This window comes from Oryzihumus sp. (assembly GCF_054325275.1).
This window is the reverse complement of sequence record NZ_JBTCWL010000029.1, coordinates 1-43,811: the sequence shown is the minus strand read 5'-3', so window position 1 is coordinate 43,811 and position 43,811 is coordinate 1. Positions and strand designations below refer to the sequence as shown.

Genomic DNA, 43,811 nt, shown 5'->3' with positions numbered 1-43,811 from the left:
CCCCCCCCCCCCCCCCCCCCCCCGCCGATCAGTGACCGTGACGGTCGGGCTGACGAGTCACGGCCTGGACAATCACTTGACCGCGATGTCAGCCAGCTCGGCGTAGCCGCCGAGGATCTGGTTGTCGCTGTAGTTCTTCACACCAGAGCCATGGGGGAACATGAACTTCTGGTTGTCAAGACCGATGAAGCCGACCTTCTTGGCGATCATCTCGTCAATGTCACCCCAGGCCTTTTCCCGTGCGGTGGCGTCGGTGATGGTGAAGGCCTGGTCGATCTTGGCGTTCACCTCGCTGTCCGCGAAGTACCCGTAGTCCTGACCGGGGCCGCCGGCGCTGATGTTGACGCGGCTGTCGAACAACGCGGGGATGACAGTGGAACCGGAGGGCCAGTCCGCACCCCAGCTGCCCCACAGAACATCCGTCTTCGCGCCGTAGGACGGGTTCTGGATGGTGGAGTAGTACTTGTCGGAGATGCCGTCGAGGGTGACCTTGAAGCCCGCCTGCTCCCAGGTCTGGGCGAGGGCCGCGAGGGCCTTGTCCGAGGTGGGGCGCTTGCGGTAGGTCACCGTGATCGGCACCGGCAGGGTCAGGCCCGAGCTCTGCAGCACGGCCTTGGCCTTGGCCGGGTCACCCGCGGTGGGGACACCGAAGGGGTTGAAGTCCTTGTAGCCCTTCAGCGCCTTGTTGATGACGGCGAAGCTCGGGGTCGCCGCGGTCGGGCCGCCGTAGGCGGTGACGTAGGCGTCGCGGTTCGTCGACATCGCGAGCGCCTCACGGGCCTTCTCGTTCTTCATGACCTTGCTCTTGAAATTCGGGAGCAGGTAGTCGACGTAGGGCGCGGCCGGGTTGGTCGAACGGTCCTTGACGGCCGGGTTAGACATGATCTGGGCCTGCAGGGCCGGCGGGGCCTGACTTTCGGTCACGGCGAACTTGTCGTTGCCGGAGTCGGCCATGATGCGCTGGTTAACCGTCTCCGACTCGATGCCCTCCTGGTAGACGATCGAGTCCGGGTACGCCTTGCGGAACGGGTCAGACGAGGCGGACCAGTTGGGGTTGCGCACGAAGGTGCCACCCTTGTTGGTCTCCCAGTTGCCCTGCAGCATGTACGGACCATTGGAGAAGACCTGGTAGTCCGACTTCGCGCCCTGGTCCTTGTCCTGGCGGAAGGGACCGAAGGCAGGGAACGTGACGGTCTGGTTGAAGTCCGTGACCGGCTGGCCCATGTGGAAGGTGATGGTCTGGCCATCACAGGTCACAGCCTTGTCGTAGAGCTCCTGGCCGGTCTTCTTGTAGGGGCCGGCGTACTTGCTCGAGCCATCGGCGTTCTTCGGGATGTCGAAGTAGGCGATCGCGTAGTTCGGGCCACCGGTGATCTGGTCAGCAGCGAACGTGCGCGAGATGCCGTACTTGAGGTCCTCGCAGGTCACGGGCTTGCCGTCCTGCCACTTGGCGTCGCCCCGGAGGGTGAACTTCCAGGTCTTGCCACCGTCGGACATCGTGCCCGTGTCGGTGGCCAGGTCACCGATGAGCTTGCTCTGGTCCTGCAACGTCTTGCCCGGGGGGAAAGTGGTCAGGGTTCGCTCGAACACCCGGCTCGCGAACTGGACGTCCGCACCGACGTAGATCCGCTGCGGGTCCCAGTGGTCGACCGGTCCAAGGTTGAGCATGTACAGCGTGCCGCCCTTGGCTGCGGGTCCGCTACTGCTGGCGTCGCCTGCTCCTCCGGCGCTGCCACAAGCCGCCGCGGCGAGGGCAACGGCCACGCCCAGGGCCACGCCCAGCGCGCCCTTCTTTGTGCGCATCATGCGCTCTTCTCCTTGTGCATTCCCCGCCGCTATGTCAGCGGCGGCGGCCTTTCCTGCAGCGGCTGCTGCAGGAACGTTCGAGCGCCGGGCAGAACCACGCCCTGGCGCAGATGGAGGGGTCAGGCGGGCGTCATGACCGTCCCGACTTGGGGTCCAGCGCATCGCGCAAACCGTCACCGAGCAGGTTGAACGCGAGCACGAGGACGCTCAGCATCAGGCCCGGGAAGATGAAGTACGCCGGGTCCGGGTTGGCGTAGACGACGGAGTCGTTGAGGATCGAGCCGAGCGAGGGGGTCGGCGCCTGGATGCCGACGCCCAGGAAGCCCAGCGAGGCCTCGGCCGCGATGTTCTGGGGCAGGATCAGCGTGGTGTAGACCAGGATCGGCGCCCACAGGTGCGGCAGCAGCTCCTTGAAGTAGAGGCGGCCGCGCTTGGCGCCCAGGGACCGGGCCGCCTCCACGAACTCACGCTCGCGCAGCGACAGCACTTGGCCGCGGATGATGCGGGCGAAGAACGGCCAGCCGAAGAAGCCCAGGACCAGCACCTCGTAGGCGATGATTGAGGGCGTTCCCACTCCGAACCCCAGCACATCGTGCATCGCCCCGACGACGACCGCGGACAGCGACAGCAACATCAGGGTCTGCGGGAAGCTCAGCACCAGGTCCATGAAACGGCTGACAAGCCAGTCCGCCCACCCGCCGGCGAAGCCAGAGACCAAACCCAGGAGGCTGCCCACCACGATGCTGACCAACGTCGCCGATACTGCGACGAGCAGCGAGGTGGTCACACCGGCGAGAAGGCGGGACAGCAGGTCTCGACCAGTGCCTGGCTCGACACCGAGCCAATGACCGAAAGCTATGCCGCCCATCGTGCCGTCTGGCAGCGAGCCGATCCCCTGAACAAGGTTGTGGTGATAGCTGTAGGGGTCGATCCACCCGAGGCCGGTCAGGACGGGTGAGAGCACGCCAACGGTCGCGAAGGTCCCGCAGACGAACAGGGCGATCATGCTGACCTTGTCACGACGCAGTCGCGCGCGCGCAATCTGCCACGTCGTCCGTCCTGCGATCTTCGGCTTGGCCAAGCCTGCTGGTTCGACTACCTCAGGCGAGGACCTCTCATCGGATCGTGAAAGTGACACCGTCATCCGCGGACTCCCCTGAAGCCCTGCCCCAACCGCAACTGCCAGAGCTGGGCCGAGCGCCAGCGGGCGTTTCCCGAAGCGAATCCCCAGACCTTGCAGCTCGTGTGCAGTTCCCGTGCCCAGGGCGCAGCAGCAGGCTGCGTCGACGGCAGCGAGCAACTTGGCTTGCGCCGATCGGAGCGCGCAGATCTCTCACAAACTGCGGGGGCGGTCATGGAAGTCTCCTGATGCGGCCGGACTCTCATCAACAGTGAAGCGCTCACTTCACTGTTATGAAGTTAGCGTTTCATAAATTCGCCGTCAAGGGGCCACGCAACCGATGCCGGCATGTGCGGGAGCGGTGCTCTGGGCCAGCTCTCAGTAGGGCCGCATCGAACCGACGGCCCGGGCCCGCTGCGCCACTGGCCCTCAGGCCCCTGGCGGGGCGTGGGTGGGCGTCCGTAGGCGTTCCTGAGCTGGCGGATCGCCCAGGCCTGTAGGTCCACCTCGTAGGCCGACCCGCTGACGGTGGTGAAGCCCTCCACGGCCTCGCTGCTCATTCCGTCGCCTTCGTCTATGTCCCGGCGTCAGGGCGTCACATGCGTTCCCCCGGGCGACAAGGTCACGGCCTGCACCCTCGTTGCACGCGGAGAGCGGCCGGCGGTTGCCGAGGCGGCCGGAGCAACCGTGAACGCCACTTCGACCCGTCGCACCCAGGAGACCCCCCGACAATGAGGATTGCAGTCCCTTCTTCCACACCAGTAGCGGGCCGACGACCTCAGACCAGACTCTGTGTGCCCGCCGGCACCGTCTGGCTCGTCACGCCCCACCGAGCCAGCGCTTCGCCGCCACACTCGCCATGGCGCTGGCTTCTCGCCCCGGCCTCACGGGCGTGCCGGCCGTCACGGCGTGACGTCGGCGCTCGGCTCGGCTGAGGACGGCGAGGCGGAAGGGGTCGTCGGCGCTGACGTCGGGGACGTCGTTGTAGGTTGCGCCGACGCGGGGGCGGTCGTGGACGGCACCGGCCCGCCCACGCCGGCAGTGGGGGTCGGGTCGTCGCTACCCGTCTGCGACGGAGGGACCTGCCCGGGGCCGGCGCCGACGGTTGGCGTCGACGTCGCCGTTCCCCCGCCGGCGGGCTCGGTGCCCGTGGCGCCGGGGGTCGTCGCGCTGGGGGGTGCGGTGCCCGGGTTCGTGCCCGGTGAGGCCTCGTCCACGACCAGGGTCCGGATCTGGTCCTCGAAGGCAAGGAGCCGGTCCCGGAGCTGGTCGAGGGGCACACCCTGGATGCCGGACGAGAAGGTCTCGATCTGTTGCCAGAGAGACTCCAGGCGTTGACGCGCCGCGGGACTGAGGTCACCAGGCACGGTCAGGACGAGCTGCTGCGCCAACGCGTAGGTGACGCAACGGGCACAGGAGTAGTTGACCGCTCCGGAGAGGTTCTGCGGGATCGCCACGTTGGCGTCACCCACGACAAGGACGACCTGGAAGGCGACGGCGACCGTGCGGCAGCCGGAACAGCTCGCGAAGGCGTAGGCCTCGTTGCGGTTGGTCACGCTGTCGCCGTCGGCCCAGACGAGCGCGAAGGCCACGTCGTAGACGGTCGACCCGTCTGTCGTGTTCACGGCGAGCGCCTGGTTGTCGCCCTGCCCCGGGGCTCCCGGGCGGTTGAACGGAAAGACCCAGGTGGGGCTGGCCCCGGCCGTGGAGCCCGCAGCAGCGGGGTGTGCACCGTTCGTCGCGCCTGGCGCGCCGGGCTTGGGGACGAGCACGAGCGCCAGCTGCGGGTGAGCTCTCGTCGGGAGTGCGGCCGTCGAGGCCCACACCGTGTGGGGAGCGTTCGCGATCTGGCCGTCGCGAAGCCCGGGGCCGCCGAAGCTGGAGGCCGGGAAGACGTCCAGGATCGTGCCGTGCTCGAACCGCTCGACCGGGCGGTAGCGGTTGGCATCCGGCCACCACGCCCACGCCAGACCGGCGACCATGGCGACGGCGAGCATCGCGGCGACAGCCCGCCGGCCAGGGTACCCCCGCGTGGTCCGCCACACGGACGTCGTGGTCCGTCGGACGAGCCGGCCGAGGATGTAGAGGGACCCGAACACCGGGAGCGCGACCGCGAGGAGCGCGAGCATCCGGACGGCCACGCCCGCGACGTCGCCGCCGGCCCAGTCGATGGTGAGGGCATGCGACTGCGTGCCCAGGCTGGCCCACGCCGTGCCGAGCACGCGCGGCAGGGCGAGCACCATGAGCAGGAGCGTGACCAGCAGGAGGGGGACGATGACCAGCACCCACGCGGTGACCACCGCGCGCGCCCACGGCCTGAGCTCCCGGGCCCGGGGGTCGTCCCAGCGGCCGGGGAGCAGGCTGCGCAGGGTCGGGCCGATCCGTGAGTAGAGGTCGGGCACACCGGTGAGGTCGGCCAGGATGTGGTAGCCGTCGAAGCGCACCATTGGCGCGAGCTGACGCACCATCTGCAGCAGCTGCGCGGCGATGATCAGCAGGAGCGCGTCCCACCGGGTGCAGGCCCACACTCCGAACATCGCCAGGACCACGATGGCGTTGAAGTAGAGCCCGCCGAGGTCGACCCGGAGCCGCCCGGCACGACCGAGGCGGTAGCTGTCGCTGACGTCGGTGTAGAAGGCGGGCCACACGAGGTAGAGGCCCATGCCCATCGCGCCGGGCGTCACGCCGCCGTACCGGCAGGCGGAGGCGTGGCCGAACTCGTGGAAACCGGCGGAGAAGATGGTGATGGCGAACACGACGAGCAGCAGCAGCGGCTGGTCGAAGGCCTGATGCGTGGCCGAGGCCAGCCCCTTGGTGAGGAGCACCCAGCCCGAGATGATCGTGAACGCCACGAGGACGGCCGCGACGACGAGCGGGGTGAACAGCGCGGCGAACGGCGCCGTGAGCCGCCGGGTGACAGCCGGGTCGGACACGACCCACCGAAAGCGCAGCGCCAGCAGCGGGTTCGGCTTCGTGACCTCGGGATCTGAACCGTCGATGGCCCGGATCAACCCCAGCGGCCGCAGCTTGGTCTCGATGAGGACGCGGACGTCGTCCGCGGCCACCCTTCGCCCGTATGCCGTGCTGACCATCTCGGCGACCTCGGCCGGACCGCGCGTGTCGTCCACGGCCTCGAGCACCAGATAGAGCAACCTGGTCAGCTGGACCGTCTGGCCGTCAGCGCGCCTGACCAGCGAGGGTGGTGTGCGATAGCCGGACCCCGGCTGCTCGCCGAGCAGCACGAGGCCATCGGCCGGCGCGGGCGGGCGAAGGGTCTCTTCGGAAGGGTCCACCGTGGAGACGCCGGGAGCCGACGCAGCTGCGTCAGCCCCCGGCGTCCCGCCGGCAGATGAGGTCGGGCTCACGCGAGATCGACTACTGGTTGATCTGCGAGGTCTGGTCGGCCGTGGCCTCCGCGGTCCCGTCGAGGTGCTGGGTGATCGACCCATGCTGGTCGGCGATGGCGGTGGCCTGCGAGGCGATGGAGCCCACGTTGGCCGAGACCGACGCGTCGATCGGCGCGGCGACATTGGCGTTGGCCGCCACGGCACCGTCGATGGGTGCAGCGAGCTTGGCGTCGGCGGCGGCGTTGACGTCGACCTTGAGCAGGTCGCCGTTGAGTGCCGAGGCCGGGTCGGGGGCGGTGGCCCCTGCGGTGGCCGGGGCGTCGGCACCCGTCGGCGTCGTGGTGCCGCCGGCCGGCGTGGGCGTGGTGTCGCCGGCGGGCGCGCTCTGGTCGATGCCGCTGTGCTGCGGTGCGTGGGCGATCGCGGAGCCGGACAGGCCCTGGTCGATGCTCACGTCCTGGTGCGCCAGCGACGCCGCACTCGAACCGGCGGACAGGATGTTGGCTCCGACCGAGGCGTCGATCGGCGCTGCCACGTTGGCGTTGGCGTCCACGGCGAGGTCGATCGGGGCTGCGACATCCAGGGCGAGGTTCAGGTCGACGTTGAGGTCCAGCAGGGACATGACCTCCTTGTCCGGCAACGCGGTGCCGGCTTCGGCTGCGAGCTCATCCCTGGACAGCGGCGGCAGATCGGCTTCGCTCATCAGTGACTCCATCCCGGCACGGCAGCCGTGCCCCCTGGTGTGTGGATGGAGGCGCCGTACCCGGACACGAGCGTCCGCAAACAGCGCCAAACGCCGCTCGCGCGCCAGCGAGGCCAGGCGGCACGGCCTGGGCTGGTCCGCGAGCGCCGCCGCCGCAACCCTGGCCAGAGCCAACCCATGACCGTCCGTGTCCTGCGCGGCCGTCGCCGGCTTCCCCCTTGGTGGCGGGTCGTGACCACCCGCCGGTCCGCCCCGCACTGCCGGGTCGCCCATTTGTCGTGGCTTGGGTCGACCCAGTGACGGACCCGTCCGGGCCGGTCGCCGGGACAATGAGCATTGGAGGTCGGCGCCTGCGCGCTGCTGTGCGCGTGAGCAGGAAGAGGCTGCGTTGTGAGCGATGCAGATGTGGTTCGCCGGGCCTACGCGGCCTTGGCGACCCGGGACATGGACACACTGGAGGAGCTCTTCGCCTGGGACGCCGTCTGGGTCCTTCCCGGGTCGAGTGCGATCTCGGGCACCCATGCCGGCTGGCCTGCCATCCGGGACGAATTCGTCGCCCTCCTCGGGCCGTTGTCCGGCGGGTCCTTCCACGCCGAGCTGCTCGACGTGGCGGTCGGGGAGCGCTACATCGTGGCCATCCAGCGCACGACGGGGGACTTCAAGGGGCGCACCCTTGACGTGACCAGCTGCCAGCTGGTGCGGATGGAGCACGGACTGATCCGCGAGGTCAGCGGGCTGTACTCCGCCGACACGCTGGCGAAGGTGGAGGCGTTCTGGGTCTGAGACCGGCCGCCCGACGGCCGCCTAGAGAGCGTCAACGGCGGGGATCACGCGCTCGGCCATGAGGTCCAGCGCCCCGGGGGCGGCTGACGCCGGCCAAGGTGCCGTGCGCCACCTCGATGCCGAGGTCCGCGAGCTCGTGCAGGTGCTCGATCGTCTGCTCGACCCGCTCGCCGCGCGGGCCGAGGTCGAAGCGCGTCTGGACGGTCTTCTCGATCTCGTCGTAGTCGCGGCCCAGCCGCTCGCAGTGGCCCCGCAGCACCTGGAGCTTGTGGGCCAGCTCCGGCGAGTCGAAGATGTTGCACGCGTCGGCGTACTGGGCCACCATCCGCAGCGTCTTCTGCTCCCCGGCGCCACCGATGAGGATCGGCGGGTGGGGACGGCTCAGGGCCTGTGGTGAGTTGAGCGTGCGCTCGAGCCGGTAGTGCTTGCCCTCGTAGGGCCCGTCGTCCTCGCTCCACATCTGCTGGCAGATCTGCAGCGCCTCCTCCAGCCGCTCGAACCGCTCGGAGGTGGAGGGGAAGAACAGTCCGAGCCCGCGGGACTCCTCCTCGTTCCAGGCCGCCCCGATGCCGAGCATCGCGCGGCCACCGGAGAGGACGTCGAGCGTGGTGACGGCCTTGGCCAGCAGCCCCGGCTCGCGGTAGACGACCGCCGTCACGACGGTCAGCAGCTTGACCCGCTCGGTCACCGCCGCGAGGTAGCCGAGCGCCGTGTAGGCCTCGAGCATCTCGTGCTCCGGCGGCCCCAGGTGCCCGATCTGCCAGACGTGGTCCATGACGCTGACCCGGTCGTATCCCGCCCGCTCGGCACCTCTGGCCACCTCCCCCAGCTGCTGCCGGAGGGCGGCAGGGCCGCCGTCCCAGGTGAAGTCCGCGATGTGCAGTCCCAGCTTCATGCCACTCCTCGAGCGGTGCTCCAGCCTTCCCCGGATGAGCGGCAGCACGTACGGGTGGCTGGGTCCCCACCATGGTCTCCCGGATGTGGCGCTCGGGCATCCGGTCAGGCCGAGGACCGGCCCCAACTCCGTCGTCTGCGCATGCCTGCGGCCCGGCCAGTTCCGGGCCGGGCGCGGGACGGGCACGTCAGGTGTGCCAGGTGACCCCGGTCGCGGTGACGGTCGCGGTCCAGCCGCGCTGGTGGACGATCGTGTGGTGCCGCCCGCACAGCAGGGCCAGCGCATCCAACAGACCCATCGCCGGACCCAGGTCCGCGCCGTGGCACTGGTGCAGCACCTGCTCGATCCCGGCCAGGGCCTCCCGCGACGCGTCCACCGCCGCCAACAGGTCCGCGAGCGCCACCGTCGCGGCGGCACCCGGCGCCCCACCCCCGGTCCCGGCACCACCCGACCCCGCCGCGGGCAAGCCACCGGACCCGCTCGCCGCGGCCCCCTGACGACGATCCCCCTGATGCATGGTTCGAACATACGTTCTGCCACCGACAGGCCGTCCCACCATCCACACCCACCGACCCTGCGAGCCAGAGACGCTCGCGCCGGGCCCGCAGCCGCAACGCAAGCGCATCGACCAAGCACACGACATACCCGTCCTGCGCCGTCGGTCACAGATCCGTCAACCTCCCACGGAGGCCGCGGATACCGGTGTTGAATGACGCTGCGCGCACAGGCGGGCGAGGGCCGACAGTCCGGCCCGGGCACAGGGGAGCAGGGGGGTGCGACGTGCTGCTGTCATCGGACCCGACCGTCGGGCTTGCCGACATGCTCCAGAGCCTGCCCGACGCCGTCGTGGTCGCCGCTGCCGACGGCCGGGTCGTCCACGCCAACCCGGCCCTGACCGAGCTGCTCGGCCTCGACCCCGACGAGCTCGTCGGCTGCACGCTCTCGGTGCTCATGCCCGAGCGGCTCCGCGCCGCCCACAACAAGGGCTTCACCCACTTCTTCGCGACCGGTGAGCGACGGCTCATCGGCAACACCGTCCAGGTACCGGCCCTGCACCGCGACGGCCGCGAGGTGGCCGTCGACCTGACCCTGTCGGTGGTCTCGCGCCCCAACGGCGCCGAGCTCGTCATCGCCGTCCTGCGTGACGCGCGCCCCCAGATCCAGCTCGAGCAGCAGCTCGAGGTCAGCCGGCACCTGTCGGCCACGCTGCAGGTCACCCAGGCGCTCGGCGACTCCCCCAACGCCCACGTCGCGTTCGAGCGGATGCTGCCGGCGCTGTGCGAGCGCCTCGACTGGGACGCCGCGAGCCTGTGGGTGCCCCACCGCGCCGACGGGACCCTGGCCTGCTCAGGGGTCTGGCGGGCGCCAGGCATGGACGTCCCCGCCCTGCGCGATGCCACGGTGGCCCACACCTTCGCCCCGGGCGAGGGACTGCCCGGCGCAGCCTGGCAGGGGCGCCGGGTCGTCGTCATGGAGGACCTGCTGGACAACCCGCGCTTCACGCGCAGCGACGCGGCCCAGCGGGACGGCCTGCGCACCGGCGTGGCCTTCCCCGTGATGCGCGGCACCACGGTGCTGGCCGTGTGCGAGCTGTTCTCCCGGGAGTCCCGGCCCGTGTCCGACGAGCTGGTCGAGGTGCTTTCCAGCGCCGGCCGCCAGCTCGGCCAGTTCCTCGACCGGCTGCACGCCGAGGGCCAGGCCCGCGAGCTCGCCCGGACGCTGCAGCAGAGCCTGCTGCCCCCGCGTCTGCCCAACATCCCCGGGGTGAGCCTCGGGGCGCGGTTCCGGGCCGGGGGCGACGGGATGATGGTCGGCGGCGACACCTACGACGTCACTGCCTTGGGCGACGGCCGCTGGATGGTGCTCATCGCCGACGTCTGCGGCAAGGGTGCCGCGGCCGCGACCGTCACCGCGCTCGCGCGCTACACCGCGCGGGCCGCCGCCGACGGTGGCGCCGGCCCGTCGGCGATCCTCGCCGCGGTCAACGCCGCGCTGATGCACGACGACCAGACCAGCCCCCTCCCCTACCTGACGGCGGCCTGTCTCCTGTTGCGCCCCAACGGTTCCGGGGCCGAGGGACTGGTCAGCATCGCGGGTCACCCCCTGCCCGTCCTGCGCCGCGCCAACGGCACGCTGGAGGACGTCGGCGAGCCCGGGCTGCTCCTGGGCGTCGACCCCGACGTGACCCATCTCGAGCTCCCGGTCGAGCTCGCCGCCGGCGACACCCTCGTCATGCACACCGACGGCGTCACCGAGGCCCGTGACGCGGCGGGCCGGCAGTTCGGCGAGGAGGGGCTGCGCTCGGTCCTGACGTGGACCGCAGGCGCCGGCGCGGATGCGACCGCCCAGTCCGTGCTCGACGCCGTCGAGCGCCATGTCCTGGCCTCCCCGCACGGGCGGGACGACATGGCGGTGCTCAGCATCCAGTGCTGACGCGCTGCGGCGCGGACACGGCATACCGCAGTGGGTGTGCCGTGTGCCCCGGTCAGCGGGGCAGGTCCAGGAGGTGGGCTCGGAAGCCGGCACCCTCGCCGCTGGGCGTGCCGTCCCAGGCCCGCAGCAGCGCGGGCTCGCCGGCGCAGTCGCCCGGCAGCCACGACCAGGCCAGGTAGCTCAGGCCATGCGTGTCGGCCCACTGCAGCAGCGGCATCATCATCGCCGAGTCGCAGTCGTGCTCGCCGACCTCGCCGATGACGACCGGGGTGGTGGCGGCCAGCGGGGCGATGTCGCGGGCCCAGCAGGCAGGTTGGTCACAGGGCGCCCACTCCGGCTTCGCAGGGGTGCCGTAGTAGACGTGGACCGAGGCCGCCAGCTGCCCGGCCGGGTCGACCGGCGCGAACTCGGCCCAGCGGTCCAGCGTCCCGGCGTACTGCGGGCCGCCGACGAGGACGACGTTGCGCGCGCCGGCACCCCGGACCGCGGAAAGCAGCTCCTGCGAGCCGGCGGCGGTGAACGGCACGCCCGGGCAGGCGCCGCCGTCGCGCACGCAGGTCCAGGCCGCGGTCGTGTCCTGGTTGTCGTCCGGGTACGGCTCGTTGTAGAGGTCGAACAACACGGCCGGCCGGTCCCGGAAGGTCGCGGCCACCGACGCCCAGAACGCCGGTGCGTGGTCGCGGTCGGCCATCGGCTGCTGGTCCTTCGCACGCTCGGTGCCGGGGGCGCTCCAGTGCAGGTCGAGGACGACGTAGAGGCCGGCCGCGGTGAGCCGGTCGACGTATTCCGTGATCGCCGCGCGGTACGCGGCGCCACCGAACCGGGCGTCGATGCCGTTGATGCCGAGCCAGCAGTGCTCGTTGAGGCTGACCCGGACGGCCCTGAGGTGCCAGGTCGTCATCGCCGCGACCGATGCCGCGTCGGACGGGCCGTCGAAGATGCCGGTGCCCTCGACACAGGCGTACTGCGTGCCGGTGCGGTTCACGCCGAGCAACCGGACCGGCCGGCCTGTCGCGTCGACCAGCCGGTTGCCGGAGACCCTCACCGACAGCGCCGGAGCCGGTCCGGGCGAGGTCACGGGCGGGGTTGCCTCCTGGGTCACCGGCGGGGCGGTCCGCGCTGTGGCCGGCGGACTCGCGCCCGTTGGGGTCACGGGGAGCCGGGTCGGTGAGGACACCGCCGTCGCCGGAGTGGCCACTGGTGACCGGGCCGCCTCGGGGCGGGCCGCCGGCCCGTGGCGCCACCCCAACACGCCGAGGGCGGCCGCCGCGACGAGGCCCATGGCCACGACGCGGCGTCCGCCCCAGGTCACCTCAGCTCACCCGAGGGTGAGGGCTGCGTCGTCGGCGTAGAACGCCGTCGCCAGCATCCCGACGTTGACGACGTAGGCGTTGAGGTCGAGCGCCGTGCTGCCGGGCCGCTGGACGGTCAGCGTGACCGTCACCGGCTGCCAGGACGTGCTCAGGATCAGCGTCTTCGTCGCCGAGCCGACGACCGTGCTGCCGGACATCTCCCGCAGCCGCAGGTTCATCGTCGCCCCGGAGCTCGCGCCCTTCACCCACAGCGTGGCGGTGTAGGTGCCGGCCGACGTCCTGGAGACCTGGTTGGGCGAGTCGTCCAGGAGGCACGTCCGGGTCGTGAAGCCCGAGTTCAGCACTCGCGCCGACCAACTGCCCGAGTGCCCGCCTGAGGACCGCATCAGCATGCAGCCGCTGGCCGCGGCCCAGCCGCTGGTGTTGCTCTCGAAGCCGGTGTTGGCGATGAGGTTCGCCTTCGAGACGACCTGCGCCGTGGCACTGCCGGTCAGCCCGGCCGTGTCCCGCACCGTGACGGTGAGCAGGAACGTGCCGCTCCTGGTGTAGGTGTGCGTCGCCGACGCGCCGGCCTGGGTCACCGAGGCGGTCCCGTCACCCCAGGCGAAGGTGTACGACGCGATGGGCGTCGCATCCGTGTCCCTGGACCCCGACGCGTTGGCTGTCACCGCGAACGGTGCCATCCCCGTAGAGGGCGACAGGGTCAGGGCCGCCACCGGCGGAGCGTCCGCCGCCACCTGGATGGCCTGGCTCTTCGTCGCCTCGACGTTGCCCACCTTGTCCCACGCCCGGTACTTCACCGTCGCCGAGCTCGTGAGGGTGAACGCCGCCGTGTAGGTCGGGCTGGTCAGCGTCGGGTCGGTGCCGTCGGTCGTGTAGTGGATGCTCGACACCCCCGACCCTCCGGCATCGTCGGTGGCCGCCAGCCGGATGGTGACCGAGCTGAAGTACGCCGCGCTCCCGCAGGCCGCGCTGTTGCACGTGATGGTCGTGCTCGGCGCGGTCGCGTCCACGGTGACCAGCTGGGTCCTCGTCGCCTCGACGTTGCCGGCGGTGTCCCAGGAGCGGAACTTCACCGTCGTCGTGGCGCCCAGGCTCAGCGGCGCGGTGTAGGTCGGGCTCGACAAGGTCGGGTCCGATCCGTCGGTCGTGTAGTGCGTGCTCGACACCCCCAGCCCGCCGGTGTCCGTGGCCGACAGGGCCACGGCGACCGGCGCGGCATACGGCGTGGTGGCACAGGCCGCCCCGTTGCAGGTCGCGGAGGTGACCGGTGCGGTCGTGTCGACCTGGACGGCGAGCGTCCCTGTCGCCTCGACGTTCCCGGCGACGTCCCACGACTTGTACTTCACCGTGGCCGAGGACGCCAGCGACAGCGGCGCCGTGTAGGCCGGGCTCAGCAGCGTCGGGTCGGTCCCGTCCGTGGTGTAGTGCGTGCTCGAGACGCCGGAACCGCCGACGTTGTCCGTGGCCGTGAGCGCCACCGAGACCGGCGGGGCGTAGGGCGTGCTCGTGCACGGCGCGTTGTTGCACGTCGCCACCGTGGTCGGGGCCGTGGTGTCCGGCACCGGCGGTGCGGCGTGGCAGCCGTTGCTGCCGCTGTCGGTGAACGTGCCCTCGTCCGGGTTGAAGGACCAGTCGTAGGACCCGTTGTGCAGCGTCAGCTTGATCACGCCGTGCGTGGTCGCGTTGAGCGCCTCGCTGTTCGGTCCGGGCGCACCCGGGGTGTCCAGGCCGGCGCCACCGGTGCCGACGATGAACTGCCGGACTCCATGGGCCAGGTCCTGCTTCCCGGTGGCGTCCTGCGGCGTGAACCGTTCGTACCAGTGCGAGTCGCCGTTGAGCACGACGTCCACGCCACCGGAGTACAGGTCCTGCCAGATGGGCTGGAAGGTCGTGTCTCCGCCGGAGCCCGAGGCGGTCGAGGCCCACCGCGGGTTCTGGTAGTAGGCCAGGGTGCACGAGGTGTTGTGCGCGGCCAGGTCCTGCTGCAGCCACTGCTCCTGGGCCGAGCCCGCGGCGCAGAAGCTCGGGTCGACCGGGCAGGTCGCCGTGTTGAGGGCCACGACGTGCCAGGAGCCGAGGTCGTAGCTGTAGTAGCCCTTGGCCGGGTCGCCCGCGGCGCTACCGAAGTACTGGTAGTAGCCGGCCCCCGGTGTCGTCGGGCAGTCCGTCCCTCCAGTGGTCTGGTAGTCCTTGTCGCCGGGGACCGGGTGGGTGATCGCCTTCTTCACGCCCCAGGTGGGGTCGTAGGACTGGGCGTAGGCGGCCGGGCCACCACACTCGTACTGGTTGTCACCCAACGGCAGGACCGCGTCCACGCCGGTGAGCAGCTTGACGGTCTGCGAGGCACGGCAGTCGGTGTCGGTGCCCAGGCCGTCGTTGAACGCCGGTGCGGTCGGGTCGCAGGCGATGTCGCCGGCCGCGCCGACCACGGGGTCGGTGTTGGGCTGGACCAGCACCTGCTGGGTCTGCACCGCCTCGACGTTGCCGTCGTTGTCCACCGAGAAGAACTTGAACGTGGTGTTCGCGTTGATGGTGAACAGCTTGGTGAACTGCGGGCTCGCCGTCGTCGGCGTGGAGCCGTCGGTGGTGAAGTAGGTCGCCTTGACGCCACTGCCACCGGGGTCCTTGCCGGTCAGCGACACCGTCGTCGAACCGTTGTAGGTGGTCGAGGCGCAGGGCGAGCCGTCACACAGGACCGAGGAGATCGGGGCCTGCAGGTCGGGGCCGTTGAGCGTCTGCGACACGGTCTGCACGACCGTGCGCACCGGGGCGCCACCGGGCTGGCCGGCGTTCTTCAGCCAGTCCAGGAAGGCGTTGAGCGTGTCGAGCTCGATCGGGCCCCAGTCGCTCATGCACGAGGTGTAGTTGTCGGGGTCGTAGGCCTGCGAGCAGACCTGGTGGAAGTCGTAGACGATCCAGCCACCACCGTGGGCCGCGGCGGCGGTCACCGCGTCCTGCAGGTGCTGCAGGGTCAGCGGCGGCACGTTGGCCGGGGTGCCCGACGGCGGGTCGTAGACCGTCCGCGAGGCGAACATGTCCTTGGGCGGGATCGTCTCGGCGTAGACCGGACCCGCGCCCGACCCGGCGACGTCGATGCCGCCGGCGGCGCGACCCGTGCTGTAGCCGCAGCCCTGCACGATCGACTCGGCCGTGGCGTCGTAGGCGCCCTCGGGGTAGGCGAAGCTGGTCGGGTAGAACCCGTGGTTGATCAGGTTCTGCCGGTCGTCGCAGACCTCGTGCACCTTGGTGGCGTTGTCCGTCAGCGTCTTGATGTTGACGTGGTCGAGGGTGTGCCCGCCGACCTCGTTGCCGGCGTTGTTGGTGGCGTGCAGCTCATCCCACGTCATGTGCTGCGGGTCCTTGTCGTTGAGCCCGCTGACGTCGTAGAACGTGCCGCGCATCCCCCGCGGCTGCAGACCGCGCTTCACACCGAGGGTGTACTGGTTCTTCACGCCGTCGTCGAACGTCAGCGACACGACCGTCTGCGGCGGCAGGACCTGGATGTCCTGCGACTGCACGGCTTCGGTGTTGCCCGCCAGGTCGACGGAGAAGAACTTCACGGTGTACGTCGCCGGCGTGCTCAGGGTGAGCGGCCCGGCATACACCGCACTCGCCGTGGTCGGGGTCGACCCGTCGGTCGTGTAGTGGGTCTTGTCGACCCCCCAGCCCCCGGCGTCGGTGGCGGTGAGGGTCACCGTCGCCGAGCCGTTGTAGCCGGTCGTGGTGCACGGCGAGCCGTTGCAGGTGATCGCCGTCGTCGGCGCGGTGGTGTCGGCCGGCAGGCTGGCCGTGATGACCTGGGTCTGCACCGCCTCGACGTTGCCGGCGTTGTCCCACGAGCGGAACTTCACCGTCGTGGTCGCGGTGATCGGGAACGCCTTGGTGTAGGTGGGGCTGGACAGCGTCGGGTCGGAGCCGTCGGTCGTGTAGTGCGTGCTGGCGATGGCCGACCCGACGTCGGAGCCGGGCAGCGTGACCGACACCGTGCTGGTGTAGGTGTCCGTGGTGCAGGCGGAACCGTTGCAGGCGATCGCGGTCACCGGGGCGACCTTGTCGGCGCTGATGGCGGCGGCGCGCACGGTGCTCAAGGCAGCGCCCGCCGGGGCACCACCGCTCTGGCCCGCGTTGCCGATCCAGTCCAGGAAGGCGTTGAGGTCGGCCAGCTCGACCCAGCCCGCGGAGGCGGTGCAGGCCGTGTAGTTCGCCGCGTCGAGGCCCTGGTCGCAGACCCGGCCGATGACGACCTGGCTCCAGCCACCGCCCTTGGACGCGGCACCGGTGACCAGCGCCTTGAGGTTGGCGAGGGTGACCTGGCCACTGGGCGCCCACGCCCGGGTGGCGTACCAGTCGGCCGGGGGCAGCGCCTCGGCGTAGGTCGGCCCGCTCGGCGAGAGCGAACCGGCGCTGCGACCGCTGCCGTAGCCGCAGGTCTTGACGATGTCCTTGACGGTGGCGTTGTTGGCGCCACCGGGGTAGGCGAAGGCCACGGGGTCCAGCCCGTGCGCGATGAGGGCGGCCCGGTCGTTGCAGACCTGCGCCGTGGGGTTGGGGTCGGTGGTCAGGTTGGTGGCGTTGACGGTCTTGCCGCCGATGTCCTGCCCGTCAGCGGCCAGCGCGGCCAGGTTGGCCCAGCTCATGATGTTGGCCGAGACGCCGATGGTGCCGGAGTTGACGAAGAAGCTCGCCTTGGCGCCGTGGGGCTGCAGTGCCTTGGTCCACGCGAGCGTGTACTGGCTGACCGTGCCGTTGTCGAAGGTCAGCGAGACCTTGGTGCTCACCGGGACCACCTGGACGGACTGGCTCTGCACCGTCTCGGCGTTGCCGGCCTTGTCGGTGGAGAAGAACCTGACCGCGTACGTCGCCGGGCTGGTCAGCTGGAACGGCGCCGAGTAGACGCTGCTCGACGTGGTCGGGGTGGACCCGTCGGTCGTGTAGTAGGTCTTGTCCAGACCCGAGCCACCGGTGTCGGTCGCGGACAGGCCGACGGTGACCGACCCGACATACGGGGTGCTCGCGCACGCGGCACCGTTGCAGGTGATCGTCGTCGTGGGCGCGGCCGAGTCGGTCGGCGCCTGGATCACCTGGGTCTGGGTCGCCTCGACGTTGCCTGCGTAGTCCCATGACCGGAACTTGACCGTCGTCGACGCGCTGGATCCGTTGACGTTGAACGGTCCTGTCCACGTCGGGCTGGACAGCGTGGGGTCGGAGCCGTCGGTGGTGTAGTGCGTGCTGGAGATGCTCGAGCCCACGTCGGACGGGCTGAACGAGACGCTCACCAGACCGGTGTAGGGCGTGTTCGTGCACGCGGCGCCGTTGCAGGTGATGGCGGTCGTGGGGGCCGTGGCGTCGGCCGAGGTGGCCGCGCCGCGCACGGTGTCCAGGCCGACGCCGGCGGGCGCTCCCCCGGCCTGCCCGGCGGCGGCGACCCAGTCCAGGAACGCGTTGAGGTCGGCCAGCTCGATGTGACCGCTGGACGCGCTGCAGCTGGCGTAGTTGGCCGCGTCGAGGGTCTGGTCACAGACCCGGCCGATGACGATCTGGGTCCACCCGCCGTTGTGCGTGGCCGCACCGGTGACCAGGGACTGCATGTTCGCCAGCGTCACGGCCGATGGGGCGTAGGCGCGGGTGGCGAACCAGTTCGTTGGAGGGAGCGTCTCGGCGTAGGTGGCTCCAGTGGCCGACAGTCCGCCGGCGGTCCGGGCGTTGCCGTAGCCGCAGCTCTTGACCACGGCCTGGACGGTCGCGTTGTTGGTGCCGCCGGGATAGGCGAAAGCGGCAGGGCTGAGCCCGTGCGAGATGAGGGCGGCGCGGTCGTTGCAGACCTGGTTCGTCGGGTTGGGGTCGGTCGTCAGGTTGGTGGCGTTGACGGTCTTGCCGCCGATGTCCTGCCCGTCGCCCGCCAGGGTGCCGAGCTGGGCCCACGTCATGAAGCTGGCGCCACCGCTGACGGTGCCGGAGTTGACGAAGAACGTCGCCTTGGCACCGTGCGGCTGCAGGGCCTTGGTCCAGCCCAGGGTGTACTGGCTGATCGAGCCGTTGTCGAAGGCCAGGGTGACCCGGGTCTGTGTGGCCGCGACGACCGGCGTGGCCGACACCATGGTCATCCCGAGCGTGAGCGCGCAGGGCACCACGACCCAGGGCAGCCAGCGCCGCCTTCGCGTGCTCATCCAGCGCCATGGCTTGGGGCGCGCCTGCGCGCCGGATCTGGCCAAACGATCATCTCGGCTACGAACCACCGGACCACCCCACTTCTCGACGCGGCCCGCGATGAGCCGTGATCGAGCCCTCCCCGACGACAGGGAGGGCCCTCGTCAGACACCGTAGGAAGAGAGGGCGGTCCTGCCCTCCGACAATGGATGGACGCGGGCGCGTCAAATGGTGGAGAACTAGTCCCCTACGCGTAGACGAGCGAAAAGACCTGAACAGCAAACGAATTCGCAGATCCATCCAAAACCCGTAGGCAGATACACAGTGGGCATGGAGCCATAACCTACAAATTCAGTATGGATTCTACGCCGTTTGATGCTCCAGCCGCATGAGTCCCGTTTCAACCTCTTGCCCGATCCGGCTTCCACCACGGCGCACGAAGGTGGACCTGCGAACGGGCGCACGACGGCCGCTCGCCCAAGAGGGGACGACCGGGAGGTAATGATGACGAGCAGCTGTGCACTGCGCGTGGGCGTAGTTGGTTGCGGTTACTGGGGATCCAAGCACGTGCGTGTCCTGCAGTCGCTGGACGACGTGAGCCAGGTCGTCCTGGTGGACGGGCGCACCGACCGGGTCAACGCCCTGGTGCGCGGATTCCCCGGCGCCCGCTCCTTCGCGGACCTGCCCAGTGCGCTGCCCGAGGTCGACGCGGTCGTCATCGCGACGCCGCCGACCACCCACACCCCGCTCGCCCTGGCCGCCATCGCGGCCGGCAAGCACGTGCTCGTCGAAAAGCCCTTGGCCACAACGGCATCCGACGCACGCCAACTCGTGGCCGCCGCCCGCGAGGCCGGCGTGACCCTCATGGTGGGACACACCTTCGAGCACAACGCGGCCGTGGACAAGCTGCGCAGCCTCGTGCAGCAGCGCGAGCTGGGCGACGTCTACAACATCGACACGGCGCGACTGAACCTCGGCCTGTACCAGAGCGACGTCAACGTGATCTTCGACCTCGCGCCGCACGACATCTCGATCATCAACCGCGTCCTCGGCACGACGCCCACGTACGTCCACGCCTGGGGCGCCTGCCACGCCAACAGCCGGCACGAGGACGTCGCTTACCTGCGCCTGTTCTACCCGGACCTCGCCGTCTCCGCGAACATCCACGTCAGCTGGCTCGACCCCTGCAAGGTCCGCCGGGTCACCGTCGTCGGCAGCCGCAAGATGGCCGTCTACGACGACCTCGCCGTCGACGAGCGGATCCGGGTGTTCGACAAGGGCGTGACCCCGCCGGTCGACGACCAGGACCTCACCCAGCCTCCGATGACCTACCGCCACGGCGACATCACCGTGCCCCACCTCGACTTCGAGGAGCCGCTGATGGTCCAGGACCGGCGTTTCCTGAACAGCATCCACACCGGCGAGCGCCCGCTGACCAGCGGCGAGAACGGCCTCGCCGTCGTCGAGGTCCTCGAAGCACTGCAGATCTCTATGCGTGAGGGCCGCCCGGTGCACCTGTCCGAGCTCGCCGAGCCCCGGCCGCCCCGGCCGACCAGGCGCCGGCGACCGGTCGCGCACAAGACGACCCTGGTCGGCTCGGCATGACGGCAACGGCCAGCCGGGCCGCCTCCGTGCGAGTCCCCTTCGCGGACCTGCAGGCCCAGACGGCAGAGGTGCGGCCGGCACTCGAGTCGGCCTGGCACGACCTGCTCGACACCAGCCGCTTCGTCGGCGGGGCGACGGTGGAGAAGTTCGAGCACGAGTGGGCCGACTACTGTGGCACCGGGTTCGCGGTGTCCGTGGGCAACGGGACCGACTCGCTGACGCTGATCCTGCGGGCACTCGGCGTCGGCCCCGGCGATGAGGTGCTGGTGCCCACCAACACGTTCATCGCCACCGCCGAGGCCGTCGTCCTCGCCGGGGCCACCCCCAGGTTCGTCGACGTGCTGCCCGGCACGCTGCTGGTCGACCCGGCCCAGGTCGCGGCCGCGGTGACCCCGCGCACCGCCGCGGTGATCGCGGTGCACCTGTTCGGCCAGATGGCGGACATGACCGCGCTGGCCGAGGTGGCCACCCGTGCCGGTATCGCGCTGGTCGAGGACGCTGCCCAGGCGCACGGTGCGACGTGGGAGGGACGGCGCGCCGGCTCGCTCGGCGTCGCCGGCAGCTTCTCCTTCTACCCCGGCAAGAACCTCGGCGCCAACGGCGACGGCGGGGCCATCACCACCTCCGACGAGTGCCTCGCTGCCCGGCTGCGCTCGATGCGTGACCACGGCCGCTCCGAGACCGACCGCTACGTCCACGACCTCATCGGCACCAACAGCCGCCTCGACGCCATCCAGGCCGCGGTGCTGTCGGCGAAGCTGACGCGACTGGACGACTGGACCGCGGCCCGCCGCCGCGCCGTCGCCCTCTATCGCGAGGAGCTGCCCGGGACGCTGCAGCTGGTGGACGAGGCACCGCAGGCGCGCGGCGTCCACCATCTGGCCGTGGTGCGCACCCCGCACCGCGAGGAGGTCATGGCCGAGCTCGCCGCTGCCGGGATCGAGACCGGCATCCACTACCCGGTGCCGTGCCACCTGCAGGAGCCCTACCGGGAGTTCGCGCGCGAGGCCCTGCCGGTTGCGGAGCAGGCGGCGCGCGAGATCCTCTCGCTGCCGATGTTCCCGCACCTCACCGCGGCCCAGGTCTCCTTCGTCTGCGACGCGCTGCACGCCAGCCGTGCGGTGGACGCGCGATGACGGCCCAGCTCGCCCCGGCCACCGGTGACGGCATCGGCCCCAACTGCCGGGCCGAGCACGGCGTCGTCCTCGGGCACCCGGTCCACGCCGGCGCCTGCGAGCGGCTGGTGCTGGGCCCTGACGCCTACCTGCGCAGCGGCACCGTCCTGTACGACGGCACCCGCATCGGCGCCGGCTTCGAGACCGGGCACCACGTCGTGGTCCGCGAGCGCTGCACCATCGGGGACCGCGTCTCCATCTGGACCGGGACGGTGGTCGACTACAGCTGCCGCATCGGCGACGACGTCAAGATCCACACCAATTGCTACGTGGCGCAGTACACCGAGATCGGCGACGGGGCGTTCCTCGCGCCGGGCGTCAGCCTGGCCAACGACCTGTACCCCGGCCAGGACGCCTCGCGGGAGGTGATGTCCGGGCCGTGGATCGGTCCCGGCGCGCAGCTCGGGGTCAACGTCACGGTGCTGCCGTTCGTGCGCATCGGCGCCGGGGCACTCATCGGCGCCGGGTCCGTGGTGACCCGGGACATCGAGCCCGGTGTCGTGGCGTACGGCAACCCCGCGCTGCCGCGTGGTGCGGTGGCGGGCCTGCGCTCGGTCGGTGACCGGGTCGAGGCGCTGACGGGGTCCGCCAGCCGGTTCCGGCTGGTGCGCCCGGCGCTGCATCCGCTGCCCGAGCCGACGTGACGAGCCTGCGGTGAAGCGCCCCGCCAGCTTGAGAAGGCCTGTCCTCGAAGCGGTCTCGCAGGACGAGGACAAGCTCGTCCTGCGCCGCCCGCAGACCGGGCGCACGGCATACCGCGCGGCGAAGCGCTGCCTGGACGTGGCGGTGTCCGCGACCGCGCTGGTCCTGCTCTCCCCCGTCCTCGGGCTGGCCGCGCTCCTGGTGCGGCGCAGCTCGCCCGGGCCGGTGCTGTTCCGCCAGACCCGCGTCGGGCTGGGCGGCCAGCCGTTCACGATGCTGAAGTTCCGCACCATGGTCGACGGGTGCAGCGACGAGCTCCACCGGGACTACGTGCAGCGACTGCTGGACCCGGACCAGCCCGCGCCCGAGCCGGCAGGCACCGTCTTCAAGCTGGAGAACGACCCCCGGCTGACGTCCGTGGGCCGCGTGCTGCGACGCACCAGCGTCGACGAGCTGCCCCAGCTGGTCAACGTCCTGCGCGGCGACATGTCGCTCGTCGGCCCGCGCCCGGTGCTGCCCTGGGAGGCCGCGCTGCTGGGCAAGGAGTACGGCCCGCGCTTCGACGTGCCCGCCGGCATGACCGGTCTCTGGCAGACCAGCGGCCGCAGCCGCCTGACGATGCGCCAGGCCCTCGACCTCGACCTGGAGTACGTCCGGCGGCGCGGCATGCTCGTGGACCTGGTGCTGCTGGCCCGGACGGTGCCCGCGCTGCTGCGCCCCGGGGACGCCGAATGAGACGCCCCAGCGCCCGCTCCAGCCCCAGCTGGGCCGAGGACGCGGCCGGCGACTCGGTCACCGTCGCCGGCTGGACCGTCGTCAGCCGGGTCACCGGGCTGGTCCGCATCGCCGCCATCGGCGCGGTGCTCGGCCCCACCGTGCTGGGCAACACCTTCCAGTTCACCAACTCGCTGCCGAACCTGCTCTACTACGGCCTGCTCGGCGGCTCCCTCTTCACCTCGCTGCTCGTGCCGGCGCTGGTGCACCACGTCGACGGCCGGGACCGCGCCGCCGCGGAGCGGATCGCGGGCGGCTTCCTGGGGATCGCGATGGCCGCCCTGCTGGTCGTCGGGCCGCTGGCCCTGCTGCTGGGCCCGGCCCTCCTCGCGGCGATGGCCCCCCACGGCACGGGCACGGCCGAGGGGCAGGAAGGCGTCGCACGGCTGCTCTTCCTCATGTTCGTCCCGCAGGTGTTCTGCTACGCCGTGGTCGGCACCGCCACCGCCACGATGAACGCCCACCGGCGCTTCGCCCTGGCCGCAGCGGCCCCCGCTATGGAGAACGTCGGCATCATCGCGGTCCTCGCGCTGACCGCCGCACTCATGGGGCAGGCGCCGGCCCGGCTCGACGCCGTGCCCGACGGCGAGCTGCTGCTGCTCGGGCTGGGCACCACCGGGGCGGTCGCTGCGCACGCCGCCCTGCAGTGGTGGGGCGCCCGACGGGCCGGGGTCACGCTCCGCCCCAGCGCCGGGTGGCGTGAGCCCGAGGTGCTCGCGGTGATCCGGCGGGCGCTGCCGTCCCTGGGGCAGGCGGGGGTGCTCGCGGTGCAGATGGTGGTCCTGCTCGCCGCGGCGAACCACGTGCGCGGCGGCGTCGTCGCCTTCCAGATGGCGCTCAGCTTCATCTACCTCGCCATCGCGATCGGGGTGACCCCGATGGCGGTCAGCGCGCTGCCCTGGCTGTCCCGCCTGTTCGTGCGCGAGCAGCCCGGGGAGTTCCGGGACATGTTCACCCGGTCGCTGTCGCTGTGCCTGTTCGTGGCCGTGCCCGCCGCCGTCGGGTCGATGCTGCTCGCGCCGCAGCTGTCGCGCGTCGTCGCCGTCGGCCGGATGGGCTCCGGCGCCGGCGTCGCCGCCATCACGGCCTGCCTGGTCGCGCTCGCCACGTCGATCCTGGGCACGGCCGTGTTCCAGATCTGCAGCTACTCCTCCTACGCCCGCAAGGACACCCGGGCACCGCTGGTGGGTGCCGTGGTCCAGGTGCTCGTGTGCCTCGCCGGCACCGGCCTGTCGCTGGCACTGCTCGACGGGCTGTCCCTGCTGGCCGGCCTGGGCGCGGCCTACTCGGCCGGCTCGGTGGCCGGTGCGCTCACGCTGTGGCTGCGCTTCCACGGACGCTCCCTACCCGGCCGAACCCGGCTGCTCCCCTCGCTGGCCCGCACCCTGGCCGCGGCCGGCGTCATGGCCGTCCCGGTGTGGCTGGCCAGCCGTGCCCTGACGGCGGCGCTCTCCGGACAGTCCGGGGCGGCACTGACCGTGCTCGTCTGCGCCGTCCTGGGCATCGGCACGTATGCCGCCGCCTCCTCCGCCCTGCGTGCCCCCGAGCTGGGGCTGCTGCTGCGCAGCGTCGGCCGGCGCGGCCGACTGCGGGGTGAGCTGACATGAGCCTCGCCGTCGACCTGCACCGCACGGTCGCGCAGCGCGCCGTGGCCCGCTCCTGGCCGCTGCTGCTGCCGGTGCCCGCCGCCCTCGCGGCGTGGCTGGGCGTGACCCACCCCCGCGTCGCCATGGCCCTGGCGCTGGTCGCCGTCGTGGTGGTGACGGTCGCGCTGCGACCCACGCTCGCGGCATACGCGCTGATCGTCGTGACCCCGCTGACCGCCGGCATCGACCGCGGCTCGGCGATCCCGCTGCTGCGCCCCAACGAGGCGATGGCCGCCCTCGTCGGCGGTGCGCTGCTGCTGCGATGGCTGGTCACCGCGCGCGAGGGCTGGCGGCCGCGGCTGCGGCTCACCTCGATCGAGTGGTCGCTGCTGGCCATGGCGGTGGCCAGCTCGGTCCTGCCCCTGCTGTTCATGGCGCTGCGGCAGCGGCCCATCACCTCCGACGACCTGCTCTACGCCCTGGTGATGTGGAAGTTCGCCGCGGTGTACCTCATCGTCCGGGTGAGCATCCGGACCGAGCACCAGGTCCGGTGGTGCCTGCGGCTGTCGATCGGGGTGGCCGCCGTCGTCGCCGTCATCGCGATCTTCCAGGCGCTGGGCCTGCTGCACGTGCGGGAGGTCCTGTCGACCTACTTCGTGCCCAACGGCAACGTCGGCGCGCTGGCCAACCCGCGCGGCGGCTCCACCCTGGCGCTGCCCGCTGCCGTCGCCGACGTCATGATCTACAACCTCGCCGTGCTGGTCGGCCTCTCGCGCCGGACCCACCACGCGAAGGTGCTGGCCGGCTTCGGCGTGCTGTTCGTCATCGCGGCGGTGTCGGCCGGCGAGTTCTCCAGCGCGCTCGGCCTCGTCATCGGTGCCGTCGTCGCCGCGATCATCGTGCGCCGTCCCCGGATGCTGCTGCTCGGCCTGCCACTCGGTGCCCTGGCCGCGCTGGTGGCGTGGCCGATCATCGCCGTCCGGCTCACCGGGTTCGGGACCGCCTCGGGCCTGCCGGACAGCTGGGCGGGCCGGCTGCGCAACCTGCAGAGCTACTTCTGGCCGCAGCTGACCGACCCCGGCAACCTCCTGCTCGGCGTGCGTCCGAGTGCCCGGGTCGTGGTCCCCTCGCAGGCCACCGGCTACGTCTGGATCGAGAGCGGCTACACCTGGCTGGTCTGGGGAGGCGGCATCCCCCTGCTGCTCGCCTTCGTGTGGTTCGTGTGGGCCTCGATCCGGCACGCCGGGGTGGTCAGCCGCGCCCGGCACGACGCGGTGGGCGCGGCAGCGACCGGCCTGCTCGTCGGCGTGGTCGTCATGACCGTGCTGATGCTCTTCGACCCCCACCTGACGTACCGCGGTGCCGCGGACGCCTTGTTCATCCTTGCCGCCCTCGCCCAGACCGGGCAGGGCCAGGGTTCCCCTCCCGCCCCGGAGGCGGCCAACACTGAGGAAGCGGTGGCGACATGACACTCACCCAGCTACCCGGCGGCGGAGCCGTCGAGGACCGGCCGCGCAACCTGCTGCGCGCCCATGCCGGGCTGATCCTGGCGTTCACCGCCGTGGTCGGGCTCGGCGCGGCGGCCTACAGCCACACCCAGACACCGTCGTACTCGTCGGTCGCCCGGGTCATGGTCGAGCCGCAGATCCTGCCCAACGGTGGCGCGGCCCCGGCACCGGACATGGGGACCGAGAAGGCCCTCGCGCTCTCCAGCGCCGTGGCGGCCGAGGCGGCCGACACGCTGCAGGTGTCACCGTCGGACGCCTCGCACGGCGTGGACGTGGCCGTCCCCGTGGACACGCACGTCCTGGAGTTCCGGGCCACCGAGGCCACCCCCGAGGCGGCCCAGTGCACCGCGGACGCCTTCTCCACCGCCTACGTCGACTACCGCGCGACGGTCGACAGCGGCAGCGGCCGCCCGGTCCCGCAGAGGGCGCAGGTCATCTCCCCGGCGACGGAGCCCACTGCGCCGACCGGGCCCAGCGCCCTGCTCCAGGTCGGGGCGGCGGTCCTGCTCGGGCTGACCCTGGCTATCGGCGCCGCGGCCCTGGCGGACCGGTGGGACCGGCGGGTGCGCGGGGCCGGCCGCCTGGCCACCCTCACCGGCTCGCCCGTGCTGGCGGTCCTGGCCCGTCCGCGGGTCAAGGGCGCGCGCCGGCTCGTGCTGGCCTCCAGCCCCGAGTCCTCCGTCGCGGAGTCCTACCGCTTCCTGCGCACCCGGGTCCTGGACCCGATGCTGCCGCTGGGCAGCACGACCGTCGTCGTGTCCTGCGCGGACGACCGGGACCGTGAGGCCCGGGACGTCGTGGCCGCCAACCTCGCCGCGGCCGCCGCGGAGAACGGCTGCACCGTGGCCGTCGTGACCGACCCCCCGTCCCGTTCGGCCCTGGAGGGGCTGCTCGGCGACGGGGTGCCGCTCCTCGAGCTGTATGACGCGGCGGGGCTCGGACCGTCCCTGCACGAGCTGTCCCAGACGCACGACCTGGTCCTGGTGCAGGCCGCCCCGGTGACCGCCTCCGCGGCGACCATCGGAGCCCTGCGCCAGGGCGACCTGGCCATCCTGGTCGCCGACACCAGGCTGTCCGACCGCGAAGCGGTCCGTGCCGCGCACCGCCTGGCCATGGAGGCCTCGGTCGGGCCGGTGTGGAGCCTGCTGACCGCCGGCTGCAGCCCCCGACGGGCCGGGGTTCGGCGCCGCGACCCGCGCCGCCGGGCCGTGGTGTCCGCCGAGGAGTCCCGGCAGCTGGCCCGCGTCGCCGACGAGGCCGGGCACAAGGGGGTCGCGTGAGGCGCAGGGCGAGCCGGCACGTACTGCTCGTCGTCGAGAACGTCTCGCTCGCCCGGGACCACCGCCTGCGCAAGCAGGCGTCGTCCCTGCACGCGGCCGGCTACGAGGTCACGGTCATCTGCCGGCGCGACCCGGGCAACGTCCTGCCCGGGGTGCGCGTGCTGGACTACCCCGCGCCACCGGACGGGCGCAGCCACCTGGCGTTCCTGCGGGAGTACGGCTGGTCCTGGCTGATGGCCGCGGCCCTGACATGGCGGGTCTGGCTGACCCGGCCCTTCGGGGTCATCCAGGTCTCCGGCACCCCGGACATCTACTTCACCCTCGCCGCACCGTTCCGGCTGTTCGGGGTGACGGTGGTGCAGGACCAGCGGGACCTGTCCCCGGAGGTGTACGTCGCGCGGTACGGCGGCGCGGGCGGCCTGGTGCACCGGCTCCTGCTGGCCTGCGAGCGCACCAGCTTCCGCCTCGCCGACCGCGTCGTGACCGTCAACGAGACCTTGCGTGCCGTGGTGACCGGACGCGGTGGACTGTCCGACGAGGACGTCACCGTGGTCGGCAACGGCCCGCGGCTGGAGCGGGTGACCCCCGCCCGCGAGCCGCGTCCGGGCGGGGCCACCTGCTGCTGGGTGGGCCTCATGGGCCCGCAGGACCGGCTCGACCTCCTGGTCGAGGCGCTGGCCCGGCTGGTCCACGAGCGCGGCCGCACCGACGTCCGGGCGGTCCTCATCGGCGACGGGGAGTCCCGCCCCGACACCGAGGCACTCGTGGAACGCCTGGGCCTGCGCGACCACGTCGAGCTCACCGGCTGGCTCGACGAGGCCGGGGTCTTCACCCACCTCGCCGCGGCCGACCTCGGCCTGGAGCCCAACATGGGGCCGGAGGTCAGCCCCGTGAAGGTGATGGAGTACATGGCCTCCGGGCTGCCGTTCGTCGCCTTCGACCTGCGCGAGACACGGGCTCTGGGTGGGCACGGCGGCCGCTACGCGACGCCCGGGGACGTCGCCGCGTTCGCCGCCGCCATCGACGAGCTGACCCGCGACCCGGGGCTGCGGGCACGGCTGGGCGCCGCCGGGCAGCAGCGGGTCCGGGAACACATCGCGTGGGAGCACCAGGAGGCGGCGTACCTGCGGCTGTTCGCCGACCTCCTGCCGCTGCGCCCGGCCGGTGTGGAGGTACCGGCATGACCCGGGCCGCGCACGTCACGCCGCTGCGCCGGGCCCGCCACCTGGCCCGGGTCCGCCTCTCGGAGAGCCCGACGCTCTACCTGCCGATCGCGCGCCGTCGCTACCCCGGGCCCAGCCCCGAGGTCATCGGCGACGCGACCGAGATGGTCATCGACGGCTACACGCGCTGCGGCAGCACGTTCACCGTCTACGCCTTCCAGCTCGCCCAGCCGCGCCCGGTGCGCCTGGCCCACCACCTGCACGCCAGCGCCCAGCTCGTGGTGGCGGCCCGGCGCGGGCTGCCGACCCTGGCGGTCATCCGGGCTCCCCGTGGGGCGGTCCTGTCCCAGCTGGTCCGGGAGCCGCACGTCGACCTGCGCGACGTGGTCGTGGCCTACGCCCGCTTCTACGAGCAGCTGCTCCCCCACCGGGACGCCATGGTCGTCGGCGAGTTCCATCAGCTGACGCACGACCTGGCCGGCGTGGTGCGCCGGGTCAACAACCGGTTCGGCACCGACTACGCCGAGCCGTCGCTGGACGAGGAGCAGCGACGGGAGTGCACCGAGCTGGCCACCGCCCGCTCGAGCCTGTCGCCGGTGCTGCTCGGGTTCGAGTCCGGGACGGTCAGCCGCGAGCAGCTGCGCGCCGCGCGCACCACGGTCGGTGCCGGTGTGAGCTACGGCGGGACGGCACCGGCCACGCAGGCCCTGTGGGTGCCCTCCGCTGAGCGCGAGCAGGAGAAGGCCGCGCTGGCGCAGGCGTGGGAGGAGGCCTCCCCCCGCCTGCGGTATCGCGCGCAGCTCGCCTACGAGCGCTTCGCCGGGGCCGACGCCCAGCCGCCCGACTGAGGCACGAAAACGCCAGGCCGACGCGGTCCCGCGGGTCAACCTCCCTGCGACCGGTGGTGGTCGGTCTTGGTCCGGGCCGGGCGTGCATGCGATGCTGGTGGCGTGGGAGGCACGGGGGTGGTCGGTGCGCTCGGAGGCGGCGAACCACAGCGGGTCGGGGCGTTCGTCTACGCCGTCACGGACGGGCGGTGGACGTGGTCCGACGAGCTCTACCGCATCCTGGGCTTCGCCCCGGGCGAGGTCGTGCCCAGCACCGAGCTGCTGCTGGCGCACCAGCACCCGGACGACGACGAGTCCGGCGCCGCCGCGGCCCTCCGGGTCGCCCTGCGTACCGGTGAGCCGTTCAGCGTCCGACGCCACCTCCTCGGCGCGCGCGGCGACACGCGCACGGTCGTCCTCGTCGGGCGCGGCCAGGCCCATGACGGCAGCCTGACCCACGTGCACGGCTACGTCGTGGACGTCACCGAGGCGCTGGCCGACGACGTCCGCGAGCAGGCGGATGCCGCCATCGAGGCCTCTCGAGCGCACCGTGGCGCCCTCGAGCAGGCCAAGGGTGCGGTCATGCTCGCCCTCGGGGTCGACGCGGACACAGCCTTCTACCTCCTGGCCGCGAAGTCGCAGGCCGCCAACGTCAAGGTGCACCGGGTCGCCGACGACCTCGTCGCGCAGCTCGGCGACGGCAGCGCACCCACCACCGCGGAGGCGATGACCGACTGGCTGTGCACCGAGGCCCTCGAATCCTTCGAGCGGCACACCGACGCGAACGCGCGGATCCCCTGACGGGGACCCCCTGATCCTGGGTCGCCGAGTGGTTGAACCGCCCGCAACGGGGCACCATGGGGCGTGGGAGGTGGTTCTCGTGTCCGCACGCAAGGTGTTCCTCGACTGGCCCGTCCTGCGACAGCTCCGCGGGAGGGACGACCTCGGTCGCGGTGCGGCGGTCCGCTCCCCCGCCACGGCGTCGCACCGGCCCCGGACCGAGACCGCCGACAGGGTGGTGCAGAGCGTCTGCCCCTACTGCGCGGTCGGGTGCGGGCAGAAGGTGTTCGTCAAGGACCAGAAGGTCGTCCAGATCGAGGGCGACCCGGACTCGCCGGTCTCGCGAGGCCGCCTGTGTCCCAAGGGATCCGCCAGCGAGCAGCTCGTCAACGGCACCAGCAGGCAGACCGCGATGCTCTACCGTCGGCCGCACGGCACCGAGTGGGAGCCGCTGGACCTCGAGACGGCGACCGACATGATCGCCGACCGTGTGGTGGCCAGCCGGGCCCGAACCTGGCAGGACACCGACGAGCACGGCCGGCCGCTCCGGCGCACGCTGGGCATCGCCGGGCTCGGCGGCGCGACGCTGGACAACGAAGAGAACTACCTCATCAAGAAGCTCTTCACCGCGATGGGCGCGATCCAGATCGAGAACCAGGCGCGCATATGACACAGCGCCACCGTCCCCAGTCTGGGGGCCTCGTTCGGTCGCGGCGGCGCCACGACGTTCCAGCAGGACCTGCAGAACTCTGACTGCATCGTCATCCAGGGCTCGAACATGGCCGAGTGCCACCCGGTCGGGTTCCAGTGGGTGATGGAGGCCAAGGCCCGTGGTGCCAAGGTCATCCACATCGACCCGCGGTTCACCCGCACCTCGGCGGTGGCCGACAGCCACGTGCCGCTGCGCGCCGGCAGCGACATCGTGTTCCTGGGCGGGATCGTCAACTACATCCTGAGCAACGAGAAGTACTTCCGCGACTACGTCGTCGCCTACACCAACGCCGCGACGATCCTGCGTGAGGACTTCCAGGACACCGAGGACCTCGACGGCGTCTTCTCCGGCTACGACCCGGAGACCGGCACCTACGACACCGAGTCGTGGGGCTACGAGGGCGCGGCCGAGTACGCCGCCGCCGGCAACGCGCGGGAGCCCGCCCAGGACGAGGAGGGCGAGAGGCAGGGACCCAGCCACGCCAGCGGCACCGAGCACGAGGGGTCGCAGGCCTCGCGCGCCGCCGGCCACGAGATGGGCGGCCACGGCGCCAGCCTCGAGCACGGCCGCGTGCACCGCGACGAGACCCTGCAGCACCCCCGGTGCGTCTTCCAGGTGCTCAAGCGGCACTACGCGCGCTACACCCCCGAGATGGTCCAGGAGGTGTGCGGCGTCCCGCCCGAGCTGTTCCTCGAGGTGTGCGAGGCGGTCACCGCCAACAGCGGCCGCGACCGCACCACCTGCTGGGTCTACTCGGTGGGCTGGACGCACCACTCCGTCGGCGTGCAGTACATCCGGGGCGCGGCGATCATCCAGCTGCTGCTGGGCAACATGGGCCGTCCCGGCGGCGGCATCCTCGCGCTGCGGGGCCACGCCAGCATCCAGGGCTCGACCGACATCCCGACGCTGTTCAACATCCTGCCCGGCTACCTGCCGATGCCCCAGGCCAACGAGCACCCGGGCCTCGACGGCTACCTGCAGGCCACGTTCAGCAAGGAGCAGAAGGGGTTCTGGGCCGATGCCGACGCCTACCTGGTCAGCCTGCTCAAGGCGTACTGGGGGGAGGCGACCACCGCCGACAACGACTGGTGCTTCGACTACCTCCCGCGCCTGACCGGTGACCACGGCACCTACCAGACCGTGATGGACATGCTCGAGGACAAGGTCGAGGGCTACATGCTGCTCGGCCAGAACCCCGCGGTCGGCTCGGCGCACGGGCGGATGCAGCGGCTGGCCATGGCGCACCTGAAGTGGCTGGTGGTGCGCGACCTGGCGATGATCGACTCGGCGACCTTCTGGAAGGACAGCCCCGAGATCGAGACCGGCGAGCTGCGCACCGAGGACATCGCCACCGAGGTCTTCTTCTTCCCCGCCGCCGCGCACGTGGAGAAGGACGGCTCGTTCACCCAGACGCAGCGGATGCTGCAGTGGCACCACAAGGCGGTCGAGCCGCCTGGCGACGCGCGCAGCGAGCTGCACTTCTTCTTCCACCTCGGCCGCAAGATCCGCGAGCGGCTGGCCGACTCCACACTCGAGCGTGACCGCCCGCTGCTCGACCTCGTCTGGGACTACCCCGTCAACGACAAGGGCGAGCCGTCGGCAGAGGCAGTGCTCAAGGAGATCAACGGCGTCCACCTCAGCGGCGACAAGGCCGGGCAGCCGCTCTCGAGCTACACCGAGATGAAGGCCGACGGGTCCACCAGCGGAGGCTGCTGGATCTACACCGGTGTCTATGCCGACGGCGTCAACCAGGCCGCCCGGCGCAAGCCCGGCCAGGAGCAGTCCTGGGTGGCCCCCGAGTGGGGCTGGGCGTGGCCGTCCAACCGGCGCATCATCTACAACCGCGCCTCGGCCGACCCCGACGGCAAGCCGTGGAGCGAGCGCAAGGCCTACGTGTGGTGGGACGCCGACGCCGGGAAGTGGACCGGCCACGACGTGCCGGACTTCGAGGCCGACAAGCCCCCGTCATACCGTCCCCCGGAGGGCACGGGAGGCCCGGACGGGCTGGCCGGTGACGACCCGTTCATCATGCAGTCCGACGGCAAGGGGTGGCTCTATGCCCCGACCGGGCTGCTCGACGGCCCGCTCCCGGCGCACTACGAGCCGCAGGAGTCGCCGGTGAGCAACCCGTTGTACTCCCAGCAGTCCAACCCGACCCGGCAGGTGTTCAAGCGCAAGGACAACCTGCAGAACCCCTCCGGCCCCGAGCCCGGCGTGGAGGTCTTCCCCTACGTGTTCACCACCTACCGGCTCACCGAGCACCACACGGCCGGCGGCATGAGCCGGTGGCTGCCCTACCTGTCCGAGCTGCAGCCGGAGTTCTTCTGCGAGGTCTCCCCCGAGCTCGCGCGGGAACGCCACCTCGAGCACCTGGGCTGGGCCACCATCGTCACCGCGCGCACCGCGATCGAGGCGCGGGTGCTCGTGACCGACCGGATCGCCCCGCTGCGCGTAGGCGGCCGCACGATCCACCAGGTGGGCCTGCCCTACCACTGGGGGGTCGGCGGCGACGCCGTGGTCAGCGGCGACTCGGCCAACGACCTGTTCGGCGTCACGCTCGACCCCAACGTCCACATCCAGGAGACCAAGGTCGCTTCCTGCGACATCCAGCCCGGGCGCCGTCCCACCGGCCCCGCGCTGCTGCAGTTCGTCGCCGGCTACCGCAGCCGGGCCGGCATCACCGTCGAGACCGGCAACGTGCTGCGCACGCCACGGCAACCCAGCGCCCACGGCCAGCACGAGGGAGAGGACTCATGAGCAACCGGCTCGACGGCCCGCTCGACCCCGCCCCGGACGCGGGCTGGGTCGACGCCCCGCCACGCAAGGGGTTCTTCACCGACACGACGGTGTGCATCGGGTGCAAGGCGTGCGAGGTCGCATGCAAGGAGTGGAACGCCATCCCGATGGACGGTGACCTCGACCTGCTCGGCTCGTCCTACGACAACACCGGTGCACTGGGGGCCAGCACGTGGCGCCACGTCGCCTTCATCGAGCAGCCCAAGCCACTGGGTCACCAGGAGCCGGGCCTGCTGCGCGAGCGCAGCAGCGTCGACCTCGGTATGCCGTCCATGCGGCCGAGCGAGGCAGGCGCTGCCCCCGAGGGCGCTGAGTCCGCAGAAGGCGCACAACGGATGGACTTCCGCTGGTTGATGTCCTCGGACGTGTGCAAGCACTGCACCCACGCGGCCTGCCTCGATGTCTGCCCGACCGGCTCGCTGTTCCGCACCGAGTTCGGCACCGTGGTGGTGCAGGACGACATCTGCAACGGCTGCGGCTACTGCGTGCCCGCCTGCCCGTTCGGCGTCATCGAGCGGCGCACCGGTGACGCCGGGACGAAGAACGTGGGCATCGCCCAGAAGTGCACGCTCTGCTACGACCGCATCGGTGTCGGGGACGAGCCGGCCTGCGCCAAGGCCTGCCCCACCCAGTCGATCCAGTTCGGCGACCTCGACGAGCTGCGCGAGCGGGCGCAGGTCCGGGTGGAGACGCTGCACGGGCAGGGCATCTCCGACGCCCGGCTCTACGGCGAGGACCCCGATGACGGCATCGGCGGGGCCGGCGCGATGTTCCTGCTGCTCGACGAGCCCGAGGTCTACGGGCTGCCGCCGGACCCGGTGGTCACCACCCGCGACCTGCCGCAGATGTGGCGCAAGGCAGGCCTCGCGGCAGCGGCGCTGCTGGCCGGAGCGGTCGTCTCGTTCCTGGGCGGCCGCTCGTGAGCCCGGGCGTGGACCGTCAGGGACCGCTGAGCCGGACCCCCGGCCGGGACGCGGTCCCCGGCAGCCGGGCCGAGCGACGCCGCAGCCGGGGTGGCCGCGGCGGTGAGCGCCGGATGGTGCCCGAGGCCACGTTCACGTCCTACTACGGACGCCCCGTCGTCAAGCCCTCTCCCTGGGAGGCCGACATCCCGGCCTACCTGTTCCTCGGCGGCCTGGCAGCCGGCTCCTCGCTGCTGGGTGCCGGCGCCGACCTGACCGGCCGGCCAGCGCTGCGGCGGGCGGGCCGGATCGGGGCGCTGGTCTCGATCAGCCTGAGCTTCGCCGCGCTGGTGCACGACCTCGGCAAACCGTCGCGCTTCGTCAACATGCTGCGGGTGGCCAAGCCGACGTCGCCGATGTCTGTGGGGACCTGGGTCCTCTCGGCCTACGGACCGATGGCCGGCCTCGCCGGCGCAGCCGAGCTGAGCGGACTGATCCCCCGCCGGTTGCGTTGGGCGGCAACGGTGCTCGGCGCGACGGGGCGACCGGCCGGGCTGGTGGCCGGGCTCGTGGCACCGGCAGTCGCGTCCTACACGGCCGTCCTGCTCTCCGACACGGCCACCCCGTCGTGGCACGAGGCGCACCGGGAGCTCCCCTTCGTCTTCGTCGGCTCCGCGGCCGGCGCCTCCGGCGGGCTCGGCATGTTGGCCTCCCCGCCTGCCCAGGCGGGCCCGGCCCGGCGTCTGGCCTTCGGGGGCGCCGCCCTGGAGCTGGTCGCGGCGCAGCGGATGGAGCAGTCGATGGGGCTGGCCGCCGAGCCGCTGCACACCGGCCGGGCCGGCCGGCTGCTGCGGGCCAGCAAGGCCCTGACCACCGCGGGGGCAGTCGGCACGGCGCTGTTCGCCCGGCGCAGCCGGGTCGTCGCCGTCCTGTCGGGTGCGGCGCTGCTGGCGGGCTCGGCCTGCACGCGGTTCGGCATCTTCGAGGCGGGGCAAGCATCGGCGCTGGACCCGCGCTACACCGTGGTGCCCCAGCGCGAGCGTCTCGAGGCCCGCCGCCGTGACTCCTGACCCCACATCCCTGCCGAGAGGGCTCGGGAACGTCAGCGGACCGTCAGCACGTGCTCGCGCGCCGCGACGACCTCACCGACCACCGGCGCGCCCGGCACCTCCCCGACGACCAGCAGGCCACCGCTGGTCTGGGCGTCGGCGAGCAGCAGGAGCTCGTCCTCGGACACGGTGGCGGACAGGTGCGGCCGCACCCAGTCCAGGTTGCGCCGGGTGCCGCCGCTGACGAAGCCGTCACGCAGGGCCTCCCGGGCGCCTTCGAGGTAGGGCACCGCGGCCGCGTCGACGACCGCGCTGACCCCGGAGGCGCGCGCCATGCTGAACAGGTGGCCGAGCAGCCCGAAGCCGGTGACGTCCGTGGCCGCCCGCACCCCCGCGGCGAGGGCGGCACGGGAGGCCTCGGCGTTGAGGGTGGTCATCGCGGCCACGGCCTGGGGGAACACCTCCCCGGTCGACTTGTGCCGGTTGTTCAGCACGCCCACCCCGAGCGGCTTGGTGAGGCTGAGCGGCATACCGGCTTGTGCGGCGTCGTTGCGCATCAGGCGCTCGGGGTCGGCGACCCCGGTGACGGCCATGCCGTACTTGGGCTCCGGGTCGTCGATGCTGTGGCCGCCCGCGACGTGGCACCCCGCCGCCCGGGCGACTTCCGCCCCGCCGCGCAGGACCTCGGCGAGCAGCTCCACCGGCAGCACGTCGCGCGGCCAGCCGACGAGGTTGACCGCGACGACCGGCCGCCCGCCCATCGCGTAGACGTCGGAGAGCGCGTTGGCGGCCGCGATCCGGCCGAAGTCGTAGGCGTCGTCGACGACCGGCGTGAAGAAGTCGGCGGTGACGACGACGGCGACCCCCGCCTCGATGCGCACCACGGCCGCGTCGTCGCCGGTCCCGAGGCCGACGACCACGTCCGGGTGCGCCGGCCCGGCCAGCCCCTGGACGACCGACTCGAGCTCGCCCGGAGGGATCTTGCAGGCACAGCCACCCCCGCGGGCGTACTGCGTGAGGCGCGGCTTGGCGGTCACACCGGTCATGGCCCGACCTAACCACGAGCCGGGTGCCGGCGTCAGTCGCCCTGGGCCGCGGGGTCCGGCTCCTCGGCCTCGTCGCGACCCGACGCACCCTGGCCGGGCCACGGTGGCGCCTCGGTCGAGGCCTCCTGCAGCGCCTTCTGCAGCTCGGCGTCGTCCGTGATCTCCGCCCGTGCCTCCTCGACGGCGTGCAGCCGGTCGGCGCCTTCAGCCGTACCCTCGTGGCCCTGGTCCGGTGTGCTCTCGTCGCTCATCTGCCGCCTCCCGGCGTCGCGGTCATGGACGTCTCGAACGTACCCGTTGCCCTGCGACCCCACACCTGCGCCCGGCCCGGTCGCCCGGCGCCGCGCGACCTGCTTGACTGGCCCCCTCGTCCTCCTTCCCCGCGCGGGCCGGTGCGCGAGGGAGGCGTGTAGGTGCCTGGTGGCCCTCCCGGTCTTCAAAACCGGTGTGACCCGGCATCCGGGTCAGGCGGGTTCGATTCCCGTCCGCCTCCGCCAGAGTTGTTCGCGAAATTACGGGTGTTGTGTTCGCGAAATTCGGTGAGCGTTTGGTCCTGCCGTCCTGGAGCCAAGCCCCCCCCCCCCGGCGACCAAGGTCGCAGCGGGTCAGCGGCCAACATCCTCAACCCGCACTCGAGATCCGCGAGTTGCATACACGCGGGCTCCGACCGCTCCGACACGAAAGAGCGAGAAGTTGTTCGGGCGCGGGTCGCTCCGAACTGCACGACTCTGCGCCTCCTGACGCGCGGGATCACCGCAGGCGGGTGTCCGCGCGTTCGGCTACGGTCGCTGCCATGAAGCGCTGGGCGGTCCTCGAACACACCAACAGTGCGGTGCGCCGGGCGAGCAAGGTGGTCGGCAAGGGGAAGGGGACGCCCGAGGAAATCGACGCGGCGCGGGCTGTCCTGAGCAACTACCGCCTCGCGCACGCGTTCCCCCTCAACGCCGTCACGGTGACCGCGAAGACGCGGGCGCTCGACGTCAACCCAAATGCCGTCGTGGCGCAGCGCCACAAGCGCCTGCCGACGATCCTGGACAAGCTGAAGCGACACCCCTCGATGAGCGTGACCACGATGCAGGATCTCGGAGGCTGCCGGGTCGTCTTCGAGAGCGTCAGCGAGGTCGACGAACTCGTCGCCGATTTGCGCGATCTGCCGAGGAGCAGGAACCGAGTCAGGCGGGTGTACGACTACCTCCGCAGCGACCCCGGCCCGCGGGAGTCGGGCTACCGGGGCATCCATCTCGTGTACGAGTACGGGGCGTCCAAGGAGGAGTACCACGGTCTGCAGATCGAACTGCAGGTCCGCACACAACTGCAGCACGCGTGGGCGACCGCCGTCGAGACGATGGACCTATTCTCAGGCAGCGAGTTGAAGTACGGCCAGGGCGACCCCGACGTGCTGCGGTTCTTCGTCCTGGTCAGCTGCCTAATGGCGCACGAGGAAGGGGTCGCCCCGGTGCCCGGCGCGGAGGCGCCGGTCGATGACCTGCTCGTCGAGTTGGCGCGGCTGGAGGAGTCGCTCGGCGTCGTGGGACGGCTGCGGGCGTACGAGTCCCTCGTGGGCAACCACGCGACGAGCGACCGGCGCAACGTGCTGACCCTCGAACTCTGGCGGCGCGAGGGCCGCCTCACGGTCACGGTCCATGAGACCTTGGCTCTCGCTCAGGAGCGGCTGACCGAGTTGGAGGCACTGGACGACGAAGACCTGGACGCCGTGTTGGTCAACATCGCGCGCATTAGCCAGCTCCGCGAGGCCTATCCGAACTACTACGCCGACACCGGCCGGTTCACTGAGTTCGTGACGTCGCGGCTCGACGGCACGGCGGGCTGAATCAGCTGCTGGAGCCAGCCCGAATAGAGCGCTCCCATCTGCCGCGGAGCGTGAAGACGCGAAATCGCCGAGTTCCGGCACAACCTCTCGGCGCCCACCAGCGCGCCACCCCTATGCCTCTCGGCAGATCGACGGTCCGCTTAGGGAGATCGCCCGGTGTCGCCGCGGCCACGTTCCAGTTCCACCCTTATCCCCGTACGCGTGGCCAAGGGCGAATCGCTTCTTGTGGGATCACGCGGGCAGGGGCACCTCCCCGACGGGGTCCGGGCGGACCAGGGCGCGGGTTCCTTTGACCAGCAGCGGTGCCAGGCTCGCCAGCAGGAGCACTCCTGCACACCCCGCCAACACCCGGTCCATGCCAAACCAGTGGGCCAGTGGACCGGCGAGCGCGTTCCCCAACGGCATGCCTAGGAATGAGGTCAGCGTGTCCCAGCTGGCCACCCGCGCCAGGACGTGGTGCGGCACGTGGTCCTGGATCGCGGTCTCCCAGCAGACATCGAAGAAGATCAGTCCGGCGTAGCCCACGACGGCGCCAGCCAGAACGGCACTGAGGGTGCCGGGTACGACATACGCCAGCACCCAGAGCGTCATCAGAGGCAGGGCCGCCCACCCAGCAAGCAGCATGCGGCGGGGCTTCACCCGCAGCGCCACGGCGGCTCCGAGGAAGCCTCCGAGCCCTTCGGCGGCAGCGATGACGCCCACCGACCTGGCGCCTCCGAGCTGCTGGACGGCCACGACCTGCGCCAGCACCAGCACCACCCCGTTGGCCACGTGGTAGACGGTGGCGGCTAAGACCCCGGAAAGCAGCCAGTCACGCCTTCGGATCTCGGCCCAGCCATGGCCCATCTCTTGGAACATCCCAGGGCCGCGGACCCGCTCCACTCGTGCCCTGATCAGCGCCACGGTGGCGACCGACGCCACGAAGCTGGCGGCGTTCACGGCGAAGCCGGCAGCGGCGCCGAATCCCGCGACGACCAGCCCGCCGGCGGCTGGCCCGAGGACCGAGCAGATCGTCTGCAGCATGCTCAGGCTGGCATTCGCGGACTGCCGACCGGCGACGGGGATGAGCATTGGCTTGAGCGCGGTCATGGCGGGCTGGAAGAACGACCCGGCCAAGGATGTGAGCGCCGCCAGCAGGCAGAGCAGGGGCACCGAGTAGTGGTCTGTGCCGAACATGATGGCCATTGCGCTGACGGTCGCGGCTCGCACGAGGTCGGAGCCGATCAAGATCTTTTGCGGCTGGACCCGGTCGGCCCAGACGCCTCCGAACAGCGAGCCGACAAGCCGGGCAACGATGCTGGACGCCATCACGAGCCCGAGCGCGCCCGGACCTCCGCCGTGCAGGACGACCGCCACCGCCAGCGCGACCGTCTGGAAGCCGTTGCCCAGCCACGACAGCACCTGCCCGGCCAGGAGCAAACGGAAGTCTTTCGTCATACCGGGAACGCTACTGAGCAGGTTCCGAAATAGTGGCGAGACTCATGGAACTTCGCGCGGGCGTGTTGAGCACGTCGTGCAGAGCGCCGACGAAGCGCCTCCCTCGCTTCTCGTGGATGTTCCAAATCGACGGAGCTGGGATGTGGCCCTCGTCGGGGAGGTGCTGGAGCGATGCCGCGCAGTTCCGGACTGAGGCACTCCGCGCGGGGACAGGATTGGTATCCCACGGCCTATGCCGCGGCCTGAAGCGCGTCCGCCTCTTGGTTGCTGCCTTGCAGGAGGACAAAGCCGTGGAACTCGGGCTGCGGCAGTAGGAGCGGGTTCATTGCGTCTCCGTTGCCGGTGCGCTGGTGCCAGTTGCGGAGTTGTCGCACATTGGCCGCGGCCGCCGCGGCAGTGATGGCTAAGGTCGTCAAGGGCAATCCTGTGAAGCGGAACAGGCCCCGATGCAGGTTCTCGGTGTGATCCACGCGCCCACCCGGGCCCGTGCACTGCAGGTCTGGACCAGCAACTCGCTGTTCCGCCTTACCGGCCCGCCGACCTCCCGACCCGCCGGCGAACTAGACGGCCACGCCAGGCGGCTCCCCGCGGTGACGGCGCCACTGCCTGGGAAACGTCTCACCGGTGGCCTCGTGCCGGCTGTTCAGGGCGCCGACCCCTGCCCCAGGGGGATCTTGCAGGCGCGCACCCGCCTCGCTCATGCTGAGGCACGAGCAGACCGGGGAGGGCCCGAAGGGGATTCGGCCCTCCCCGGTCGTCAGCGGGAGTCACTGGACGTAGGGCACCTCCCACGCGTGACCCCGACCGGAACGGGCCCCGGCAGTGGCGTCCTCAGTGACGAACAGCTTCGACGACGCCGGGTCGACGAACAGCCCCTGGGCGAACGGGAAGCCGGTGGAGCCGCCCGGGGTCAGCGCCGGGTCGGCCGGCCGGGTGCACGTCAGGGAGCAGTACACCGTCGCCTCCGGGGATGACGCGGCAGGCATGCGCCCGGAGGTGACGTAGACGATCCCTGCCGAGCCACCGGGCCGGTCAGCCGTGATCGTCGACGCGTCGAACCGGTAGATGGTCGCGTTCGCCGTGCCGGGCGACTCCGAGATGTACACCCATCCGTGCCGAGCGTCGGTCGCGATGCCCGCGACAAACACCGGTGCGGGAGTGGGGAGGAAGTCGACCGTCGTGGTCGCACATGGTGACGGGTTGGGGTCGACCGTCGGGTTGGCGCACGACGCCGTCAGGTCGACGTACGTCGCCGCGTTGTTCTCCGGGAGGTACAGCCGGTTGCCGAGGATGGCCATGGTCCCGTTGATCCCGCGGCCCGTGCCCCCCACCTTCTGCGGCTGGGTGGTGGCGACCACGTCGACCGTCTGCGACCGCGGGTCGCCCCCGATCCCGTTGACCCGACGGATGTTGCCGTCGACCAGGTCCCCGACGTACAGGGCGTCACGGGTCGTGTCCAGGGCCAGCGCATTGGTCTTCAAGTTGTCCATCAGGCCCGGGGCCATGGCGACGGGGCTGTCAATGGTCGCGGTGGCCGGGTGGAACGTGAGGCGCCAGACGCCGGGGCTCCTCACCGCGTTGTCCGGGACGTACACCCAGTGCGTGCCGTCGGCGTTGGCACGCGGGTCGTAGACCGCCTGACCCGGCGAGCCGATCGTGGAGCCCGGGTCGCACGCCGCAAGATTCGGCGCGTTCACCCTCGTGCCGGGCACCGGGTCCAGGCGGCACAGGCCGTTGCCGTGGTCGGAGACCCAGTAGTGACCACCCGACGCTGTCGTGTCAGGGATGAACGTGACCCCGCCCTTGGGTGCGGTGATGCCGCTGGAGAAGAGGGCGCCCTCGGGCGTCACGTAGGTGAACCGATCGGGTGCGCTGGTGGCGCTCGTCCCGGCACCGGTGGTGACCCGCACGTCCACCGACGTGCCGTCCGGTCCCCCGGGGCTGACCGCCGTGCATGACGATCCGTCACTCCGGCAGGAGACGCCGGTCGCGGCCTCGGATCCGAAGCTCACCGCTGCGGTTCCGTCGGGGTTCACCAAGTCGGTACCGGTGATGGTGACCCGGGTAGCGCCCGAGCTCATCCCGGAGGACGGGCTGATCGCCGTCACGACGGGCGCACCTGGGGCCGGGGCGGCCGCGGAGTAGGTGAACTGGGCCGCCCCCACAGCCGCGCTCGTCTGCGACTCGATGTTGGTCACCCGGACGTCGATGACGCCCGGGGCGACAGCGGCGGGGCTGGTCGCGGTGCAGCTGGTGCCGTCCGCGAGGCAGCTGACCGCGGTGGCCGGCACGGAGCCGAAACGGATGCTCGTCCCGTACGCCGTCGTGTCGGCCGATCCCGCCACCGCGTTGACGAGGTGCGTGCCGGTGACGGTGACCACCGTTCCGCCTGCGGCATCACCCGAGGACGGGCTGATACCCGTCACGACGGGCCGGGTCGCCCCTCCGGCGACCTGCCAGGCGTGGCCTTGCGCGGTCACCGGTGTCGCGAGCGGGAAGCTCGGGTCGTCCCCGACGTAGACGTCGAGGGTGTCGGTTCGCACCGCCAGTCCCGTGACGTTCTGGTAGCCCGTCCGCCGAATGCCGTCAAACGCAGAGGTGTATGCCGGTGTGACGTCCGTCGACAGGACGTCCTGCGCCCCGGTGACGGGGTTCCACGTCAGGACCCGGGACGGCGTGTTCCGGGGTGCGTCGGCGACGTACAGCTGCTTGCCGTCGCTCGCGAGGGCGCCAGGGAAGCTGAAGAGCGGGGCTCCACTGGCGTTCGCCACCGTGGTCGCGTTGCACGCGGTTGACCCCCCGCCGCAGGCGGGGCGGCCGCCGCTGCCGTCGATGTCCTTGACCACTGACATGCCGGCGCCGCCGGCTTCGGCGATGTACAGGTCGTCGTGCGACACTCCGGCGGAGTCGGTCCAGGTGAACACCGCGAGCGCGGCGATCCCCCGGCCGTCCGAGGTGTTGGCCACCTTGCTCACCACGGGCGTCACGGCGACGCCGTTCCTGTCCCTTCCCGAGGGGTTCAGGACCTGCATGATGTCGCCGGACTTGATGTACCCCACGTACAGTCGCTCCACCCCGTCCGGACCCGTGACCAGCGCAATGCCCTGCGCCCGGCCGCCTCCAGACCCTCCGCCGTTCGCGGTGACGTTGGCCACGCGCAAGACGGTCGCGCCGTTGAGGCTGTCGTTCGACGCGGTGTAGGCGTAGCGCATGACCTGGTTGGTCTTGGACGACGTATCCGCCTGGTAGACAAGGCTTTTCGCTGCGTCGAAGACGACTTGGCCGCCCTTGGCCGTGCCGTTGCACTTGGTGGTGCCTGCCGTCGCCGGCAGGGTCTCGCACAGGCCCAGCGCGCTGTCGCTCACCCAGAAGTGGCCACCGCCTCCCGGTAGCCAGGCTCCCCCACCGGGGGCGGTCAGGTTCTGCGCCACCAGGGTTCCCGTGATCGGCGACGCCGACGCGGTTGACGTGAAGGCGAGCCCGCCTGCGATGACGGCGCCAATCGCCACGGCGGCTGCCCCCGCCCTCGTCCGGCGACGTCGCCGCTGTGGTGCGGGCACTTCGCCGTGCCGTCCCTTGTCTGGAGGGCCTTCAGCGGCCTCCGGTCGAAGCTGATCGTCCATCTCGTGTCCTCCACACCCAGGGAGGGCCAGGCTGACCTGGCCCCGCGGTCCCGGCGCGCACCTGTGCCGGGCTCCTTGCATGTTGGGTAGCCGAGCCCGGGAAAACCTTGGGAAACCTGGAGGTGCGAGCTCGAAGCGACGGGCCCCACAGCCCCACCGCGCCCCAAGGCCGGGATGTCAGCGTCGGCAAGGGAGAGGTACTAGTGCCAACGTCTCATGGCGGCTCGCACCGGGACAGAGGGACAAAGGATCCACCACGACGAGCGAAGGGATCTGTGATGAAGCGTCTTCTGTTGATCAGCGCGACCGCGGCACTGGCGGCGGTTCCCGCCTCGATTGGCCTTTGGGGCAACCAGTCGTTCGCCGAGGAGGTGCCCGTCTCGGTGCCCGCACGGGCCACTCTGGTCGCGACGAGCTCGCCTGCCAAGCCCACGCACCAGCCGACCCAAGCCGAACCCGGCGACGACCACCGCGGAACCACCGCCACCCACGCCGAACCCGGCGACGACCACCGCGGAACCACCG

The 43,811-nt window shown here is 71.5% G+C and carries 30 protein-coding genes and 1 tRNA gene; 18 read left to right on the top strand and 13 right to left on the bottom strand.

Translation table 11 applies throughout. The features are described from left to right. Positions 1–72 precede the first annotated feature (72 nt). From ACXVGS_RS09600 to ACXVGS_RS09585, 4 genes are all read right to left on the bottom strand, one after another. Entirely contained in the window at positions 73–1,806 is a 1,734-nt protein-coding gene (locus tag ACXVGS_RS09600; protein ID WP_458536888.1) for an ABC transporter substrate-binding protein, read from the bottom strand. 130 nt (positions 1,807–1,936) lie between these two features. Further along, on the bottom strand, positions 1,937–2,950 hold the full coding sequence (locus tag ACXVGS_RS09595) for an ABC transporter permease (protein WP_458530638.1): 1,014 nt from the start codon (positions 2,948–2,950) through the stop codon (positions 1,937–1,939). An 878-nt stretch (positions 2,951–3,828) separates the two neighbouring features. Further along, on the bottom strand, positions 3,829–6,219 hold the full coding sequence (locus ACXVGS_RS09590; RefSeq protein ID WP_458536887.1) for a hypothetical protein: 2,391 nt from the start codon (positions 6,217–6,219) through the stop codon (positions 3,829–3,831). Between the two features lie 82 nt (positions 6,220–6,301). After that, the gene (locus ACXVGS_RS09585) at positions 6,302–6,976 is read right to left on the bottom strand and encodes a peptidoglycan-binding protein (RefSeq protein WP_458536886.1); all 675 of its coding nucleotides are present in this window, start codon (positions 6,974–6,976) and stop codon (positions 6,302–6,304) included. A 390-nt stretch (positions 6,977–7,366) separates the two neighbouring features. Here ACXVGS_RS09585 and ACXVGS_RS09580 point away from each other — a divergent pair, with 390 nt between their 5' ends. Then, on the top strand, positions 7,367–7,759 hold the full coding sequence (locus ACXVGS_RS09580; protein ID WP_458530635.1) for a nuclear transport factor 2 family protein: 393 nt from the start codon (positions 7,367–7,369) through the stop codon (positions 7,757–7,759). A 31-nt stretch (positions 7,760–7,790) separates the two neighbouring features. Here the strand turns inward: ACXVGS_RS09580 and ACXVGS_RS09575 are convergent, their stop codons facing one another. Both ACXVGS_RS09575 and ACXVGS_RS09570 read right to left on the bottom strand, forming a co-directional pair. Beyond that, on the bottom strand, positions 7,791–8,654 hold the full coding sequence (locus ACXVGS_RS09575) for an LLM class F420-dependent oxidoreductase (protein ID WP_458536885.1): 864 nt from the start codon (positions 8,652–8,654) through the stop codon (positions 7,791–7,793). A gap of 187 nt (positions 8,655–8,841) precedes the next feature. Continuing rightward, complete coding sequence (locus ACXVGS_RS09570; protein ID WP_458536884.1) at positions 8,842–9,171, bottom strand: hypothetical protein; 330 nt, start codon at positions 9,169–9,171, stop codon at positions 8,842–8,844. A 263-nt stretch (positions 9,172–9,434) separates the two neighbouring features. On the opposite strand from ACXVGS_RS09570, the gene ACXVGS_RS09565 reads away from it, so the two are divergent. After that, entirely contained in the window at positions 9,435–11,087 is a 1,653-nt protein-coding gene (locus tag ACXVGS_RS09565) for a SpoIIE family protein phosphatase (protein ID WP_458532188.1), read from the top strand. 52 nt (positions 11,088–11,139) lie between these two features. Here ACXVGS_RS09565 and ACXVGS_RS09560 read toward each other — a convergent pair whose 3' ends face one another. Both ACXVGS_RS09560 and ACXVGS_RS09555 read right to left on the bottom strand, forming a co-directional pair. Continuing rightward, the gene (locus ACXVGS_RS09560) at positions 11,140–12,189 is read right to left on the bottom strand and encodes a glycoside hydrolase family 5 protein (RefSeq protein ID WP_458536883.1); all 1,050 of its coding nucleotides are present in this window, start codon (positions 12,187–12,189) and stop codon (positions 11,140–11,142) included. A gap of 216 nt (positions 12,190–12,405) precedes the next feature. Further along, entirely contained in the window at positions 12,406–18,570 is a 6,165-nt protein-coding gene (locus ACXVGS_RS09555) for a chitobiase/beta-hexosaminidase C-terminal domain-containing protein (RefSeq protein ID WP_458536040.1), read from the bottom strand. A gap of 355 nt (positions 18,571–18,925) precedes the next feature. On the opposite strand from ACXVGS_RS09555, the gene ACXVGS_RS09550 reads away from it, so the two are divergent. From ACXVGS_RS09550 to nrfD, 13 genes are all read left to right on the top strand, one after another. Then, the gene (locus ACXVGS_RS09550) at positions 18,926–20,155 is read left to right on the top strand and encodes a Gfo/Idh/MocA family protein (protein ID WP_458530366.1); all 1,230 of its coding nucleotides are present in this window, start codon (positions 18,926–18,928) and stop codon (positions 20,153–20,155) included. After that, complete coding sequence (locus ACXVGS_RS09545) at positions 20,152–21,291, top strand: DegT/DnrJ/EryC1/StrS family aminotransferase (RefSeq protein ID WP_458536882.1); 1,140 nt, start codon at positions 20,152–20,154, stop codon at positions 21,289–21,291. The genes ACXVGS_RS09550 and ACXVGS_RS09545 overlap by 4 nt, the downstream gene beginning before the upstream one ends. Continuing rightward, positions 21,288–21,974: a DapH/DapD/GlmU-related protein gene (locus ACXVGS_RS09540; protein ID WP_458530364.1), complete on the top strand. Its 687-nt coding sequence runs from the start codon at positions 21,288–21,290 to the stop codon at positions 21,972–21,974. Before ACXVGS_RS09545 ends, ACXVGS_RS09540 begins: the two co-directional genes overlap by 4 nt. A 10-nt stretch (positions 21,975–21,984) precedes the next feature. Continuing rightward, positions 21,985–22,707 carry a sugar transferase gene (locus ACXVGS_RS09535; protein ID WP_221632426.1) on the top strand — a complete coding sequence of 241 codons (723 nt, stop codon included), beginning with the start codon at positions 21,985–21,987 and terminating at the stop codon, positions 22,705–22,707. Further along, a complete protein-coding gene (gene murJ / locus ACXVGS_RS09530) occupies positions 22,704–24,353 on the top strand; it encodes a murein biosynthesis integral membrane protein MurJ (RefSeq protein ID WP_458530363.1) in 1,650 nt (549 codons plus the stop codon). The genes ACXVGS_RS09535 and murJ overlap by 4 nt, the downstream gene beginning before the upstream one ends. Then, on the top strand, positions 24,350–25,801 hold the full coding sequence (locus ACXVGS_RS09525; RefSeq protein ID WP_458536881.1) for a hypothetical protein: 1,452 nt from the start codon (positions 24,350–24,352) through the stop codon (positions 25,799–25,801). The genes murJ and ACXVGS_RS09525 overlap by 4 nt, the downstream gene beginning before the upstream one ends. Continuing rightward, on the top strand, positions 25,798–27,120 hold the full coding sequence (locus ACXVGS_RS09520; protein ID WP_458536880.1) for a YveK family protein: 1,323 nt from the start codon (positions 25,798–25,800) through the stop codon (positions 27,118–27,120). The genes ACXVGS_RS09525 and ACXVGS_RS09520 overlap by 4 nt, the downstream gene beginning before the upstream one ends. Next, positions 27,117–28,304, top strand: a complete 1,188-nt coding sequence (locus tag ACXVGS_RS09515) for a glycosyltransferase family 4 protein (protein WP_458536879.1) — start codon at positions 27,117–27,119, stop codon at positions 28,302–28,304. Before ACXVGS_RS09520 ends, ACXVGS_RS09515 begins: the two co-directional genes overlap by 4 nt. Beyond that, the gene (locus tag ACXVGS_RS09510) at positions 28,301–29,131 is read left to right on the top strand and encodes a hypothetical protein (protein WP_458532196.1); all 831 of its coding nucleotides are present in this window, start codon (positions 28,301–28,303) and stop codon (positions 29,129–29,131) included. The genes ACXVGS_RS09515 and ACXVGS_RS09510 overlap by 4 nt, the downstream gene beginning before the upstream one ends. A gap of 102 nt (positions 29,132–29,233) precedes the next feature. Beyond that, positions 29,234–29,911: an ANTAR domain-containing protein gene (locus tag ACXVGS_RS09505; RefSeq protein WP_458530358.1), complete on the top strand. Its 678-nt coding sequence runs from the start codon at positions 29,234–29,236 to the stop codon at positions 29,909–29,911. Between the two features lie 79 nt (positions 29,912–29,990). Further along, positions 29,991–33,359: a formate dehydrogenase gene (gene fdh / locus ACXVGS_RS09500; RefSeq protein WP_458536878.1), complete on the top strand. Its 3,369-nt coding sequence runs from the start codon at positions 29,991–29,993 to the stop codon at positions 33,357–33,359. Continuing rightward, positions 33,356–34,321, top strand: coding sequence for a 4Fe-4S dicluster domain-containing protein (locus tag ACXVGS_RS09495; RefSeq protein ID WP_458536877.1), 966 nt, complete (start codon positions 33,356–33,358; stop codon positions 34,319–34,321). The genes fdh and ACXVGS_RS09495 overlap by 4 nt, the downstream gene beginning before the upstream one ends. 8 nt (positions 34,322–34,329) lie before the next feature. Next, entirely contained in the window at positions 34,330–35,370 is a 1,041-nt protein-coding gene (gene nrfD, locus ACXVGS_RS09490) for an NrfD/PsrC family molybdoenzyme membrane anchor subunit (protein WP_458532198.1), read from the top strand. A gap of 32 nt (positions 35,371–35,402) precedes the next feature. On the opposite strand, the gene selD is transcribed toward nrfD, so the two are convergent. Together selD and ACXVGS_RS09480 are read right to left on the bottom strand one after the other, a co-directional pair. Further along, positions 35,403–36,395: a selenide, water dikinase SelD gene (selD, locus tag ACXVGS_RS09485; RefSeq protein ID WP_458536876.1), complete on the bottom strand. Its 993-nt coding sequence runs from the start codon at positions 36,393–36,395 to the stop codon at positions 35,403–35,405. A 32-nt stretch (positions 36,396–36,427) separates the two neighbouring features. Beyond that, positions 36,428–36,646 carry a hypothetical protein gene (locus ACXVGS_RS09480; protein ID WP_458532200.1) on the bottom strand — a complete coding sequence of 73 codons (219 nt, stop codon included), beginning with the start codon at positions 36,644–36,646 and terminating at the stop codon, positions 36,428–36,430. 150 nt (positions 36,647–36,796) lie between these two features. Between ACXVGS_RS09480 and ACXVGS_RS09475 the strand changes: the two genes are divergently transcribed. Continuing rightward, positions 36,797–36,892: transfer RNA gene (locus tag ACXVGS_RS09475), tRNA-Sec, on the top strand. A 296-nt stretch (positions 36,893–37,188) separates the two neighbouring features. Then, on the top strand, positions 37,189–38,226 hold the full coding sequence (locus ACXVGS_RS09470; RefSeq protein ID WP_458536875.1) for a RelA/SpoT domain-containing protein: 1,038 nt from the start codon (positions 37,189–37,191) through the stop codon (positions 38,224–38,226). 231 nt (positions 38,227–38,457) lie between these two features. Here the strand turns inward: ACXVGS_RS09470 and ACXVGS_RS09465 are convergent, their stop codons facing one another. The 3 genes from ACXVGS_RS09465 to ACXVGS_RS09455 all read right to left on the bottom strand — a co-directional run bounded on the left by ACXVGS_RS09465 (position 38,458) and on the right by ACXVGS_RS09455 (position 43,028). Next, positions 38,458–39,663, bottom strand: a complete 1,206-nt coding sequence (locus ACXVGS_RS09465; protein WP_458533399.1) for an MFS transporter — start codon at positions 39,661–39,663, stop codon at positions 38,458–38,460. Positions 39,664–39,893: 230 nt separating this feature from the next. Continuing rightward, complete coding sequence (locus ACXVGS_RS09460) at positions 39,894–40,133, bottom strand: hypothetical protein (protein WP_458533398.1); 240 nt, start codon at positions 40,131–40,133, stop codon at positions 39,894–39,896. A 297-nt stretch (positions 40,134–40,430) separates the two neighbouring features. Beyond that, entirely contained in the window at positions 40,431–43,028 is a 2,598-nt protein-coding gene (locus ACXVGS_RS09455; protein WP_458536874.1) for an IPT/TIG domain-containing protein, read from the bottom strand. A 536-nt stretch (positions 43,029–43,564) separates the two neighbouring features. Between ACXVGS_RS09455 and ACXVGS_RS09450 the strand changes: the two genes are divergently transcribed. Next, the coding region (locus ACXVGS_RS09450; protein ID WP_458536873.1) for a hypothetical protein at positions 43,565–43,811 on the top strand (247 nt) is incomplete at its 3' end.

Bases quoted from the DNA above. Each gene is read 5' to 3' on its own strand.
- ACXVGS_RS09600 (WP_458536888.1), bottom strand. From the start codon at position 1,806: ATGATGCGCACAAAGAAGGGCGCGCTGGGCGTGGCCCTGGGCGTGGCC.
- ACXVGS_RS09595 (WP_458530638.1), bottom strand. From the start codon at position 2,950: ATGACGGTGTCACTTTCACGATCCGATGAGAGGTCCTCGCCTGAGGTA.
- ACXVGS_RS09585 (WP_458536886.1), bottom strand. From the start codon at position 6,976: ATGAGCGAAGCCGATCTGCCGCCGCTGTCCAGGGATGAGCTCGCAGCC.
- ACXVGS_RS09575 (WP_458536885.1), bottom strand. From the start codon at position 8,654: ATGAAGCTGGGACTGCACATCGCGGACTTCACCTGGGACGGCGGCCCT.
- ACXVGS_RS09570 (WP_458536884.1), bottom strand. From the start codon at position 9,171: ATGCATCAGGGGGATCGTCGTCAGGGGGCCGCGGCGAGCGGGTCCGGT.
- ACXVGS_RS09555 (WP_458536040.1), bottom strand. From the start codon at position 18,570: ATGAGCACGCGAAGGCGGCGCTGGCTGCCCTGGGTCGTGGTGCCCTGC.
- ACXVGS_RS09550 (WP_458530366.1), top strand. From the start codon at position 18,926: ATGCTCCAGCCGCATGAGTCCCGTTTCAACCTCTTGCCCGATCCGGCT.
- ACXVGS_RS09545 (WP_458536882.1), top strand. From the start codon at position 20,152: ATGACGGCAACGGCCAGCCGGGCCGCCTCCGTGCGAGTCCCCTTCGCG.
- ACXVGS_RS09540 (WP_458530364.1), top strand. From the start codon at position 21,288: ATGACGGCCCAGCTCGCCCCGGCCACCGGTGACGGCATCGGCCCCAAC.
- murJ (WP_458530363.1), top strand. From the start codon at position 22,704: ATGAGACGCCCCAGCGCCCGCTCCAGCCCCAGCTGGGCCGAGGACGCG.
- ACXVGS_RS09525 (WP_458536881.1), top strand. From the start codon at position 24,350: ATGAGCCTCGCCGTCGACCTGCACCGCACGGTCGCGCAGCGCGCCGTG.
- ACXVGS_RS09520 (WP_458536880.1), top strand. From the start codon at position 25,798: ATGACACTCACCCAGCTACCCGGCGGCGGAGCCGTCGAGGACCGGCCG.
- ACXVGS_RS09510 (WP_458532196.1), top strand. From the start codon at position 28,301: ATGACCCGGGCCGCGCACGTCACGCCGCTGCGCCGGGCCCGCCACCTG.
- ACXVGS_RS09495 (WP_458536877.1), top strand. From the start codon at position 33,356: ATGAGCAACCGGCTCGACGGCCCGCTCGACCCCGCCCCGGACGCGGGC.
- selD (WP_458536876.1), bottom strand. From the start codon at position 36,395: ATGACCGGTGTGACCGCCAAGCCGCGCCTCACGCAGTACGCCCGCGGG.
- ACXVGS_RS09480 (WP_458532200.1), bottom strand. From the start codon at position 36,646: ATGAGCGACGAGAGCACACCGGACCAGGGCCACGAGGGTACGGCTGAA.
- ACXVGS_RS09470 (WP_458536875.1), top strand. From the start codon at position 37,189: ATGAAGCGCTGGGCGGTCCTCGAACACACCAACAGTGCGGTGCGCCGG.
- ACXVGS_RS09465 (WP_458533399.1), bottom strand. From the start codon at position 39,663: ATGACGAAAGACTTCCGTTTGCTCCTGGCCGGGCAGGTGCTGTCGTGG.